This is a genomic window from Sunxiuqinia indica (genome assembly GCF_009847015.1).
GTDB classification, from domain to species: Bacteria; Bacteroidota; Bacteroidia; order Bacteroidales; family Prolixibacteraceae; genus Sunxiuqinia; species Sunxiuqinia indica.
Genome location: NZ_WVEM01000007.1, coordinates 204,355 through 262,025 on the forward strand (window position 1 = coordinate 204,355; position 57,671 = coordinate 262,025).

General features: G+C 41.1%; 37 protein-coding genes (2 of these 37 only partly in view). 34 read left to right on the top strand and 3 right to left on the bottom strand.

Annotated features, from left to right (window positions below):
• The 26 genes from galB to GR929_RS12470 form a co-directional block, all read left to right on the top strand.
• Window positions 1-72, top strand: the end of a protein-coding gene (galB, locus tag GR929_RS12350; RefSeq protein WP_159520242.1) for a beta-galactosidase GalB. The gene continues 2,358 nt to the left of window position 1, outside the view; 72 of the gene's 2,430 nt are visible here — the last part of the coding sequence; its start codon lies beyond the left edge, outside the window; it ends in the stop codon at window positions 70-72.
• Between the two features lie 16 nt (window positions 73-88).
• A complete protein-coding gene (locus GR929_RS12355; RefSeq protein WP_159520244.1) occupies window positions 89-1,165 on the top strand; it encodes a mandelate racemase/muconate lactonizing enzyme family protein in 1,077 nt (358 codons plus the stop codon).
• A gap of 86 nt (window positions 1,166-1,251) precedes the next feature.
• Complete coding sequence (locus tag GR929_RS12360; protein ID WP_201300993.1) at window positions 1,252-4,545, top strand: glycoside hydrolase family 2 TIM barrel-domain containing protein; 3,294 nt, start codon at window positions 1,252-1,254, stop codon at window positions 4,543-4,545.
• Between the two features lie 20 nt (window positions 4,546-4,565).
• On the top strand, window positions 4,566-8,030 hold the full coding sequence (locus GR929_RS12365; RefSeq protein WP_159520246.1) for a glycosyl hydrolase: 3,465 nt from the start codon (window positions 4,566-4,568) through the stop codon (window positions 8,028-8,030).
• A 26-nt stretch (window positions 8,031-8,056) separates the two neighbouring features.
• Window positions 8,057-9,493 (top strand): sialate O-acetylesterase, encoded by a 1,437-nt coding sequence (locus GR929_RS12370; RefSeq protein ID WP_159520248.1) that lies wholly within the window; start codon window positions 8,057-8,059, stop codon window positions 9,491-9,493.
• A gap of 114 nt (window positions 9,494-9,607) precedes the next feature.
• A complete protein-coding gene (locus tag GR929_RS12375; RefSeq protein WP_159520250.1) occupies window positions 9,608-11,911 on the top strand; it encodes a DUF5703 domain-containing protein in 2,304 nt (767 codons plus the stop codon).
• A gap of 8 nt (window positions 11,912-11,919) precedes the next feature.
• The gene (locus GR929_RS12380; protein WP_159520252.1) at window positions 11,920-12,966 is read left to right on the top strand and encodes a uroporphyrinogen decarboxylase family protein; all 1,047 of its coding nucleotides are present in this window, start codon (window positions 11,920-11,922) and stop codon (window positions 12,964-12,966) included.
• Window positions 12,963-13,289, top strand: coding sequence for an L-rhamnose mutarotase (locus GR929_RS12385; protein WP_201300994.1), 327 nt, complete (start codon window positions 12,963-12,965; stop codon window positions 13,287-13,289). Before GR929_RS12380 ends, GR929_RS12385 begins: the two co-directional genes overlap by 4 nt.
• A 68-nt stretch (window positions 13,290-13,357) precedes the next feature.
• The gene (locus tag GR929_RS12390) at window positions 13,358-14,086 is read left to right on the top strand and encodes a hypothetical protein (RefSeq protein WP_159520254.1); all 729 of its coding nucleotides are present in this window, start codon (window positions 13,358-13,360) and stop codon (window positions 14,084-14,086) included.
• A gap of 118 nt (window positions 14,087-14,204) precedes the next feature.
• The gene (locus GR929_RS12395) at window positions 14,205-15,251 is read left to right on the top strand and encodes an L-rhamnose/proton symporter RhaT (protein WP_159520256.1); all 1,047 of its coding nucleotides are present in this window, start codon (window positions 14,205-14,207) and stop codon (window positions 15,249-15,251) included.
• 278 nt (window positions 15,252-15,529) lie between these two features.
• Window positions 15,530-15,652 carry a hypothetical protein gene (locus GR929_RS22020; RefSeq protein WP_262886050.1) on the top strand — a complete coding sequence of 41 codons (123 nt, stop codon included), beginning with the start codon at window positions 15,530-15,532 and terminating at the stop codon, window positions 15,650-15,652.
• Between the two features lie 50 nt (window positions 15,653-15,702).
• Window positions 15,703-16,995 carry an MFS transporter gene (locus GR929_RS12400; RefSeq protein WP_201300995.1) on the top strand — a complete coding sequence of 431 codons (1,293 nt, stop codon included), beginning with the start codon at window positions 15,703-15,705 and terminating at the stop codon, window positions 16,993-16,995.
• A 70-nt stretch (window positions 16,996-17,065) separates the two neighbouring features.
• Complete coding sequence (locus GR929_RS12405; protein WP_159520258.1) at window positions 17,066-19,774, top strand: alpha-L-rhamnosidase; 2,709 nt, start codon at window positions 17,066-17,068, stop codon at window positions 19,772-19,774.
• Window positions 19,775-19,786: 12 nt separating this feature from the next.
• On the top strand, window positions 19,787-21,829 hold the full coding sequence (locus GR929_RS12410; RefSeq protein ID WP_201300996.1) for an aceric acid hydrolase: 2,043 nt from the start codon (window positions 19,787-19,789) through the stop codon (window positions 21,827-21,829).
• A 106-nt stretch (window positions 21,830-21,935) separates the two neighbouring features.
• Window positions 21,936-22,517, top strand: a complete 582-nt coding sequence (locus tag GR929_RS12415) for an RNA polymerase sigma-70 factor (RefSeq protein WP_159520260.1) — start codon at window positions 21,936-21,938, stop codon at window positions 22,515-22,517.
• Window positions 22,518-22,580: 63 nt separating this feature from the next.
• A complete protein-coding gene (locus GR929_RS12420; protein ID WP_159520262.1) occupies window positions 22,581-23,576 on the top strand; it encodes a FecR family protein in 996 nt (331 codons plus the stop codon).
• A gap of 189 nt (window positions 23,577-23,765) precedes the next feature.
• A complete protein-coding gene (locus GR929_RS12425; protein ID WP_201300997.1) occupies window positions 23,766-27,002 on the top strand; it encodes a SusC/RagA family TonB-linked outer membrane protein in 3,237 nt (1,078 codons plus the stop codon).
• Window positions 27,003-27,021: 19 nt separating this feature from the next.
• A complete protein-coding gene (locus GR929_RS12430; RefSeq protein ID WP_159520266.1) occupies window positions 27,022-28,608 on the top strand; it encodes a RagB/SusD family nutrient uptake outer membrane protein in 1,587 nt (528 codons plus the stop codon).
• A gap of 320 nt (window positions 28,609-28,928) precedes the next feature.
• Window positions 28,929-30,449 carry an alpha-L-fucosidase gene (locus GR929_RS12435; protein ID WP_159520268.1) on the top strand — a complete coding sequence of 507 codons (1,521 nt, stop codon included), beginning with the start codon at window positions 28,929-28,931 and terminating at the stop codon, window positions 30,447-30,449.
• 289 nt (window positions 30,450-30,738) lie between these two features.
• Entirely contained in the window at window positions 30,739-34,275 is a 3,537-nt protein-coding gene (locus GR929_RS12440; RefSeq protein WP_159520270.1) for a malectin domain-containing carbohydrate-binding protein, read from the top strand.
• Window positions 34,276-34,468: 193 nt separating this feature from the next.
• Complete coding sequence (locus GR929_RS12445) at window positions 34,469-35,146, top strand: polyphosphate polymerase domain-containing protein (protein ID WP_159520272.1); 678 nt, start codon at window positions 34,469-34,471, stop codon at window positions 35,144-35,146.
• Window positions 35,147-35,158: 12 nt separating this feature from the next.
• Complete coding sequence (locus GR929_RS12450; protein WP_159520274.1) at window positions 35,159-35,830, top strand: DUF4956 domain-containing protein; 672 nt, start codon at window positions 35,159-35,161, stop codon at window positions 35,828-35,830.
• Complete coding sequence (locus tag GR929_RS12455; protein WP_159520276.1) at window positions 35,830-36,465, top strand: DUF2490 domain-containing protein; 636 nt, start codon at window positions 35,830-35,832, stop codon at window positions 36,463-36,465. The genes GR929_RS12450 and GR929_RS12455 overlap by 1 nt, the downstream gene beginning before the upstream one ends.
• Before the next feature lie 596 nt (window positions 36,466-37,061).
• The gene (locus GR929_RS12460) at window positions 37,062-38,057 is read left to right on the top strand and encodes a LacI family DNA-binding transcriptional regulator (protein ID WP_159520278.1); all 996 of its coding nucleotides are present in this window, start codon (window positions 37,062-37,064) and stop codon (window positions 38,055-38,057) included.
• Window positions 38,058-38,191: 134 nt separating this feature from the next.
• A complete protein-coding gene (locus tag GR929_RS12465) occupies window positions 38,192-38,809 on the top strand; it encodes a hypothetical protein (protein WP_159520280.1) in 618 nt (205 codons plus the stop codon).
• Window positions 38,806-39,669, top strand: a complete 864-nt coding sequence (locus tag GR929_RS12470) for a hypothetical protein (RefSeq protein WP_159520282.1) — start codon at window positions 38,806-38,808, stop codon at window positions 39,667-39,669. Before GR929_RS12465 ends, GR929_RS12470 begins: the two co-directional genes overlap by 4 nt.
• A gap of 67 nt (window positions 39,670-39,736) precedes the next feature.
• Here GR929_RS12470 and GR929_RS12475 read toward each other — a convergent pair whose 3' ends face one another.
• The 3 genes from GR929_RS12475 to GR929_RS12485 all read right to left on the bottom strand — a co-directional run bounded on the left by GR929_RS12475 (window position 39,737) and on the right by GR929_RS12485 (window position 45,513).
• Window positions 39,737-42,577: a glycoside hydrolase family 95 protein gene (locus tag GR929_RS12475; RefSeq protein ID WP_159520284.1), complete on the bottom strand. Its 2,841-nt coding sequence runs from the start codon at window positions 42,575-42,577 to the stop codon at window positions 39,737-39,739.
• Between the two features lie 161 nt (window positions 42,578-42,738).
• Window positions 42,739-43,920: a glycoside hydrolase family 88/105 protein gene (locus tag GR929_RS12480; protein WP_159520286.1), complete on the bottom strand. Its 1,182-nt coding sequence runs from the start codon at window positions 43,918-43,920 to the stop codon at window positions 42,739-42,741.
• A 21-nt stretch (window positions 43,921-43,941) separates the two neighbouring features.
• A complete protein-coding gene (locus GR929_RS12485) occupies window positions 43,942-45,513 on the bottom strand; it encodes a glycoside hydrolase family 28 protein (RefSeq protein WP_159520288.1) in 1,572 nt (523 codons plus the stop codon).
• 736 nt (window positions 45,514-46,249) lie between these two features.
• On the opposite strand from GR929_RS12485, the gene GR929_RS12490 reads away from it, so the two are divergent.
• From GR929_RS12490 to GR929_RS12525, 8 genes are all read left to right on the top strand, one after another.
• Entirely contained in the window at window positions 46,250-47,395 is a 1,146-nt protein-coding gene (locus GR929_RS12490; RefSeq protein ID WP_159520290.1) for an iron-containing alcohol dehydrogenase, read from the top strand.
• A gap of 3 nt (window positions 47,396-47,398) precedes the next feature.
• Window positions 47,399-48,322, top strand: a complete 924-nt coding sequence (locus tag GR929_RS12495) for a dihydrodipicolinate synthase family protein (protein WP_159520292.1) — start codon at window positions 47,399-47,401, stop codon at window positions 48,320-48,322.
• Window positions 48,315-49,352, top strand: coding sequence for a 4-hydroxythreonine-4-phosphate dehydrogenase PdxA (pdxA, locus tag GR929_RS12500; RefSeq protein ID WP_201300998.1), 1,038 nt, complete (start codon window positions 48,315-48,317; stop codon window positions 49,350-49,352). Before GR929_RS12495 ends, pdxA begins: the two co-directional genes overlap by 8 nt.
• Window positions 49,353-49,363: 11 nt before the next feature.
• Window positions 49,364-50,533, top strand: a complete 1,170-nt coding sequence (locus GR929_RS12505) for a four-carbon acid sugar kinase family protein (protein WP_159520294.1) — start codon at window positions 49,364-49,366, stop codon at window positions 50,531-50,533.
• Between the two features lie 3 nt (window positions 50,534-50,536).
• On the top strand, window positions 50,537-52,108 hold the full coding sequence (locus GR929_RS12510; protein WP_159520296.1) for a sodium:solute symporter: 1,572 nt from the start codon (window positions 50,537-50,539) through the stop codon (window positions 52,106-52,108).
• A 79-nt stretch (window positions 52,109-52,187) separates the two neighbouring features.
• Entirely contained in the window at window positions 52,188-55,346 is a 3,159-nt protein-coding gene (locus GR929_RS12515; RefSeq protein WP_201300999.1) for a DUF6298 domain-containing protein, read from the top strand.
• Between the two features lie 12 nt (window positions 55,347-55,358).
• Window positions 55,359-56,762, top strand: coding sequence for a glycoside hydrolase family 140 protein (locus tag GR929_RS12520; RefSeq protein WP_159520298.1), 1,404 nt, complete (start codon window positions 55,359-55,361; stop codon window positions 56,760-56,762).
• Between the two features lie 59 nt (window positions 56,763-56,821).
• On the top strand, window positions 56,822-57,671 hold the 5' end (the start) of the coding sequence (locus tag GR929_RS12525) for an exo-alpha-sialidase (protein WP_159520300.1). The gene runs 995 nt beyond the window's last position; only the first 850 of its 1,845 coding nucleotides appear in the window; it begins with the start codon at window positions 56,822-56,824; the stop codon falls past the right edge of the window.

Here is a 57,671-nt window from a genome sequence, read left to right on the forward strand (position 1 = left end):
GGTGAAATAGCTGTTTCTGCTTCGGGTGAAGGACTGGGAATGACCAATATCGAGATTAAAACGACTAATTAGAAAATTTCTTATCAAGATGACGAAAATTAAAGGCTATCAATTATTCTCAGCGAAGGCGCAGCTGGAAAAGCCTATTTCAGATGCAACGCATAGGCTAACTGAAATTTCATTCATTGTTCTTCGAATTCAAACTGAAAGTGGAATAGTTGGAGAGTCATATCTTTTAAGTTTTCAATACAGTCCGAAAGCCATTGTAGGCGCACTTCAAGATGTTGCTCAATTAGTTGTTGGAGAAGATGTTTTCAACACGGTTAAGGTTTTCGAAAAGATCAATCAGGCCAACGAGTATTTTGGTTTGGAAGGTGTTAATCGTTGGGCGCAGGCAGCATACAACATGGCTATGTGGGATGCGTGGTGTAAAAAACTGGGCCAGCCCATTTGGAAAGTGCTGGGGACGTCAAGAACTGAGGTTCCGATTTATGGAAGTGGCGGTTGGCTTTCTTACACGATTGATGAACTGATCGATGAAGTAACTGATTATAAAAATCGTGGGTTTAAAGCGGTGAAAATTAAAGTTGGAAGCGCTAACTGGCGACAGGATTTAGAGCGACTTCGGCTAGTGAGGGAAGCTGTTGGAAATGAGATTGATATCATGATGGATGCCAACCAGGGGATGGATGTTGCTTCGGCTTTATCACTGGCAAAAGCTACACAGAAATTACAAATTACTTGGTTTGAAGAACCGATCAACCACACCGATTTTCAGGGATTTCAATTGCTGAGGAATCAGGCGGGTATTTCATTGGCCATGGGAGAGCGTGAGTATTCATCACTTCCACTCAGGGAATTGCTTGTTCGTAACGCAATCGACATTTGGCAGCCAGATATCCTGCGGCTCGGCGGTGTGGAATCTTGGCGCGACAGTGCCGCCTTGGCCGGAAGCTTTAACGTTCCGGTATTGCCGCATTATTACAAAGATTACGATATTCCCCTGTTGTGCACCATACCAAACGGTGCAGGAGCTGAGTCATTTGATTGGATCGACCCGTTAATTGATAACCCATTGGTTATCGAGAATGGAATGGCTCGACCTCATGATCGTCCGGGGTGGGGATTTTCTTTTAAAGATGAATGTTTGACTGAAATTGACTGAAATAGATAAAATACAGGAGTTATTCTCAATGGACAGGATTTTTAGTTGATGATGATACTCTTGCTTTTGGTTTTTAAAACTTATTGATGATGATTCGATTTACAATATTTGCGTTTGGCTTAATTCTTAGTTTTGCCGGAAATTCTTCCGCACAAAGATTGATTGAATTGCCCGAAGCCATTCCTCCGGTTCCGCATGTTTACAACACGGAGCCATGGGAAGATCCCCAGATTACAGAGCTAAACAGAGATTTAGCTCGTGCAACGTCCTATTCTTTTGAAACTGAATCGGAAGCAGTGGTTGGTGATCGGGAGCAAACTTCCCGTTACCTCAATTTAAATGGGGAGTGGGATTTCAATTTCGCCATAAAACCAGCCGATGCGCCCAGCGATTTTTACAAATCTCGTGTTGTGGGCTGGGATAAAATAGATGTGCCATCGAATTGGGAACTGAAAGGTTACGACAAGCCCGTTTACAAAAGTTCGGTTTATCCTTTTCGCCCAATCAATCCGCCATACGTGCCGAACGATTATAATGCAGTCGGCTCGTATCAACGGACATTTACGGTTCCTGACCACTGGAACGATATGAATGTAACCTTGCACTTTGGAGCCGTTAGTTCGGCATTCAAGGTATGGGTGAACGGCCAATTTTTGGGTTATGGCGAAGATAGCTTTCTCCCTTCCGAATTCAATATTTCGGCTTATTTAAAAGAAGGTGAAAACAGACTGTCGGTTCAGGTAATTCGATGGAGCGATGGCGCTTACTTGGAGGATCAGGATCATTGGCATGTAAGCGGTATTCAGCGCGAAGTGTTATTGCTGGCCGAACCTAAGTTGCGAATCGCTGATTTTCATTATCAAACCAATTTGGATGAAGATTACAAAGATGCGGTTTTAAGCATCCGTCCGCGGTTGGAAAACCTGACCGGCGACACGATAAAAGGCTACAAGCTCGAAGCACAATTATACGATCCTGAAAACAATAAAGTATTTGAGCAACCACTAATAAAATCAGCTGAGGAAATTTTGACAGAAGCCTATCCTCGCTTGGATAATGTGAAATTTGGTTTGTTGGAAACCAAAGTTGAAAATCCACTGAAGTGGAGTGCTGAAGTCCCCAACCTTTACACGTTGGTTCTTTCGTTAAAAGATAATGATGGCAATTTGCTGGAAGCTAAAAGCTGCATAGTTGGCTTTCGCGAAATAGAGTTTGCTGAGGATGATAGTAAGTTGCTGATCAACGGAAAGGTCACTTATTTGTACGGAGTAAACCGGCACGATCATGATCCGGTGAAGGGAAAGGCGCTCACAAGAGAAGATATTCAAAAAGACATCGAACAAATCAAGCAATTCAACTTTAATTGTGTGCGGACAAGTCATTATCCCAATGATCCGTATTTATATGATTTGTGCGACAAATACGGCCTTTATGTAATTGACGAAGCCAATTTTGAGACTCATGGCTTGGGCGGAAAATTAGCCAACGATCCGAAATGGCTGAATGCACATATGCAGCGGGTTGTTCGAATGGTTGAGCGAGATAAGAATCACCCGAGTGTCATTTTTTGGAGTTTAGGGAATGAAGCTGGCCGTGGTCCTGCAACAGCTTCGATGGCGGCATGGGCACGCGATTTTGATATTACCCGCCCCATCCATTACGAGCCGGCAATGGGTGATCAGCATGCTGAGGGCTACATACCGTTTGGTGATCCCAATTATCCGAAAGATCATTCACATCGTATTCAAACACCATTGGATGAAGCTTATGTTGACATGATCAGTCGCATGTATCCGGCACTTTACACCGGCCCCCTTTTAATTAATCAGGAGAATGGAGACAATCGCCCGATTTTTTGGTGCGAATATTCTCATTCAATGGGGAACTCAACCGGTAATATGAAAGAGTTTTGGGATCAAATTCGTTCTCAACCACGAATGATTGGCGGTTGTATCTGGGATTATAAAGATCAGGGACTATTGAAAACAGATTCGTTGGGCAACCAATTTTTTGGTTATGGAGGCGATTTTGGTGCCCGGCTAAACGATAACAACTTTTGCATCAACGGGATTGTTGCGTCCAACGGGCGACCAAAACCTGCTATTTACGAGTGCAAGCATGTTTATCAGCCTGTTGAATGTGAGCTGGTAGATGCTGAAAAGGCATTGGTAAAAGTTACGAATCGGAACTCGGTGCAGTCAACTGGTGGTTATCATATTCAGTTGAAGATAAGAGAAGACGGAGTCGTTATTAAATCAGTAGATCTACCTACCATTGATCTTGCTCCTGCCAAAGACACGCTGATCGACTTGTCGTCTTATTTACCAAGATTTGAAGCCGGACTGGAATATTTAGCGGATATTCATTTTTCACTCACACATAAAACGGAATGGGCACAAGCCGGGTTTGAAGTGGCTTCGAACCAATTCGCATTGACTGGAATTCCTCAAACCCAAACCAAGTCGGAGATGTTTTCAACCGTTCGGATGAAACAAGACGATCAGTCAATTTCGGTATTTGGAGATGATTTTCAGTTGCTGATTGATAAAGCCAATGGTGCACTCACCTCATACAAACTAAAAGAAGCGGAGCAAATATACAGTCCATTGCTTCCCAACTTTAGTCGCCCTTTAACTGATAACGACGAACGAGGATGGAAACCGCAGGAGAAATTAAAAGAATGGTACGAAGCTACCCCAGAGCTGAAATCGTTAACTGCCGAGAAAAAATCGGAGGGAATGGTCGCTATTGAAGCCATCTACTCACTTATTGATGGTAAGGCAACTGTTACCGTGAACTATCAGGTTTATGGCGATGGTGTTGTAAAGGTGAACTACCTGTTGGAGCCGCTTGATCGTTTGCCTAATATTCCAAAGGTGGGCATGCAATGCGGAATTAAAAGAAGCTATGATCAGATTGCCTGGTACGGACGTGGGCTTTACGAAAACTACATCGATCGCCGTGAAGGCTTTCCTGCGGAAATCTATCAGTTGCCTATTGAACTGTTCATGGAACCTTACGTGATGCCACAGGAAAATGGTAACCGAACTGATGTTCGCTGGATGTATTTATCCGATCGACAATCCAATGGGTTGTTGGTTGTTGCCGATAGCCTGCTAAGCATGAGTGCCTGGCCGTACACCGAACAAAATATCAACGAGGCCAGGCACACGAATGAACTGAAAGATGCCGGTTTCATTACCCTCAATATTGATTTGGTACAAATGGGCGTGGGTGGAAACGACAGCTGGTCGGATGTTGCGGCACCACTGGCGAAATATCAAATACCCGCTCAGCGATATGCTTACAGTTTTTACATGTATCCAACGCGGGTAAAGGCTGAAAAACTCAGTCAAACAGCTCGGAAAATTAAGTTTTGAACTAGCTTCTGAAATCAAATATGCAAAACATACACCTTTATAAAGTCGTCATCTTTCCAATTTTAGCACTTCTGCTTCAGGGATGTGGAAATTCTTCTTCAACGAAGGACTCCCTATTGGAGCAGCGAACAGCAGAGGAAAATGAAAAATCACTAGTCTTCTGGCACTGGATACATGGAGCCATTTCAAAAGAAGGAATTACGGCTGACTTAGAAGCTATGAAAAGTGCCGGACTTGGCGGTGCTTATATATTCTCAATTCGCGGAGTTACTGAGCCTCCTTTATTCGACCCTTCGGTAGAGACTTTATCTCCGGAATGGTGGGGAATGATAAAACATGCGATGAGTGAGGCCGATCGTTTGGGGCTGGAATTAGGAATGAACGGAACTGACGGCTTTACCTGTGCCGGAGGTCCGTGGATTACACCCGAAATGTCGATGCAGAAAGTCGTTTGGGCAGATACGGTTGTTGATGGTTCGCAAATCTTTAATGACAAGTTGCCCCAGCCTGAAATGTACGAAGATTATTATGAAGACATCGCCACGTTTGCTTATCCGGCTGTTGATGGGGCAGGGATGAGCTCATATAATCTACAACCTGTTGTAACCACCAGTTTAAAAGGGAAAGATCTTCAGTTTTTGGCAGGAAAAGACAATGACAAACAGTTTTCAACCGATGAACCATGTTGGATTCAGTTTGCTTTTGATGAGCCGTTTACCTGTCGTTCTGTTGTCATTAATACCGGATGGAATAATTACCAGTCGAATCGTTTGATTATTGAAACGAGCAATGACGGCACTCTTTTTAAAAGACATACCCGGTTAGTGCCTCCGCGCGCTGGTTGGTTGGATCTAGATGCTGATGCCACTCAAACGATTGAACCGGTAACTGCTCGCTATTTTCGCTTTGTTTATGATCCCAAAGGTTCTGAACCGGGTGCTGAGGATTTGGATGATGCCAAGTGGAGTCCAACCCTCAGAATTAAAGGACTGGAATTATCTGGAGAAGCTAAAATTCATCAGTTTGAAGGGAAGAATGGAAGCATTTGGCGAATTAGCTCTAAAACGGACGATCGACTGTTACCCGCTTCGGCCTGCGTTCCGAAGGATCAACTGATCAATATCAGCGAATCATTACAAGCTGATGGCCGTTTGAATTGGAGTGTTCCTGATGGAAAATGGGTGATCTTGCGGATGGGACACACATCAACCGGTCATGAAAACTACGTTGGTGGTGCCGGAAAAGGCTTGGAATGCGATAAGTTTAATCCCGAAGTGGTGAGATTACACTTCGACCATTGGTTTGGAGAGGCTTTCCGACAAATAGGGGCGGAACTCGCACCAAAAGTATTGAAGAATTTTCTGATTGATAGTTGGGAATGTGGAAGTCAGAATTGGTCTCCGGTTTTTCAGGATGAATTTAAAAAACGCAGGGGTTACGATATAACGACCTATTTGCCACTCATGGCTGGCGTTGCCATTCAAAATAGTGGTTTTTCGGAACGGGTTTTGGCTGATGTTCGGAAAACGGTTGCCGAACTGTTTAATGATAACTTTTATAAGGTGCTGGTTGATGAAGTTCATGCAAAAGGATGCTTGTTTGCAGCTGAAAGTGTCGCTCCGGTGGGCGTGACAGATGGAATGTTACACTTTAAAGATGTTGATATTCCGATGGGGGAGTTCTGGTTTCGCAGTCCTTCGCACGACAAACCAAACGATATTTTAGATGCTGTTTCGGGGGCCCATGTTTATGGGAAAAAGATTATTCAGGCCGAAAGTTTTACTGAAATACGACTCGACTGGGATGAACACCCGGGAATGCTGAAAACGACTGTTGATCGGAATTTTGCAGATGGAATCAATCGAATTGTTCCCCATGTTTATGCGCATAATCCTTGGCTCGATCGCAAGCCCGGAATGACTCTGGATAAGATTGGAACGTATTTTCAACGCGATCAAACCTGGTGGAAGCCCGGCCGAGCTTTTTTTACCTATCTGACCAATTGCCAACGCCAGTTACAAAAAGGAAATCCGGTTGTTGATATTGCGGTATTTACTGGTGAAGAAGTTCCCAGAAGAGCTTTATTACCCGATCGTTTGGTTGATATTTTACCGGGAATTATGGGTGAGGAACGGGTAAAGACTGAGCAAATCCGTTTAGCAAACGAAGGAGCTCCAACGTGGGTGCGTCCTCAGGGAGTAACCACCCAGGAGAATATGGCAAACCCCGAAGAATGGGTTGATCCGCTGAATGGCTACGCGTATGATTCTTTCAATAAAGATGCTTTAGTTCGATTAGCAAAGGTTGAAGATGGCCGGATTGTGTTGCCGGGTGGCGCAAATTACGGAATGCTGATTATTCCGGGTAATCGTAAAATTGCTCCACACGGTGGTGAGCAGATGAGTGTTGAAGTAGCACAAAGGTTACTACAACTAGCCGAGGATGGAGCAACTATTCTGATGATGGATAAACCAACCCGCACAATTGGGATGACTTCGGAATTGTCGAACGATGAGGAGTTGAAAACGATAGTCGAAGAGCTGTTTCGTGGCGATCGTAAAATGATTTCAGATGTGGATGGGCGCCAATTTGAGATGTGGAAAAAAGGCAAAGGGAGAATTCTTCAAGGACCATATCGGGCTTCTTCGTTTGACCTGGTCGGAATTGAGAAGGACTTTCAATCCATTGATCAAGAAAGTAATGCCGCAAAGATGATGGCCTGGAATCATCGAAATGAGGGTGATGAGGATATTTATTTCATTGCGAATCAGTTGGACGAAGAAAGAGTGCTGGAATTGTCGTTCCGCATTCAAAGTAAAATACCGAAGATTTATAATCCGGTTACGGGAGATACGATTGATGTTAACAATTGGGAAAATGAAAATGGTCGTACAAAATTGACTTATAAATTCAGTCCGAATGAGTCATTGTTTGTGGTATTTAAAGAAGGTACATCTTCAGAAAGTACAGTAGGTGAAAACAATTGGATTGAACAAGAAACCATTGAAACGATTGATGGTGTTTGGCAGGTGAATTTTGATCCGGCTTTTGGCGGCCCTAAAAAAACTGTCGCATTTTCAAGGTTAACCGACTGGAGTAAAAATCAGGATGTCCGGATTCGCTATTATTCAGGCACGGCAACTTATTCCAAGGTTTTTCAATTTGGAGGAAGTATTGATGAGAATTCCAGTTACTGGATTGAATTAGGAGACTTTGCGAACATCGCTGAAGTGAAGTTGAACGGGCAAAATGTTGGAGTAAGCTGGACTCCACCATTTCGTTTGCAGATTGATGGTGCATTAAAACAAGGCGAAAATATTTTGCAAATTGAAGTGACCAACACATGGGCAAATCGCCTGATTGGTGATCATGATTTGCCCGAAGAGGAACGGGTAAGCTGGACAACTGCTCCCTATCGATTGGAGGGCCGTCCATTGCTTCCAGCCGGCTTGTTTGGACCGGTAAAAATTAGTCAGTCAAAATAGAAAAATACAATATCAAAATTTTCAAAATGAATAAAATTACATGTAAACTCGTACTCCTGTTTTTTGCTTGTGTTGCTATTTTTAGTTCAGTGCAAGCCAAAGTGAAAATGTCCGCTTTATTTGCTGATCACATGGTGTTGCAGCAGCAGTCCGAAGTTGCTATCTGGGGTTGGGCTGATGCCCGATCGGAAGTAAACGTAACGACTTCCTGGAACGATAAATCGTATACCGCAAAAGCAGCAAAGGATGGTAAATTTAAGTTGATGGTGGAAACGCCTGCAGCAGGAGGACCTTATGAAATTATCGTTAGTGATGGTGAAGCATTAACCATCGAGAATGTTCTGATTGGCGAGGTTTGGTTGTGTTCGGGGCAGTCGAATATGGAAATGCCCATGAAAGGTTTTCGCGGGCAGCCGGTGCTTGGTTCCAATATGGATATTCTGAAATCAAACAACGAGAATATTCGTGTAATCACCGTGCCACGTAGTTCACAAACTGTTGCTCAGGAGAATTTTGAAGCGAAATGGAAAGTGGCCGATGCTGCAGCAATTCGCAATTTCAGTGCTACAGGCTATTATTTCGGACGACTGCTCAATGAAATGCTGGATGTGCCCATTGGATTGATCGAAGTGAGCTACGGCGGCTCCTGTGTTCAGGCTTGGATGAGCCCCGAAACATCAGTGGCATTTGAAGGTAAACAAGTGCCCGCTCCAGGAGATACTATCCCGGTTCCCAATCGCACTCCAACCGTACTTTTCAATGGCATGCTGAATCCGGTAATTGGCTATGGAATGAAAGGGTGCATTTGGTACCAGGGTGAAACAAACTACCAGGAACCTGATCGTTACGAAGAGCTCTTTCCAACAATGGTAAACGAGTGGCGAGAGTTGTGGGGAATTGGCAATTTTCCTTTCTACTACGCACAAATTGCTCCGTTTGATTATTCGGTATTTTATAGTTCCGAAGATGTCAAAGAGAAATATAATTCGGCTTATTTGCGCGATGCCCAGCGAAAAGCCTTGGATGATATTCCCAACAGTGGAATGGCAGTGTTGATGGATGTGGGCGAAGAGACTTGTATTCACCCCATGCACAAACAAGAGGGTGGTGAACGCCTTGCTTTGTGGGCTTTGGGAGAAACATACGATTTGCCCGATTTTAGCTACAAAAGCCCAGCCTATGATGCTTTCGAAGTAAAAGGCAGTCAGGTTGTTGTTTCGTTTAAAGATGTAGCAAATGGGTTAACTACCTTCGGCAAAGAGCTTACTGGTTTTGAAATTGCCGGAGAAAACAAAGTGTTTTACCCCGCCGATGTTTTTTTGCGCACAAAGTCGGTTGTTGTTTCATCTCCCCGGGTTGAAAAACCTGTTGCTGTGCGCTACGCCTTTAAAGATTTCATTGTTGGAACTCTTTTCGGAACTGATGGATTACCAGTTTCTTCATTCAGAACCGATGACTGGTAAGTCACATATTGGTGCTCCTCAATTCATTTCAGGAGCTGTTTTTGGTTAAAAAGATAATCTGAAGCAATTACAGCCGGCAGGCTAAAGTTCAGAATAACCTATAATTGTTGAACTATGAAGACCCACTATTCATTCCTGATAATCGTAAGTTGCGTATTTTTAATACAAAATCTGAAGGCTCAGCCAACGCAATTGGATCAATACAATGTGGTTTGGAATACGTCAAGTGAAAATTCTTCAGAATCGATGCCCTGTGGGGGTGGCGATATTGGGTTGAATGTGTGGTCGGAGGATGGCGATGTGCTGTTTTACCTTTCAAAAAGTGGTACGTTTGATGAAAACAATTCCTTCCTGAAATTAGGTCGGGTCAGGTTGAAATTGAATCCCAACCCATTTGATAGAGGCGTGTTTAAGCAAGAACTTCATTTAAAAGATGGCTATGTTTCGTTAAGTGCTAAAAAGGGAGATTTAGCAGCCGACGTGAAAATTTGGGTGGATGTCTTTCGGCCTGTTGTTCATGTTGAGGTTAATGCCTCTCAAAGAGTCAACGCACAAGCTCATTACGAAAGTTGGCGGTATCAGAATCGTTTTCTTCGGAAATTGGAGAATTTTCAGAATTCTTACAAATGGGTAAATCCTGAAGGGTTGAAAACGTATGCCGACCAAATCCTCTTTTCAGATGGAGGCGTGCAGTTTATGCATCAGAATAATTCGGAGACTGTTTTTGATGTGACGGTGAAACAGCAAGGAATGGAAGCTGTTAAAGATTCGCTCTATAATCCAATCGCCGGGTTGACTTTTGGCGGATTTATGACTGGCGAGAACATGATTGCTGCGGGGAATGAAAATGGAAGGTATCAGAATACGAATTTCAAATCCTGGGTTTTGGAAAGCAAACGACCATCAAAATCGCATGAATTTGAAATTTTTCTGACTACTGCTGATAGTCGCAGCGAATGGCGCTCGAAAATAGATCAATTGCAAAAGGAGGCTCGTGATAACCGGAAAACTGCTTTTGAAAATACAACGGTCTGGTGGCAGCAGTTGTGGGAACGAAGTTTTGTGTTTATCAATTCAGATGATGCCGCTGAAGCAGATACGGTTTGGCAGGTAGGGCGAAACTATCAGCTGTTTCGTTATATGCTTGGATGCAATGCTTATGGTAATTATCCCACAAAATTTAATGGCGGACTTTTCACCGTCGATCCCGTTTTTACTGATTCTACACGCGCTTTTACACCCGACTTCCGAAATTGGGGAGGTGGCACTTTTACTGCTCAAAATCAGCGGTTGGTATACTTCCCGATGCTTAAGAGTGGCGATTCTGAGCTGATGAAGCCTCAATTCAACTTCTACAAGAGGTTACTGCACAATGCAACCTTGCGAAGTCAGTTTTATTGGGGACATGATGGCGCTTGTTTTACCGAGCAAATAGAAAATTTTGGCTTGCCAAATGGTAGCGAGTATAACTGGGATCGACCTGACGATTATCCGAAAGGACGACAGTACGATACCTCGCTGGAATTTTGTTTTATGATATTGGAAACCGCTCGATACAATGGAAATGACCTCTCAGATTATCTGCCTTTGATCAAGAGTTGTCTGACGTTTTTTGATGAGCACTACCAATATTTGGCGACGCAGCGCGGGCGCCAAACACTCGATGGAAATGGTCATTTGGTACTTTATCCCGGGTCAGCCTGCGAAACGTATAAGATGGCTTATAATTCGACAACCACTATTGCCGCTTTGAAAATAGTGCTGGAACGTTTGATTGCATTGCCCAATAAATATGATGACCAAATTGATCGTGAAAAATGGAAGGCGATGCTGAATCGGATTCCTCCAATCAGTTTTACGGAGCATGATGGCCATCAAACCATAGCTCCGGCAAAGCTGTGGGAGCGGGTCAACAATACTGAAGTGCCACAGTTGTACCCGGTTTACCCGTGGGGAATTTACGGTGTGGGTAAGCCTGATTTGAACATTGCTATCAATACGTGGAAGTATGATCCGGATGCTGTAAAATTTCGAAGCCATATTGGTTGGAAGCAAGATGTGATTTTTGCTGCTCGATTGGGATTGACCGATGAAGCGGCAGATTTGTGTGTTGCAAAAATGAAAAATTCCGGCAGACGATTTCCGGCTTTCTGGGGGCCAGGATTCGATTGGGTGCCCGATCACAATTGGGGTGGGTCGGGCATGATTGGTGTTCAGGAAATGCTGATGCAAACCGTAGATGATAAAATCTACATATTTCCTGCATGGCCCAAAGAATGGGATGTCCATTTCAAACTACATGCATCCGATCAAACAACAATAGAAGTCGTTCTGAAAAAGGGCGAAATTGAATCGCTAAAAGTTTTTCCTGAAAGCAGAACTGCAGATGTAGTCAATTGCTACGAAACCAATAAATAACTAACCGAATGAAACTAACGCACAAAGAACGCTTTTTAGCCACGATCAACTATGAGCCGGTCGATCGTCCAGCCTCCTGGCTGGGACTGCCGGTTCCTCAGGCTGAAAGCGCATTGACCTCGCACTTTGGAGTAAATTCAGTGGATGAGCTGCGATCAAAGATTGACGACGATATTTATCCCATAGAGGTGCCCTACAAATACGAGCCATCAAATCATATTGCCTGTGCTTTTAAATTTGCCAAGGTTGATCATTTGGATTCGCCGGATGAGCGCACACTGACAGCTCCTGGTTTCTTTGAAGATTATAATGATCCGGCAGATGTCGATAAATTTGATTGGCCGGATCCGGAAAAATATCTTGATCGGGAAGAATCGCTGCGAAGGGCGAAGGCTGTTGATCCGGATTACGTGCGAATGGGGGTGATGTGGAGTGCCCATTTTCAGGATGCTTGTTCAGCTTTCGGAATGGAACAGGCGCTGATGACCATGTTAATGGCTCCGGATATGTTTCAGGCTGTGATTGACCGGATTACTGATTTTTATCTGAAAGCCAATGAGATTTTCTACGAAACGACACAAGGATATTTGGACGCCGTTTTGATTGGCAATGATTTTGGCAGTCAAACCGGTTTGATGGTCGATCCTGAATTGCTGCGAACACATGTTTTTCCGGGAACTAAAAAGTTGATTGATCAGGCGAAAAGTTACGGGCTGAAAGTTATTCATCATTCCTGTGGTTCTATTTTTCCAATTATTGATGATTTAATTGAGTTGGGAGTAGACGTTATTCACCCCATTCAGGCCTTGGCTGCCGATATGGACGCCGCGCATCTGAAAGAGCACTACTACGGAAAAATTGCTTTTTGTGGTGGAGTCGATGCCCAGTATTTGCTTGTTAAAGGAGATGCAAAGTCGGTGTCCGAAAAAGTTGAAGAACTGAAACGCTTATTTCCGACCGGTTTGGTCATCTCGCCAAGTCATGAAGCCATATTACCCGATATTCCACCTGTAAATATTCAAGCCATGTTTAACTCAATCAATAAAATGAAATGAACAGGCGCTTTGGACAAATGATTCGGTTAAAACCAGAAGGTTCTGAAGAATATATCCGGCAACATGCCAATGTGTGGCCCGGAGTATTGGTAAAAATCAAGGAGTGTCATTTAGAAAACTATTCCATCTTTTTTCGCGACAATTACCTTTTTGCCTACTTCGAATATTCGGGAGATGATTTTGATACCGATATGGCAAAAATGGCAGCTGATGAAGAAACACAGCGTTGGTGGGATGTGGTGAAGCCGCTAATGAGCCCTCTGGAAAATCGAAGCCCCGGAGAGTTTTGGAGCGAGATGGAAGAAATATTTCATTTGGATTAGCTTAATATTACAAATTATATATAAATGAACGATAAAGGTCAGGTAATGAGAATATAATTCATCGATTTATGGAAAATAAAAAATCAAAGTTTGATGCTGGAAGTCCTTTGTCGGGTATATTATTTCAAAATCTTAGATATATCTATTTTACAGAATTGAAGAAAGGCTTAAAAGAAAAGATAAGCAGGAATAAATACCACATTCAAAGCCAACAAAGTATTACTGCATTCCCGTTAGCAATTGCGGTATGGGAGTCTTTATTAAATGAGGTTTTTTTATCAGATATTGTAAGGCATCATTACAGAGATAATTTACTTGTTGAAATTAGCAATGAAGCTGAAAGGTGGGACTTGAAAACAAAAACATTAATGTATCCTAAATTTCTATTTGGGAAAACATTTGACAAAACGTCTCATAATTTTGCCAATTTCCAGACCATTGCAAAGATTAGAAATGATATAATTCATTACAAGTTTAGTCTTTATGAAGGGCCAGATAAAGCTATGAAAAATCTAAGAAGTTTGAATGTTTCATACCCAAAGCCAAAAGATGTCAAATGTCCATGGCACATGGAAATTGAGACTTCTGAATGTGTTAGGTTTTGCATAAATACAATTTCAATTTTGGTTGGTGAACTCTTCGGGCTTCAAACGGAATTTTACAAAGGTCAATGTGGTTCCATATACAAGGAAATTTATAAGGGAATCTCGGAAGACGAGATAAATGCAATTTTTAATGAGTATGGAATTGATCCTATATCAGTACATGAAGATATGTTTGGTAATAACAGAGATTAAAGACATATATTGGCAGAGCTACAGTGTTTTGTTGAAAGTCGAGTTCAACAAACGAATTAGAATAAGGAAGTACCAAACAACTAATAATAAACAACTAACTGACTAAACAACTTAAACTATGGTACCAACCAGCCCGATAATCGGAACAATGCTGCACGCCATCGGAGGCGTATCTGCCTCATCATGCTATGTTCCTTTTCAGAAAACAAAAAATTGGTCTTGGGGAACTTTCTGGCTTGTACAAGGCTTGTTTGCCTGGATTTTGATGCCCATACTTATTGGTGTAATTACGGTTCCTGATTTCTTCTTCATTTTAAAGCATGCTCCCTCGAAGCCAATTTGGGCTGCTTTTCTTTTGGGCGCTGCCTATGGATTCGGCAGCATGTCGTTTGGCGTTTCTATACAGTATATTGGCTATTCATTAACTTATACGCTGGCTATCGGTATTTCTGCTATCGTAGGAACTATTTTGCCTTTGATGATCTTTGGCGGATTAGTCGAATACTTCACAGCTCCCGGTGGGATGGTTGTTCTGGTTGGGATGATTATTTCGATACTGGGTGTAGCCGGATGCGGTTGGGCCGGTTTTCGAAGAGAGCACGAAATGACGATGGCACAAGGAGGATTGAAAAGATCCAATATGTTGATTGGATTGATTTTAACAATAATTGCCGGAGTTCTTTCAGGCGTATTTAATATTTCATTGGAATTTGGACAACCCATTGCCGATATGGCTGCGAAACACGGAGCTGGTCATTTTGAGGGAAATGCCAAATTAATTGTTTCAACAGCCGGATGCTGGGTGGTGAATGTAATTTGGTTTGTCGTATTGGGTGTGCGAAAAAAAACGTTAAAAGAATTTACAACTAAAAGCGGACTGAAAAGTAGCGTTATTACTAAAAATATACTGTGGTCGGCTTTGGCTGGCTCACTGTGGTTTTTGCAATTTTTCTTTTATGGGTTGGGACATGTGAATATGGGGAAATTTCAATTTGCCAGTTGGGTGCTTCACATGTCTATGCTCATCTTCTTTAGTTATATTATTGGTGTTATTATGAAAGAATGGAAAAACGTAAATCGCAACACCTATATTTTGTTGGTGATCGCTCTTTTGGTTTTAGTTTCTTCTTTTTGTGTGATTGCTTATGGAAGCATGCAGGGCTAACGATTCTAAGGTTTTAGACAATATTTTTTGATTACTAGTTAGATGAAGGATTTTTTTGCGGGCTTGATGTGTGCTTTTAATAATGAATGATTTTTTCATTCTTTTTCTAAAAGTAAGGTTATAGTTCAGTATATTATTTGAAACGAAGGTAAAAGAAAAAAAACGAAAGCTAAAGTTAAGCTATTTACTATTTTTTGTGTATTTTGGCTGTTGTTTTTGGCAAATTGGAATGAGTAAAATAAAAATAGAAAATAAACCTAACTAATATTGAATGAATTATGCAGACTAATCCTCAGCCTTCAGTTGAAGGCGCAAATTCAACTCTTATAGATCGGCTTGATGTGTTGTATGAATATGATCGCGACAGGGAGGCTATTTTAGAAGAAAATCACATGGAATAATGCTATTATTATAATAATAGTAGAGTTACTAAACACTAACAAATTTTTGTATGAAGGAACAAAATAAGAATGGGGTGTCGGAAAATAAATTGAGCGATGCCCCAGAAGTAGATAAAATATCAAGAGAACAATGGAAGGCGTCACTTTTGGCTGGAATGGCTTCTTATCTCGATGCCGGATCCATCGTGGCGTTGGGAGCAGGACTATCACTTTTTCAGTCCTATCTTAGTTTATCTAATAATGCTGTAGGATTACTTGCTGCGATTGGTCCAAATGCTGTAGGATGTGCTATAGGTGCTTTTATTGGAGGCCGACTTGGCGACAAACTTGGTCGTAAACGTATTTATCAAATTGACCTGCTTGTTTATGCTTTAGGGATTCTTTTAATTGTTTTTACAATGAATCCGGTCATGTTGTTTTTAGGCACCTTTATTATTGGTGTGGCTGTAGGGGCTGATGTGCCAACATCACTTGCCTATGTTGGTGAATCTGCTCCCGATAAGGCAAGGGGGAAATTATTGGGTCTTACTCAGGTTGCCTGGGGCTTTGGGCCTGTTGTTGTGCTCTGGATGGCTATGTTCCTTGCCGACCTTGGAGTTCTTGGAATTCGTTTGGTATTCCTTCATCTATTTGTAATAGCCATAATTACTTGGTATTTACGTCGGAGCCTGGTAGAATCATCCCGTTGGAAGGTGGCCGCAAAAGCGACTAAAGTTAAATTGAAGACGCTATTTTCAGGTTCTAACTTAAAAGGCTTGGCTTATACAGTTATTATATATCTTTTTTGGAACTTAGCTGCTGGTACAGCAGGGATTTTTAATCCTTATATTATTAAAACACTTGGAGCAGGAAGTCAGGCCATGAGTGTTGGTTTATCAAGTGCAGGCTTCATTATATTTATTATTGTTACGCTAGTTGTTTTTATGCCCCACTCTGATCGGAGTTTTAAAACGCGAAAAACCATTTGGGCCATTGGTGCCATTATGCAGGTTGTTGCCTATGGTTTATTACTTTTTCTTCCGTTTACCATACCGATTATTATTCTAAATATCCTGATGTTTTCTTCAGGTGCAGCTTTAGCTGGTGAGGCCTTTTACAAGGTATTTAGCCAGGAAATTTTTCCAACTATTTTCCGTGGAACAGCTCAGGGACTAACCTTTGGAGTTAGTCGGACTTTACTGGGGGTTTGGAGTTTCTTTGTTCCTGCGCTGGCAAATGTGGGTATAAAACCGGTAGCGGGTTTGCTAACCTTCTTCCTCATAGTAAGTGGAGCTGTTGGTTTCTTTTTCATGCCTGATACTTCCGGAAAATCGCTGGAGCAGATTGCAAAAGAGCGGAGTTAATAATTGTGTTTAGAAATTTGTTCAGTAAAACAGAATAAAAGAAAAGTAACCAAAAGTTAAAAAATAAGATTTGAAAGTAACGAACCTAAAGACGGAATATAAAAGCAATCCTGTTGGCTTGAAAGCCTGTAGCCCTCGCTTAAGCTGGAAAATAGTTGATGAGAAAAGGAATGTTTATCAGAACTCTTATCAAGTGAAATGTGCAGCTTCAGAGTTTGATCTTCAGGATGAAAGCAAGTTGATCTGGAATTCAGGAAGAATTGACTCAGATCAGTCTATTCATGTTGAATATGGTGGGCGGGAGCTTCAGTCGGGTCAGCAGGTTTACTGGACCGTTAAAGTGTGGAACAGTTACGAGGAAGAATCAGAGTGGAGTGCTCCGGCATTTTGGGAAATGGGACTGTTCAATGATGATGATTGGAAAGCTCAATGGATAGAACCTGCCTACAAGGAAGATCCCTCGGATTCGACACCCTCACCTTATTTACGGAAAGAATTTCAACTTAAAAAAAATATCCGCAAAGCGACAGCTTACATTACTTGCCGCGGTTTGTATGAATTCTCGATAAATGGTGAAAAGGTAAGCAAAGATTTGTTTACACCTGGTTGGACCAGTTACGAACAGCGATTGCAATACCAAACTTACAATGTTACCGAGCAACTGATTTCCGGCAAGAACGCCATTGGTGTTGTCTTGGGCGATGGTTGGTATCGGGGATATTTGGTGTGGCAGGGAAACAAAAATTTGTACGGCGAAAGGCTGGCTTTGCTTTGCCAAATTCGAATTGATTACGAAGATGGAAGCCATGAAATGATTATAACCGACGATAGTTGGAAATCGAACACTGGGCCTGTTTTAAAATCGGATATCTATCATGGTGAAACTTACGATGCCCGTCTGGAAAATGAAGCATGGGACAAGCCTGACTTCGATGATCAAAACTGGTTCGGTGTCACTATTAAAGAATATGGATTTGCGAATCTTGTTTCTTCTGAAGGTGTTCCGGTTCGTATCACCGAAACCATCAAGCCGATTGAAAAGATAATCACTCCCAAAGGTGAGCTGGTTTTTGATTTAGGCCAAAATATCGTGGGCTGGGTGCGTTTCCGACTGAAAGGAAATGCGGGAGATCAAATTACGCTGCACCATGCAGAAGTATTGGATCAGGAAGGCAATTTTTATACCGACAACCTGCGGGCCGCAAAGGCTGAAGATACCTACATCTTCAGAGGTGATGGTGTTGAAGAATTCGAGCCTCGTTTTACTTTTCACGGATTCCGCTATGTGCGGGTGAGCGATTATTCGGGAGATATTTCGTTAGATGATATTGAGGGACGAGTTGTCCATTCGGATATGCCACTTGTTGGTGAGTTTGAGTGCTCGGATCCGTTGGTAAATCGACTACAAAAAAATATCGACTGGGGTTTGCGTGGTAACTTTCTGGATGTCCCGACTGATTGCCCGCAACGTGACGAACGCCTTGGCTGGACCGGTGATGCGCAAGTTTTTGCACCCACAGCTTGCTTTAATCGCAATGCCGCAAGTTTCTACACCAAATGGATGAAAGACTATATTGCGGATCAGCGTGAAGACGGCAGCGTTCCCTGGGTTGTTCCTAATGTGATTGAAGATGGCGGAGGTACCGGCTGGTCCGACGGATTTGGCGCAACTGGCTGGGCTGATGCTGCTGTGATTATTCCATGGACAATCTACCGGGTTTATGGCGATCAACAAATTTTGCAGGAGCAATACGAATCGATGAAAGGCTGGGAAGAATACATGATCAAAGAGTCTGGTGATCGGTATATCTTCGATACGGTGTTTCATTTTGGTGATTGGTTGTCGTTTGCTGAGTATTATTCGTATTACTACAATGCGCCAGACTATGGGTATGCAGGCGCTCACACCGATAAAGATTTAGTAGCAACAGCTTACTTTTATTACACAACCGGATTGATGCAGCAAATTGCTACGATTCTGGGAAGGACAGCAGATGCGGATCGTTATGCTGCATTACGACCAAAGATAAAAGAGGCTTTTCAAACGGAGTTTATGACTCAAACCGGCCGGTTGACTTCCAATACGCAAGCTGCTTATGTCTTGGCTTTGTCATTTGGGTTAATCCCGGATAATTTGGTGGAGACAGCTGCCAAACGTCTGGTGGATGATGTCAATCATTTTGGGCATTTAACAACCGGGTTTTTAGGAACTCCAATGCTTTGCCAGGCATTGACCGATTCCGGCTATCCGGAAATCGCATACAAATTGCTGTTTAATAAGCGGTATCCTTCGTGGTTGTATGCAGTTACTAAAGGCGCTACAACCATTTGGGAACGTTGGGATGGCATTAAGCCTGATGGAAGTTTTCAGGATGTTGGCATGAATTCATTCAATCATTACGCTTACGGTGCGGTGGGAGAGTGGCTATACTCGTCGGTGGCAGGTTTAAAATTGGACGCAAGTGTTCCGGCATATAAGCAATTTAAAATAAAACCTTATCCAGCTGAAGAATTGACCTTTGCTAAGGCTAAATATCATTCGATGTATGGCGAAATTCGTACCCATTGGGAACACGATGATAAAACGTTTAAATTGAACGTGACTATACCTTCGAATACGAAGGCGTTAATTGAAATACCCGGAACTGATTTTTCAAAATTGAAAGAAGGTGGAATTCCCACTCACCAAATTCAAGAGATCGAATTAAAAGGAATTGAAGACGGTAGAATAGTCGTACGGGTTGGTTCTGGGAAGTATAAATTTGAATACTCAAAATAAAAGGAAATGACGATGAATAAAATAATGAGAAGAAGCGGTTTTTTGAGCCTGATGATCTTGTTCGTATTTCAATTGTCAGCTCAGGAAAAGAGTTTGGTCAATACATCAAAAAGTCCGCATGCGAAGCTTTCTCCGGTTAATTTTACCGATGTAAATTGGACGGATGGGTTTTGGGCTGAGCGCTTTCGTGTTTGCGAACAAAGTATGGTTCCGCACATGATGGGCATGTATATGAATGACTCGATTAGCCACGGCTTCGCCAATTTTGAGATTGCTGCCGGCTTGAAGGAAGGGGAGCATGTTGGTCCTCCGTTTCATGATGGTGATTTTTATAAAATACTGGAAGCTTTGATTGTGGTTTATTCCATGAATCAGGAAGAAGAACTGGAACATGAGATTGACTCGATCATTGATATTATCGGTAAAACTCAGCGCGAAGACGGCTATATTCACACGCCTGTGGTGATTGAACAGTTAAATAGCGAAGATGGGAAAGCGGAATTTGCTGAGCGACTCGATTTTGAAACTTACAATATGGGCCATTTGATGACTGCCGCTTGCATTCATTATCGAATAACAGGAAAACGAAATTTACTGGATATCGCCATTAAAGCCACCAATTTTTTGTATGATTTTTATCAACGAAATAAAAAAGAGCTGGCATTGAATGCCATCTGTCCTTCGCACTATATGGGTGTAACTGAAATGTACCGAACAACGGGTGATCCAAAATATTTGGAGCTTGCTCAAGGCTTAATCGATATTCGTGCCATGGTTGAAGACGGACACGATCATAACCAGGATCGTATTCCATTTCGTCAACAAACAAAAGCAATTGGGCATGCTGTGCGTGCAAATTATTTATACGCTGGGGTTGCCGATGTTTATGCAGAAACAGGCGATGAGTCGCTGATGAACGCACTGGATGCTATTTGGCATGATTTGGTGGAAACAAAACTATACATCACAGGGGCTTGTGGCGCATTGTATGATGGTGTTTCACCAAACGGAACAACTTATGATCAGCCATCGATTCAGCAAGTGCATCAAGCTTACGGACAAGATTACGAGCTGCCAAATTTTTCTGCTCATAATGAATCATGTGCTAATATTGGCAACCTGCTTTGGAACTGGCGAATGTTTTTGGCCACCGGGCAAGCTGAGTACGCTGATATTATGGAGCAAGTGATGTACAATAGTTTATTAGCTGGAGTTAGCTTGGATGGTGAGCGCTATTTCTACACCAACCCATTGGCGGTTTCAAGCGATTTACCTTTTGAACTTCGCTGGTCAAAGGATCGTGAAGAGTACATCGGATATTGTAATTGCTGTCCGCCAAATACGATTCGCACGGTTGCCGAAATTCACAATTACCTGTATAGCATGTCTAACGATGGTCTTTGGTTTAACTTTTATGCCGGCAACCATTTGAAGACAGAATTGAAAGATGGCTCAAAACTGGAGCTGGAACAAATTACTGACTATCCATGGAGTGGCGATGTTACCCTGAAAATCACTAAAGCTCCCAACGGTGATTTGCCATTTCATATTCGTATTCCTTCGTGGTGCGAACAGGCAGAAATTAAGGTCAATGGTGAAGCACTAAACACTGATCTTCTGCCCGGAACATATTGTAAAATTGACAGACGATGGGAGAAAGGTGACCATGTAGAATTGAAACTAGCCATGCCGGTTAGTTTTATCGAGGCTAATCCTTTGGTTGAAGAAACCAGAAATCAGGTTGCTGTGCAAAGAGGACCGGTAGTTTATTGTCTTGAATCGGTCGATTTGCCCGAAGGTGTTGATCTGTTTCAAGTTGCTATTTCTCCGGAACAAACATTCACCCCCGAGAAAACTGAAATTGCCAACAGCCAGCTAGTCGCTCTAAAGGGGAAAGCTGAATTGGTGCGCGAAGCAGATTGGGATCAGGACAAGTTATATCGAAAAATATCGGCAAAGGAGCTCCGGAGTGTTCCAATCACACTAATTCCGTATTATGCCTGGGATAATCGAGGTAAGTGTGATATGAGTGTTTGGCTGCAACTGGCACGATGATCGGCTATCCGAAAAGGAGCTTCTGGAGTTGAACAACCGATGGTTGTTTATTAATCAGCTGGTTTCTAATTGAATAGATTCGTAGGATAACAATCAATAAGGGCTAATGTCAGGTGTAAATCTAGAAATAGTAAATTTACGTAATGGTGTTAAAGAGACCTACCGGCATCTTTACCACCAATATTATTCGATGTTGTTTAATTTAGCTTATCAGTACCTTGATGATGGCGATGATGCAAAGGAAATTGTGCAGAATGCCTTTTTAAAGCTTTGGGAAATAAAAGGTCAGCTCAAGGATAATTCCAACTTGAAGAATTACCTGTATACATTGGTAAAAAATGGCTGTCTGAATCAGATTAAACGGAATCAGATTGTCAATAATCATAACAACAACATCAAACATAGGGAATTGGAGTTACAGTATGAATCTTTGTCTCGCATGTCTTTTGATTACATGGAGATTGAAGAGTTGAAGACTAAAATTGAGGAGGCTGTAAGTAATTTACCAGAGCACTGTCGCAAGGTATTTTGCATGAGTCGCTATGAGGGCTTTAAAAATACGGAGATTGCTGAAAAACTGAATATATCAGAGAAGACAGTTGAAGCTCATATGACAAAAGCGCTTAAAAGTTTGAGAGTAGCACTAAAAGATTATCTCCCGTTATTAATCTCAATTCTTTTTCAATAAAATATCAAAATTCGGTTAGGGGTTACTGTTATTGGATTGTTTAGTAATAAATGAATCACAATAATGGACAAGGATTTTATCTCAAAAATACTAACAGGTCGGGCATCTGAAGCAGAGAAAAAAACTTACTACCGTTTACTTGCAGAAGACAAGGACGAGCGGGAGTTATTTCTGAAAACCAAAGAACTATGGGTTATAACTGCTGCAAACAATAAAATTCCAGAGCAAACAGTTGACCGGGAGTTTGCTGAATTCTGGTCAAAAGCCAATCTTCAAGTACAAGATAACAGACCTTTGCGAAAACGCTATAGCTTGTTGCGCTATGCCGCTATTGCTATTCTTTTAATAGGATTAGGTAGTCTTTCCTCTTACCTGCTATTAAATTCAGATCAAGCAAGTAACCATTTGGTTCAAAAGTTTAGTGCTGAAAAAGGAAGTATGGCTCATTTTGAGTTGGATGATGGAACCGTTGTGTGGCTGAACTCGGAAACTGAAATCATCTTATCAGAAGATCAAGAGGGAACAAGAAACATCCAACTTAAAGGAGAAGCTTACTTTGAAGTTAAGAACTCTGATAAACACGGATTATTAGTGAATGTAGGTGATCTGAAAATAAAGGATATCGGAACTTCATTTAATGTAAAAGCTTATCCTGACGATGACTTTATAGAAACTACTTTGATGGAAGGAGCTGTCGATATTCTGAAAAGTAATAATGCGGCAATCACAAGACTGAAGCCCGGGGAGAACGCAACCTATATGAAAAGCGATAAAAGCCTCAATATTAAGAATGTTGATGTGGAGCTTGTTTCAGCATGGATTGATGGGAAATTTGCTTTTAGAGATAAACGTTTGGAAGATATTTGTCATGAACTCGAAAACTGGTATGATGTGAAGTTCCGGTTTGAGGATAAACAATTGAAGGATTTCCGTTACTCGGGCGCTATTGATAAAACGACAACGGTAGCTTATGTTTTAAAAATGTTGAAACTAACAACTAATATTCAATATCAAATAAATAATAAACCATATGAACCCGATGAAATAATCATTTACTAGGCTCTCAAAGAAGGATACTTGTTGAAAATAAGTAAACCGGGAAGGCGGCATCCGACCCGGTTTAGAATAGTTCAATAAGCTTTCTATGAAAACCTATTGAGTATTAACTATAAACATTCCAAAATTATGAAAAAAAATCTATTTTCTCCTGTGCCAATAAGGTCCGGGATAATGAAATTTCTATTTGTTATGAAACTAACTGCTTTTCTACTTTTTCTTAGTTTTGTTTCTATCGCGTCAGGCTCCTATTCGCAGGGCACACGCATTAGTCTCAAAATTGAGAACAATAGTATTATCGATGTTTTTAATGAAATTGAGAGGGTTTCGGATTACGGATTCTTCTTCAAAAGCGACCAACTGGATATGAATAAGCAATATACAGTTGAGTTTAATGATGCGTCAATTGAGGATGTGATGACCCGACTTCTGGATAAGGACAAGTATAATTACGAGGTTATTGGAAGAACAATTGTGGTTAACCGAACAGATGGTGTTACCAACATCGGACAGGCTCGTAAAATACGAGGAGTTGTAACAGATGGTGCTGGAGCTCCTCTTCCTGGTGTGACTATCGTAATTGAAGGGACACAAACAGGAACGATATCTGCACTGGACGGAAGTTATGAACTGGAAGTCCCAGCTGATGCTGAGTTTCTGGTGTTTTCATTCATTGGGATGCAAACGCAGAAGGTAAGCGTTTCGAATGCCAGCAATGTGGTCATGTATGATGATACCATTGGGCTCGAAGAAGTGGTAGCAGTGGGGTATGGAACCATGAAAAAAAGTGACCTGACAGGCTCTGTTACCCAGGTTAAGGCTGAAGATTTGGTTAGTGTTTCTGCGTCAAATCCAATTGAAGCATTACAAGGAAGAGCTTCTGGAGTTGCAGTAATAAATGCCGATGCTTCTCCCGGATCTTCACCAACTATTCGAATTCGTGGTAGCGGGTCGATTACTGCTGGAAACGAACCACTCATTGTTGTGGATGGATTTCCTTTGGTGAATAATAATCTGAATGATATTAGCAGCAACGATATTGAATCAATGGAGATATTAAAAGATGCCTCATCTGCTGCTATTTACGGATCGAGAGGAGCGAACGGTGTTATTTTAATTACAACTAAAAAAGGCAAAAGAGGACAAAATAATCTGGAGGTAAGTGGATCGTTGGGGATTGCAACTCCTGCAAGGGTGCCTGAAATGCTGGGAAGGGAAGATTTCGTTAATTTTATTAATGATGCTTACACCTATTCAAATGGAACTCCGGTTTATTCTTCGTCTAATCCAGCTCCTTCGTATGATGTTGACTGGCACGATGAAATTATCAGGAACTCTTCCAAGGTGCAGAACTATTCTGTAGCATTCAGTGGAGGAAAGGATAAAACGTCTTATATGCTGTCAGGTAATATCTTTTCGCAGGATGGAATGGTTGAAGCTTCTGGTTTTGAGAAGTTTACTGTGCGTGTAAATTTAGACCATGAATTTAAACCCTGGTTGACTGTTGGAACGCACATGCAAGTGGGCAGGTCGCAACGAGATGTTCGCGATAATCCAACAGGTAATATTTTCCGTTACGGTTGGCCAACTGTGCCTGTTAAAAACCCTGATGGAAGCTGGTATTATGCCACTGAAGATCCTTCAATCAGCTCTTATTTCGAAGGTACCTGGAATCCGGTTGCAGAAGCGTCGGAAGTAACAAACGAGCTGAGTACTGATCGGTTACTTGGAGATGTTTATGCTTTATTTACTCCTGTTAAGAACGTAACGTTCAAGACAAATTTCGGTGTTGATATTGCCAACGAAAAGCAATACGAATATTACACATCTAATTCAAGCGCAGGAATTGGATCAGGAAGCACAGGTACTGGTGGACAAACCTATCGGAGAAAAACAAGTCGGTTAACTGATAATATCCTGACTTATTCGAATACTTGGGACAAGCACCGTTTGACAGCTACTGGTGTATATTCATGGCAGGAATATGTTTATGAAGACCTGGAAACCAGCGGCTCTGGTTTTTTGAATGATGCAACTGGCGCAAATGATATGTCCTATGCCAGTATTGAGAGTATTTCTATTAACTCTGATAAATATTCAAATCGATTGATTTCATGGACAGCCAGAGCTTCGTATTCTTATGACGATAAATATTTACTAACCGTTACAGGAAGATATGATGGCTCTTCCAGATTTGGAAAAAACAATAAATGGGGATTTTTTCCATCAGTAGGATTTGGTTGGAGAGTTACTCAGGAGCCATTTTTAGCCGGAAATGAAACCATTACTAACCTGAAGTTGAGAACCAGTTATGGTGTTACAGGAAACCAGGAGATTGGTAATTATCAATCACTTGCTTCTTTAAGCACTGCCTACTATGTATTTGATGGTGTCCCAATTCTAGGATTTGCTGAAACCATTGGTAATCCTGATCTGAAATGGGAACGTAATATTCAGTATAATGTCGGAGTAGATGTTGGCTTTTGGAACAGATTGGATTTGAATTTGGATTATTACTCTCGTCAAACGTCTGATTTATTATATAATGTGCCCATTCCGACTACGTCTGGTTATTCAAGTATGTTGAAGAATATTGGTGAAGTGAAAAATGTTGGACTTGAACTAACAGCTCATGCACGGATCATCGATTCTGAATTTAAATGGGATGTGACAACCAATGTCTCCAGTAATAAAAATGAAGTTGTTGAACTTTATGGCGATGTTGAAAAAATTAATTTAGGTTCATCTACAGGGGGTATTGCTCGCTATCTGATCGTTGGTGAAGCAGTAAATAGCCTGTGGGCTCGCGAGTCCGCCGGAATTATTACAACACAGGATCAACTTACGGCTTACCGGACCATTCGATCGTCTGCCGAGTTAGGTGAAGAAATGTACATCGATAAAAATGATGACAAGAGCATCAATAGTGAAGACTACATTAATATTGGTTCAACTGAGCCTGATTTCTTTTATGGTGTCTCAACGAGCCTGTCATACAAAAATCTAAGTTTGGATATATACGGTCAAGGCGCAACAGGTCTTGCTGCACAGGATGAAAATACGGGGTACTTAACATTTGGAGAAAACCAGGTGCAGAACAGAAATTACCTGCCAACAAGATATGCTTACGATAGAATGTGGAGTGAAGAAAATCCAACTGGTACATTTCCTCGTGCAGGTGCACAGGAAATATCATTGTCAGACCGTACCAATGGAGGGTGGAATTATTTTATTGTGAAAAATATTAAAGTTGGCTATGACTTTTCTTCAATGATCAGAAATTTAAATTGGGTAAGTAATCTGAATTTTTATGTCAATGCACAGAATTATTTGAATTTCGCAAACCATCGGGGTTACAACCCAGAAAACGGGAAGGTTGATTTCCCTTATGCAAAAACAATGATATTTGGAATCCGAGCTAAATTTTAAACCTTAAATTCTCAGAACAATGAAATTAATTAAATATATAATTTTAAGTTGTACAGTGCTTATATTTTCTCAGTGTACAGACTTAACCGAAGAACCCTACACCTTTTTGTCTCCAAGCAATTACTACAACAACGGAGAAGAACTTGGTCGTGCTCTGGTAGGTGTTTATGATGGCTATCAACGAGAGTTCAATGGTTATTATAAATACATCATGTACCTGGAAGTAAGAACCGAATTTGGATCACCAGCATATGCAAAGGACAACATGCACCTTTGGAATGTGTGGAATGATGTAAATAATGCTGATAAAATGGTTATCACGAATTGGGATGATGCCTATGATATTATTAACCGTGCGAATTTGGTTATTGGGCGGGGAGCTGATGTTGAAATGGATGAAAGCCTAAAAGCAAGGTTTTTTGCCGAAGCTCGATTCTTGAGGGCTGCAACTTATTTCAATCTTGTTCGCTTATATGGAGGGCTTCCTATTCCAGATTCATTTACAGAAGGACTCGAAGGACTTGAAATTCCCAGAAAATCGGTTGATGAAACCTATACATATATTATTAAAGATTTGGAATATGCAATAGAAAACTTACCAAAGAAATCAGAGTATGATGCGAATGATATTTGGAGAGCTTCTAAGGGAGCTGCGCAGTCATTGCTTGGCGATGTTTATTTAACAAGAGGAGGCATGACAGGTGATGAAACTTACTTTCAGAAAGCTAAAGATTATACCGAAGCGGTAATGCAATCTGCCGAATATGCACTTGAACCTGATTTTAAGGACTTGTGGTATTGGTGGAACACAAATAATAAAAATGGAATGGAATCTGTTTTTGAAATCCAATACGGTGGGGTTGACAAGGAGTATAATAATACACATACCATGTTTGGAGTGAATATTACTGAATATACGCTTGGTTGTTATATGTATCGTCGTTTCGGACCTTCAATTTCGCACTACTTATCATACAGTGACACGGATGCCCGTAAAGAAGGAAGTTTCCTGACTCGTTTCAATACGACTGAGAAAGGAAATCCAAGCCATATTTTAGATACGCTGGTATTCGTTCCTGAGGACAAAGGTTTCTACCCTGGCTCCAAAGGATGGAAAACAGCAAGTCCTGGAAACCTGAAGTTTTACGATCGAACACCAGAATCAGCAACTTTGAAAAAGCCGCAAGCAACTTCATATGTTATTCGCTACGCTGATGTCTTATTAAACTATGCGGAGGCGGAAAATGAGCTAAATGGACCAACAGCGTCTGCTTACAAAGCAGTTAATGATGTTCGTAATCGCGCAGACTTAGATGATTTGCCTGCCAATTTGACTAAAGAACAGTTCGCAGACTCAATCTACCGTGAAAGAGGATGGGAATTTGTTGGTGAAGGTCTCCTGTATTTTGATGAACTACGAACTGATAGAATCGGAGAGAACGTTAAGAAGCATGTAAAATGGGGAAATGATGAAGGAATCTATATGTATGTGGATGCTCCATTGGAGTTTGTTCCATCAAAGGACTTCTTATTTAAAATACCTCAGTACGATTTAGATTCGAATCCTGCGTTAGTTCAAAATCCAGATAATGTATCAGCTGAATAAATTATAGAATGGTGGAAGCTTTTAAAAGCTTCCACCATTAACATTTCTTGTTTGTCGGTGTGCATATTTTACCCAACATCAGACATTCCTATGAAAAACCTGCCTTTCCATATCTTTTTGCGGGTTTCAAGCCCCATTTAGATTCTCGAAGAGCTAAAGGAATTAGTTGTTCAACAAGTAGTTCTTTTTGCCAATTCAAGTCTGTGCTAACTTCGTGTTTCGTCGTTTTTTCTTTGACTTGATTGAATACAAAAAGTTGAATTCTGAAAAAAAAAATTGGTTTTCAACTCAAATTAGAAATCAAGAGAATAAGACAAATTATGAGATTGATACTATTAATCGTGTTTTTTAGTATTGCTTCGTTTAGTTGTAAAACTAAGAAACAGGAGGAATCTAAAAAGATTCATTTTGAACAAACCTGGGAGTCCTTAAGTCAGCACGAATCTGCTCCTGAATGGCTGAAAAACGATAAATTTGGCATTTATTTTCATTGGGGCGTTTATACGGTTCCGGCTTTTGGCTTTGAGTGGTATCCCCGCTTGATGCATAAAAAGAATGATAAATATTTTGGGAGTGATATTTATGAACATCACTTAGATACTTATGGACATCCTTCAGAGTTTGGGTATCACGATTTTGTTCCGATGTTTAAGGCCGAAAAATTTGATCCCGAAGCATGGGCTGAATTATTCAAAAAGGCAGGAGCTAAATTTGCCGGGCCGGTTGCGGAACATAGTGACGGCTTTTCGATGTGGGCTAGCAATATAACTCCGTGGAATGCCATGGACAAAGGGCCTCATCAGGATATTGTTGGAGAACTGGAAAAGACGATTAGAGGTCAGGGCTTAAAATTTATAACGACTTTTCATCATGCTGTGAACTTACAGCGCTACAGCGATAAGCCAGAAGAAACTTATTTTCGAAATAGTTATTATCCATACATCAATGGAATGCCGCCTACTTCGAACGACCCGGAGTTAAAGTACCTTTACGGAAATATTCCCGAACAACAATGGTTAAATGAAGTTTGGTTCCCCAAACTCAAAGAGGTCATAGATAACTATAATCCGGATCTGATGTGGTTTGATTCAGGATTGGATCTGATTCCCGAAAATTACAGAAAAGAATTTGCGGCGTACTACTTAAATCAAGCGGAAGATTGGGGCAAAAGTGTAGCCATTGTCCGGAAGCAGGATGATTTACCGCTCAGCATGAGCATCAACGATCTGGAAAAGTCACGCATGAATCGAATGGGCAAACATGTCTGGATGACTGATGAAACGATTAGTACCGGAAGTTGGGGATATACCAACGATTTAGTAATTAAGCCAGCAGAAGATATTTTGCATGTTTTAATTGATATTGTAAGTAAAAATGGAGTTTTGCTTTTGAATATTTCACCGAAATCGGATGGAGTTATTCCTGACAATCAGAAAGATGTATTGCTGAAAATGGGAGATTGGTTGGGTAAATATGGAGAGGCGATTTACAATACCCGACCATGGTATATATTTGGCGAGGGGCCAACCCTGCAACCTGAAGGTAATTTTGAGAATCATAGTGATTTCAAGAAAGTGAAGTATTCGGCAGAGGATGTTCGGTATACCACCACAAAAAATGTCATTTACGCAGTAACACTTGGAAGTCCAGAACCAAATAAAAAAATTGTTTTTAAAGCATTCAGTCCGTCGGAGGTTACTCGTGAACTGAAAATTAAAAACATAGCTATTCCCGGTTCATCTCAAATAATAGAATATGAAATGAAAGAAGATGGCCTATGGGTAAAAACTCCGGACGTTATGAATGAAATGGCAGTCGTTTTTAAAATCGAAATAGAGTAAGCTCACAAAACTGTAGAGCAATATGGCAGAAATTACCGGAATCTCAGGGTGTTGATAACAGTCTTACTTTCAATCTTCAGCTTGCATCTGCTGTTTTATTGAGATTGAAAGTTCAATGATATTTACAATCAGAAAATAGAAACAAACGATCTTGTAATTGGCAAATTTATTGCGAAGTCATGATGTTTGTTTTTCAATATTTAGTAGAATTGAAAACGTTTACATAAATTTGTACTCGTTTGTCATACCTTGAATTCAATAGTAAAACCTACAACATAAAAATTTAATTATGCGAAAGTTTTTGATTTGGCTTATTTTCATATCGTTTTTATACTCATGTTCTGATCAACATCCTGTACGACAAGATATCTCCTTAAATGAGGGGTGGTATTCTATAGCCAACGATACAAATAAACTTGCATATAATGGATTTGAGTCTCCGGTTTACTCAACGGAGGACTGGGAGGAAGTTAATGTTCCGCACAATTGGGATGATTATGGCGGTTATCGTCGTTTAAGGCATGGAAACAGGCATGGTTATGCGTGGTACCGGAAGTCATTTCAGCTTGAAAAGCAAAATAACAAACGGTATTTTCTTTGGTTTGAAGGCGTAGGTTCTTATGCGACAGTTTGGTTAAACGGCGATTCAATCGGATACCATGCCGGAGGGCGGACTTCATTTACGCTGGATGTCACTAACCATATTCGTTTTGATAAAGAAAACACGTTGGCAGTCCGAGCAGACCATCCTTCAGGTATTCGGGATTTACCCTGGGTTTGCGGCGGCTGTAGTCCCGAATGGGGATTTTCCGAGGGGAGTCAGCCGATGGGTATTTTTCGTCCGGTTCATTTGATTGTAACTAATCCTATTCGCATTGAACCATTTGGAGTTCATATCTGGAATGATGATAAAATTACTGCTGAACTTGCAGACCTCCATTTAACCACCGAAGTAAAAAATAATAAGGAGCAGGTGGCAAAGGTTGAAGTGATTAATAAATTGTTTGATGAGCGTGGTCGGCTGATAAAAGAAGTCGCTACTTTTATTCATCTTTCTCCTGGTCAGGTTGATACTGTTCGGCAACATATTGATCAGATTGTAAATCCGAATCTGTGGTCAATTGAAGATCCATATTTGTACAAGGTCAGCACCGAAGTATTACAGGACGGAGAACTGGTTGATCAGCTGGAAACGCCCTATGGAATTCGATGGACGAAGTGGGATATCAAGGGAAATAATCCTTCAAATCGTTTTTATTTGAACGGAAAGCCCGTGTTTATTAACGGTACCGCTGAGTATGAACATATGATGGGGCAGGGGCATGCTTTTTCTGATGAGCAGGTTCTTTCGAGAGTAGCGCAAGTAAAAGCTGCGGGATATAACGCTTTTCGTGATGGACACCAACCACATAATATACGCTATCAACAACAATGGGACAGTTTAGGAATTTTATGGTGGCCACAAATGAGCGCTCATATCTGGTTTGGCAATACTGAATTTCAGGCCAATTTTAAGCAACTATTACACGACTGGATTAAAGAACGTAGAAATAGCCCATCAATTATTTTGTGGGGTCTGCAAAACGAATGCACCATGCCAACTGAGTTTGCACGGGAGTGTACCGAATTAATTCGGGAACTAGATCCGGGAGCATCGAGCCAAAGGCTAGTGACCACTTGCAATGGAGGAACAGGAACCGATTGGAATGTCATTCAAAACTGGTCGGGCACATACGGTGGAAATCCAGATATTTATGATGAAGAACTTTCGGAACAATTGCTAAACGGCGAATACGGAGCATGGCGAAGTATTGATCTGCATACCGAGGGCGATTTTGAATACAAAGGGCCTTTAAGCGAAGATCGGTTTTGGCAGTTAATGGAGTCGAAAGTACGTTTAGGTGAAGCTGCCAGCGATCAGTCTTGCGGGCAGTTCCACTGGCTGCTCACCTCGCACGACAATCCTGGACGAACACAGGCTGGCGAAGGCCTTCGCGATATTGATCGGGTTGGTCCGGTAAATTACAAAGGAGCACTAACCATTTGGGGTGAACCGTTGGATGTTTTTTACATGTTCAGGTCGAATTATGCACCCAGGGAAACCGATCCGATGGTTTACATTGTATCGCATACCTGGCCTAATCGATGGGAAAAAACTGGCATTAAAGATGGCATTCGGGTTTTCTCCAATTGCGAAGAAGTTGAGCTCTTCAACGGAGTGCGTAAAAACTCACTTGGCCGGAAAAAGCAGGGACCAATTGGTACTCATTTCAAATGGGATCAGGTGGATATTCAAAACAATGTGCTCTATGCCGTTGGATATGTTGATGGCAAGGAAGTTGCCGAAGATTATATCGTTTTAGGTTTGTTGCCTGAAGCGCCAGGTATAAAAGAACTAGCAGGAGAAGTAAAGCCACTCACTGATAATTTGGGAAAGAACTATTTATATCGGGTGAATTGCGGTGGCCCGGATTATCTTGATCAAGAAGGAAATACCTGGCAAGCTGATGTTCATAAAGACGAGTCGGGCTGGGGATCGGTATCCTGGACCGATGACTATGATGATTTGCCGGCATTTTATGGAAGTCAACGCATCACTTACGATCCAATTCAAGGCACCGATGAATGGAAACTTATACAAACTTTCCGCTATGGCCGTCATAAACTGGCTTACAAATTTCCTATTCCTGATGGCGATTATCAGCTTGAAATGTACTTCGTTGAGCCTTGGTATGGAACCGGAGGAGGATTGGATTGCAACGACTGGCGCGTCTTTGATGTTGCGGTAAATGACGAAGTCGTTATTGACGATTTGGATATTTGGGAAGAAGTTGGTCATGACAACTTGTTAAAGAAAACCGTTAATGTTTCAGTAAAAGGAGGCGAATTGGAAATTTCATTTCCTGAGGTGAAAGCTGCGCAGGCTGTGATTTCAGCAATTGCCATTTCAACACCTGATGAGAATGTAAAACCTGCGGAGTCTTCAAGTCGATTGTTTAAAAATCTACAAGTTGCGGGTGAAAATAAGTCAACCTGGAGTGCAAAAAGTTGGATGAACAATGGAGATCTGCTTTATTCAGACGCAGATGCCAAAATTATTTCGTTGCCTCCATCCTTATTTGGTAGCGAGTGGGTACAAACAACTGTATTTCCTGAAACTACAACTGGAAATTCAATCGGTACATTCGAGCTTAATGAAGAGTCTGATTTAATAATTGGTATTGATGAATCGATTACTGATAAGCCAAAATGGCTTGAAGATTTTACAAAAAGAAAGGATATTCTGCGATCGACATATAATAGCGGCACCAACTATGAGATCTATCAAAAACGATATGCGAAAGGCGAGAGCGTGGAGTTGCTTCCGCTTAATTCATCCAATTCGCCCATGTATGTTGTTGCTGCCGTTCCGGTAACCAATTTGGATGCTCCAATTGATTTAAGGCCATCGTTTAAGTATGAGGCTGAGGAAGCTGGAGATGTCGGGAACGCCAGAAATACTGAAATTTTAAAGAAGGACTGCAAACTTGTTCCCGGTAAAGGCGATGCGATAGAGTGGACCTTTAAAGTAGGATTGGCCTCAAAATACGGTTTGGAATTTCGCTACATGAATAAAGGCACCGAGGATATCACCGTTGATGGAGAAATAATTGCTGCAGACGGACGATTGGTGTGGAGTGGCGAATGGGTATTTCCAGTAGCCGATGTTAAATGGAAGAGTTTGAGAACCGACACCCAAACGACAATCAACGCAGGCACCTATACTTTAAGGTTGACGCCCAGACAACAAGGCCCTTTTTATTTTGATTGGATGAAAATTCAGTAGACAGAAAGAATTTCAAATGATATGTTTGGATCCTATTCGATATATCAACTACGATCGTTTAGAAAGCTTTTATATTTCTTGCAAATAAATATATATTTGCTAGCAGTATTGGAAATTTGAAATGGATGAAATAAGAAAAGCTTTAAAGTCATTTGACATAGTTAAGCTTTCTGACATCAATAATGTTCGTTTGATGAATAGGATTGATACGAAGTATTGCTTGAACAAGTCAATGTTGCCTTCAATTTTGAATGATATTGATACGGATTATTTTGTTCTGGAAATTCAAAATGAGCTTCTGCATCCTTACCAGACGACCTATCTGGATACACCGGATGATAAAATGTATTTAGCACATCAAAATGGATGGTTAAATCGTCATAAGGTTCGGGTTCGGGAATATGAACTTTCAAATGATAAATTTCTGGAGGTCAAGTTGAAAACGAACAAAGGACGATGCATTAAAAGTCGTATCGGATTTCAGAAAGACAAATTTGATTTCACGGATGAGGAAAAAAAATTTCTGAATCAGAAAATGCCATACCATCCTGCCGGGTTGGAGCCAAAGATAAAGAATTGGTTTCGTCGGATTACGCTCGTCAATAAAGGGTTTACTGAACGTGTAACAATTGATATTCATCCTTCTTTTCAAAATGAAAAGGGGGAAACTTTATTGCGAAATTTGGTCATTGTTGAAATAAAACAAGAAAGATCAGCGCAGGCTTCGGAAATCAAAAAGGTGCTCAAAAAAAATAGAGTCAGGTTGCAGCGTTTTAGTAAGTATTGCATTGGAAGAGCACTTTTGGAAGGTGAACTGAAGCAGAATCGGTTTAAATCTCGCATTATGAGATTGCAAAATGAATTTAATTAACAGATTACGAAAATGACTCTACTCAATATCCTGGCGCAAGTTGACCAATCTATTGAAGCATATCGCTTGTTCGACATTAAGTTGATCAATGTGGAAGATTTTACAGAACTGATTGTGCGGCTTCTTTTAAATATGGCGGTTATCATCGTTATTGTCGCCGGGTTGTATGCAAGAAATAGTAAACGTCGGGATTTCTTTTTTAGTTTTATTGCTATTAGCATCGTCATCTTTTTACTGTGCTTTTTGCTCGAAAGTGTGAAAATGGAACTAGGCTTTGCCTTTGGGCTTTTTGCTATATTTGGAATTATTCGCTACCGGACAGATCCGATCCCCATAAAAGAAATGACATACTTATTTGTCATTATTGCCATTTCAGTTATTAATGCTCTTGCTAATAAGAAAATTAGCCATGCCGAATTAGTATTCACCAACCTGGTGATTATTGCTGGATTGTGGGGCTTAGAAAAGGTACTTCACCTAAAACAAGAACTATCTCAACTCGTTATTTATGAGAAGATTGAAAATCTACAGGCAGACAAAAAGGAGGTTTTGTTAGCTGATTTAAAGGATCGTACAGGAATTGATGTAAAGCATTATGAAGTAAAAAAGATTGACTTTATGCGAGATATATGCTACATCAACATTTTTTATGATGCACATCATGATTATAAAATTCGCGGTTAATGACGAAAAAGGAAATTAGTCTATTTGTTCTCTTGTTATTGTCTACAGCAACCTTTGCTCAGGAAAAGCCTGCGATGTGGTTTGAATTGGAGTTTAAGAAGGAAGTTACCTCAAAATTAGATTTTGAGCTAGTACCAGAGTATCGCCTTTCGCCTGAACTTGAATGGGATGAATATTTTATTGAAGCTGGTATCCAATATGAACTGTTCAAATTTTTGAAAGTTGGTGGAGCGTATCGATTTTATCAGGAAAATAAGAAAAAGAATGATGAGACCGGGCATCGTTATATTTTTGACGTCAAACCTGAATTGGAAATCGATCGTTTTGAATTGCAGTGGCGTATTCGATATATCAGCTATTTTAAATCAGAAGATGTTGAGGAGCCAAAACCCTATCTGAGGTATCGTTTAAAAGTAAAATACAATATAAAAAAGTCTGATTTTGAGCCCTATGTCCATATAGAAACTTATCAGGATTTGAATAAAGATGATTTTACCAAAATTCGATATACGGGCGGGGTAAATTACGAAATTACTAACAGGCAAAGTGTTAGCCTGTTTTATCGGTATCAGGATTTTTGGGAGAAGGAGGAGGTATTGCATATTGTCGGATTCGGGTATAGCCTGGAACTTTAGTTAATAAACCTTAATCTAAACCTAGTTGAAAGCATGAATTCGGACAACTTATTTCTGAAATTTGCACAGCTGTTGTTCTTGATTATTACTCAACTTATTGGAAATGCACAGCGTAAAAAAATAGTGATTCGATCAGATATTGCGGTGTAACAATTTAAAAAGATAAGTTTATTTCCTACGATTGATACCCCATAGTTTACCCTTCATCCTGAAAAATATAGCGAACCCATTGACTGGGAGGTTTTTGAAAGTTCGGGGAATGTCTATTATACCTCAGATGGCTCTGATCCTGGAGAAGGGTATACCGGTAGCGTTTCCATAATTCTATTTCGTATCAGGAGTGTTTATTTATCAAATTCATATCTGTAATTACAACTACGTCGATAAAATTATTCGAAACTAATTTTATTGAGAATTTTAAAAGTAAAAAAAAAACATGTACATTTATTTTGTAAACGTTTTCATTTTTAACACTTGCCTTCAGAACCAATTAAATAGTTGTGGAATGCTAATGAAGCTTTTCGGGAGATGTTAAAAGTTATTGTCCAAAGATTTAAGTTATCTTTGGCAAAATTAAATAAGACACTTATTTCAATATGGGGAGCCTAAACGATGTTGCAAAAAAGGCTGGGGTTTCAATTGCTACTGTATCCCGGGTTATTAATAATGGATCGAATGTAAATGAAGTTACTCGAGCAAGAGTATTAAACGCAATTAAGGAGCTTCGGTATCAGCCCAGTCGCGTTGCTAAAAGACTCCGATCAAAGAGTGTGTCAAGCAACCTAATTGGAGTACTTATCCCTGATATTCAAAACCCCTTTTATGTTGATGTGCTTCGTGGTATCGAAGATGTTACCTACGAAAATAACTATGCACTGATCATGTGTAACTTTCAACAGGATGAGAAGAAAGAAAAGTTGTACCTGGATATTTTGCAATCTGAATCGATTGATGGATTGATTGCGGCACCAGCCCATGAAAAAGATGCTAAGGTAATCAGTTTAGTGAAAGAAGGATTGCCAATTGTTTGTTTCGACCGCGGACTTCAGGGAGTTGATGTTGATGTGGTGTTGGTGAATAATCGCGAGGGAGCTTTTAAAGCGGTAGATTATTTGGCGAAGGCCGGATATAAGCGTATTGCTGCTATATCTGGTTTGGAGCACTTGCCTTCTAGTCAATTGCGCGACAAGGGTTATCGTGAGGCGTTGGAAGAAAACGGACTTTCATTTGATCCAAAATTGATTAGGCATGGAGACTCGAAACACGAAAGTGCGGTGCGTCTTTGCGACGAGTTATTGAGCTCCGAAAATCCTCCAGACGCTATATTCACAGGGAATAACCTGATTACTCTTGGTGCCTTGGAAACCATTCATAAACGGAAACTGAAGATCCCTGAAGATATTGCGATTGTTGGTTTTGATGATATGTATTGGTCAATATCGTTAAACCCGCCTTTAACTGCTGTTTATCAGCCTGCCTATGAAATAGGCAGACGATGTGCCGAGCTGTTGATTCAACGTATCAAAGATCCTCAACGTCCTTCTATCCAAATGATTTTGAATACACAATTAATGATTCGAAGTTCTTGCTGATCTGGCGAGTTAAGGCATGATTTAAGAGAACCGATATTGTTTTTCTTAAAATTACACTAGCTTTTTTTTAGTAAAGTAATCGATTGTTAATATTAATTTGGACATTTGATTTTTAAAACCAAAATCAATTCCAAATGATACGAAAATCTTTTGTCGTCCTCCTTGTTATTTTTCTATCCCGTTTAATAATTAGTTGTTGTAACTGTAGTAACGAAACCATTGATTTTGATTTCGATGCTATCGAAATCACGAATCTGGATAATTCAGGAGTTTACCTCACAGAGCTTGAGGGAAATACAATGAAACGAGCTGCAGTGTCATTTAGAGTTACAGTATTGTCGGAGGAATATATTTATGCTGATTTGGATGGGATGAGTAACTGGGGGTTTTCTTCATCTTATGCGATGGAATGCGATTGTTATCCATTTTTCAAACCGAACCAATATATTGAAAGTATTAATATTGTTACGCAATTTGATATTTCTGAGACGATCAAAGAAAATACGCTTGTCAATGATCTTTTTCGTGGAAAGCAAGCTGCAAGCCGAAGCGTTCAGGTGGAGGACTACAAGACGCTTGAAGAGATTATCGTAGAGCTTCCTAAAAATGAAGAAAGTATTGATTCTCAAATTGATTTCGAGTTGTTTTGTATCCAAGCTATTGATAATGAATCTGCTCAGTTTGAAATAGAAATTGTTTTTAACGACGGACTGATCTTAACAACTTCCACTAATCAAATTCATTTACAATGAGAAGTTATCTCGTTCAAAAACGAAATTGGAGGCTAGTACTTTTTTTATGGCTTTGCTCGTTAAATCTCTCGGCGCAGGAAAAAATAATTCGCAATCTGGAACTATCATTTTCCTTAGGTTTGGCTGATTATAATGCCGACAGTCTGTCCAATAAAGAGCACGTGGATTGGGCCAATTATATTGGAGAGGAAGATTTTGCTGAAGCCGTCATTGTAAAATGGGGAGCCCGGTTCGATCTGTTCAAAAATTGGAAAGCTGATATGGCTTTAACCATGCAAGATGATTTTTTGCCGCTTAATTTGAAGCTGTCTCTTCAATATTTTCCTTTGAAATGGATTGGAGTACATGGTGGGTTTAAAACATTTCATACTGATGTGGATAATGGGAAACAGTATTTTAGAATAACGCAACCTGATTTGATCTACTACTTTTCTGACTATGAGTACACGACTTTAAATAACGTTTCGTATTATGCGGGGCCGGTTTTTAACTTAGCTTTTGGTCCTGTGTCGTGGCGAACAACCATAAATGCAGGTTTTACCCGTCGCCCTGGTTTTGATGATCATTTTGAATATAAGTTGCGTGACAACAATAAGCAAGTGAGAGTAGATTTTTCGGCAGATCCGGGATTTGATTTTATGTGGGGGGCAAACTCCCTCTTACAACTCGATTGCTGCTCCTTTGGAAAAACAAAACTTGGACTACAGGTTCGGACTGATTTTCATTTTAGCGATCTTAAAATTGACTATCGTCAACGAGAACTTGATTGGTTGGGGAATATAGCAGAGCAGGAGGTTGAGGGAGATCCTCGTGAGTTTAGTTGGGTAGAAGCAGATGCCGGGGTATTCCTTCGTTTCTGATTAGCTATTAAAAAACAGAGATGGCACCTTTTGAAAAAATGCCATCTCTCTCGATTATAGTTGGATGTTATAGTTCGTTAAATTCATAAACTTCACCTTTTTGCGTTTCCTGTTCAATCATTTTATCTCCGTATTTTAAGCGCAATGGTTTGCCGGCAGCCGATTTCACATGAACTGTTTGAAGTTGTCCATCTTTCCAGGAGAAACTCAGTTCAAAACCGTTTCGGGCTCTTAACCCTGATATTTTTCCTTCAGACCAATCGCTGGGTAGTGCTGGCAATAAATGAATGTACCCCTGATGGCTTTGCATCAACATTTCAGCAATTCCTGCAGCTCCTCCAAAGTTGCCATCAATCTGAAACGGAGGATGCGCATCAAACAGGTTGGGGTAGGAGCCTCCTGATGATTCCCGTTCGGGGTCAATGGCTGAGCTGAGTAGCATTTGAATCATCGTGTTGGCATGATCGCCATCTAAAAAGCGAGCCCAAAAGTTTATTTTCCAAGCCAAACTCCAACCGGTGCCGGCATCGCCCCGGTAAATCAACGACTGGCGTGCTGCTTTCATCAATTCAGGTGTCTCATCCCAGGTAAACTCACTTCCCGGGTGAACGCCCCACAAATGAGAAACATGTCGATGATGATTGGTTGTGTCATCAATATCTTCCATCCATTCCTGTAGCTGTCCGTATTGTCCAACCTGATAGGGGGCAATATGGTCGAGCTTATCTTTTACAAGCTTGGCAAAATCATGATCAGTGTCTAATATTTTTGAACTTTCAATGACAATTTTAAACAGCGAGCGGATAATTTCATGATCCATGGTTGGTCCGGCAACTAATCCACCATTTTCGGGTGAGTTTGAAGGGGTACTGATCAAAAAACCAGTTTCCGGGTCTTCAACTAAAAAATCGACAAAAAACTGCGCGGCTCCTTTAATTTGCGGATAAGCTTCGTCTTTTAAAAATTCCTTGTCTTGAGAGTATAAATAGTGCTCCCACAAATGATGACAAAGCCAGGCCCCTCCGGTAACCCAAATTCCATGGTTCGAGTTGTTGATGGGAGCAGTTCCCCGCCATTGGTCCGTATTGTGATGGTGCACCCAGCCATTGGCTCCATAGTGGGCTTTAGCTGTTTTGCTGCCTTGCTCCGACACTTCATCAATTAGCTTGAATAAGGTGTTGTGGCATTCTGCAATGTTTAATGGTTCAACCGGCCAGAAATTCATTTCGCAATTGATGTTGGTGGTGTATTTACTGCCCCATGCCGGATAGATTTTGTCATTCCAAATTCCTTGTAGGTTTGGAGGATTGGTACCGTCACGCCCCGAAGAAAGCATGAGATAGCGGGCATACTGCACATAGGTGGCTGCCAAGTCCTGGTCAGCTTCGTTTTTAATATTGAAAATGCGTTCGTCAGTTGGCTGTTGTCGTTTTTCTTTTCCGCCAAACTCAATGCTAAAACGATCGAAAAGAGGTTTGTAGTCTGCTAGATGTGCCTCTTTAATTGTCTCGTATGTTTTTGATGTTGCACTCGCTAAATAGTCGTTGCAGCGAGTTTCCGGATCAGCCGAAATGTCTTGATAGCTTTTATAGTTGGTTGCAGCAACTAGTTTTAGCGTAGCTTCGTTGGCATTAGTAACCGTAATTCCATTATCGGTCGTGGTTACCTGTCCGCTTTCTGTCGAAATGCTTAACAAGGCTGTTCCTTTCATTTCGCCATCTTCTACTTTTAACGAGAAGCCAATGGTGTTGTCGTCTACTTTGAAGAATGAGTGAATCGGGTGCTCGGTTTCAAAAGTAGCTTTAAATGAAATTTTGCCTTTCTGATCAGCTGAAAGTTTAACCGCGATCAATTCGTCAGGATGACTGGCGAGGAATTCACGTTTGTAAGTAACTCCTTCTACTTCATAAGTAACATTTGCCAGAGCATTCTGAAGATCCAGATTTCGCCTGAAATTTGTAAACTGGTCATGTCCGTCAAATGCGATTTTGATATCTCCAAATGGTTGATAGTCGGCCTGATATTGTGGGTAGAATGGAGGATCTTCATCAATTACATTGTATTTCCAATCGCCTTCAATAAAAATTGAATCGCTCTTTAGCCCTTTTGGCAGCAGGTGCATTTTTTTTGAGCCGGTACGGACGGCATTAAAACCACCTGTTGAGACGTAGTTATTGATTAAAACAGCAATAACATTTTTGCCTTTCTTGACCAGATTACCCGGAATCGTATATGTGCGGTTGGTATTACTTTCATCCATTGAGCCAACCTGTTGACCATTAAAATAGGTGAAATCCTGATCCTTAATTTTCCCGAGATTAATGACTAGCTTTTTCCCTTTCCAATTTTCGGGAACATCAATTGTCTTTCTGAAAAGTACCGAGCCGTTCATGTCGGGCAAGCCCTTTCGTTCCCATACACTTTTGTAGTCAATCAGCATGGTTTCCCATTCCGAATCATCAAAAGTAGCTTGAAAAGCTGTTTGTACTTTGGGGAGGTTGAGCAGGCTATCTGCCCAAAGTTTCTTTTTCTCTGGGAAATCTTCTTCGTATGCCTGTTTTCCCATAAAAACTTTGTTGGCGAGTTTTTCAGCTGCGTCTTGTTTTCCGTCGAATAGTAATTGGCGAATTTCACTGAGATACTTGTTGGCATCTTCCCGGTAGTAGGTTCTGGGCATGCAATCCCAAAGCGTTTCCTCGTTGAACTGGATATGCTCTTCAGAAGGGATTCCATAAACCATTGCACCAAGGCGTCCATTCCCAATAGGAAGCGCTTCTTCCCATATTTGTGCAGGCTTGTTATACCACAGCTCCAGTGTTTCTTCCTGTTCTTGTTGCCTACAGGCCGGAAAAATAAAAGCTCCACAGAGAATAAAAATCAGAGAATAATTGAATGCTACGTTTTTCATGGTTCTTTGGTTGATAAACAAATAAGCTTTTAACAATCGGATGAATTGCTAAAAGCTTATTTTTATTTGGTGTATGAGCTTTGATTTTGAAGCCTCATTTAATGAATACTATAAAATAAACAATCAAGAGGGCGCATCCCCTAGCCGATTGTTAGATTTTCTTATTTGTCTAATTCAACTGCTGCTAAAATAAATGGACCAACTCCTTTGCAGTCGTTTTTAACAATGGTTTCGGTGGTGTAATACTCGTAACTTCCATCGCGATAGGGATTGCCTCCCAGCCCACAACTACCGCAAATGTTTACCATGCTGGGCAGTCCATCTTCATCTTCAATAATAAAGGTTTCAACCATATCGTCAAAAGCTTCGCTGGCAATATCGAAGTACTTGTTGTCCAAATAACCCTTGTTGGCACCTTTGGCCATTGCATAAATATACATGGCAGTTCCCGATCCTTCCAGGTAATTTCCTTCACGATTTCCTTGGTCGAGTACCTGATACCACACGCCACTTTCCTCATCTCGAACCTGAAGCAGGGCATCGATTGTGTTTTTCAATATTTCGATCAGGTCAGCACGATCCGGATGATCTTCAGGCAGGTCGTCCAAAACATCAACAATGGCCATAACATACCATCCCATGGCACGACTCCAAAAGTGAGGAGAAAGCCCCGTTTCCGGATCAGCCCATTTTTGCTCCTTACTTTCATCCCAGGCATGATACAGCAGTCCGGTTTTTGGGTCGCGTGTTTTTTCATACACCAGCTCAATTTCGTGCGTGGCAACATCATACCACTTAGGAGCGTCAAATTCACGAGCATACATGCTTAAAAAGGGCATGCCCATGTAAACTCCATCCAACCATATTTGCGACGGATAGCGCTTTTTATGCCAATAGCCACCACTCTTTGTTTTTGGATGGTTTTCCATTTGGGTGATAAACTGCCCCAATGCTTTCTTGTATTTTTCTTCGCCAGTCTTTTTGTACAGAATGATCAGGTTTTTGGCCGGATTGATCAGGTCAATATTGTACTTTTCCATGCTGTATCGTGGAATAGTACCATCTTTTTCTACCATTTGGTCGATGTAGGCTTCCATGTAATCAGAATACTTGGGATCTTTATCTCCAAGTTTGTTGATGGCCATTCCAAGCAAGGCTACGTCATACGACCAGCCCATTCGGGTACGACCATTGTAATAACCTAAACTATCGTTTCTCTGCATAACGGCATCAGCCATTTTTACACTCCATTTTTCTTGAGCTGCTTCTGTTTGTTGCTTGTTTGTATTTGCGCTACAGCTGCTTAGAATTGCAACGATGGCAATAAAAATTAAATGTTTCATCTATTTTATCTTTTAGCTTGATTATTCTGTTATGTTGAAATTCGCGTCCTTTGATTTTATAACTTTATTCGTCACATTAACCAGTTCATTGTTTTTAAGGTATATGGCTTTTGTCTTTTCTCCATCTAATTGAAGAAAAACATCAGTCGGATATGTCTGGAAGCAATTGTAAATAAATGAGTTCTGAACGTCAGTCAGTTTTATGACAGGGATTCCATTTTTAGGAGTGTCGGTTTTTACATTATCGATAATTAGGTTTTTCGAATCTGTTGCCATTACGGATGGCCCATCCTGTGTGTCAACTTTTACATTATGAAATTCAATATTCTCCGCATCTTCAATTGAGAATCCTTTTTCTCCTTTTAGTTGAATGTCGTTGAATGTTATGTCTTTAATTTTTAGCTCATCAAGACCTAGTAAAAATCCAGCTTGATAGGCTTCGCCGGTGATGTTGCTAAAGTGAATGTTCCGGAATGAGGGGGTTCTTTCTGAAACCGGTTCATCTGCCGTTTTTGAGTAAAACATATTGAGTTTAATCGCTTCTTTGCGAATTCCTTTCATGATGATATTGCTTACCCTGATGTCTTCAACCACTCCGCCACGTCCGCGAGTCGATTTGATTCGAATACCCCGGTCTGTACCTTCGAACACGCAGTTGGAAATTGTTACTTTTTTTACTCCGCCTGACATTTCACTACCAATGACGACAGCACCATGTCCATTTAGCATCGTACAGTTCGTAATGGTAATATTTTCACAGGGCGTATTCATTTTTCTCCCTGCCCGATCTTTGCCCGATTTTATGGTAATACAGTCGTCGCCCACCGAAATATGGCAGTCGGAGATATGAACATTTCGGCATGATTCCGGGTTGATGCCATCCGTATTCGGAGAATCCGGATTGTTTATGGTTACATTTGTTACGGTTACATTATCACAAAACTGTGGATTTACCGTCCAAAAAGGGGAGTTGGTAATGGTTATTCCTTCAATCAGCACATTTTTACAGTACATAGGCTGGATAAATGGAGGACGAAGAAAACCACGTTCGATCATTCCCGGTTCATCGGGGTACAGTATTTCTTCATTTTGCTTGGCAAACTCTTGCTGCCACTCCGATTTGAAGTCTTTGGGTTGCGAATAAAGCCAGTGGTGATAGTCCCACCATTTTTTTCCTTGACCATCAATCTTACCTCGTCCGGTAATTGTAATGTTTTCGGCTTCGAATGCGTAAAAAAGAGGTGAAAAATTAACCACATCAATACCTTCCCAGCGAGATTGTACCATGGGTAAATAGTCATTGAAATCGTCAGAAAATTTCAATGTTGCTCCTGCCTCTAAATGGATCGTAATATTGCTTTTTAACACGATTGGGCCGGTTAAATATTCACCTGCCGGGAAATAAATTGTTCCTCCACCTTCCTTACAGGCAAGTTCAATTGTGTGATCAATGATATCAGTTATTTTTTGTTTCCCTTGATTGGTCGCCCCATGATCAAGGATGTTGAAGCTGTTTTGAGCAATAGCTGAGAACCCTATGGCAATGGTAAATAACGTAAGTAATAGTTTGTACTTTGCTTGATTTGCGATCATAGTTCGTCGATTCGTTTTTATCAATATTAATTAGTCTGATTTTTAGCAGCCTGAGAAGGAGATAGAATGATTCATAAGACTTCATTTTGTCGTTCAGACTGATTTTATAAGACAAATATAAATGTAAAAAATATAAAAACAATGAAAACGATTACACATTTATTGATGCTGTGTGTATTGATTTTTACAAAGTCGCGGCTGGTTGTTGTTGGCGAGGTGATGTTAATATAATATCCTAAAGCTTATTTTTAGTTTAGTTGAATTGCTGTCTGGGATGTGGCTAATGTTTTTATAATGAGTATTATATATGAGCGTTTGTGCTGGTTTTATTGAAGGGGAAATAAACGCGTTTTGAATAGTATTCTTAACTGAAAATTTTTGAAAGATATGTATCCTTATGGTGAACTCACAGGTGAGATCTGACAATTTGTTCAGGATTGATTTAATTATTACTAATTAATCGTTGAAATTTAGATGTGTTCTTAACATCCAGTGTTTGAGATGCATGTGTCGAGCTTGCTATGCTTGTCAATAGTTGGATTTGCATAAAATTAAAAAAAGGTATAAATTGCGCTGTAAACGTTTACATAATGGGATTGCAAGCTTTTTTAACTGGTGCTATTTCAGGGGTTTGACGCTGTGGACGTTGCTAACTCGTGATTTTTTTTAAGGGTTAATAATTGAATAGAGGCGCTAATGGTAGGTGTGCCTATTCATCGCCGAACATAAATTAAAAATGAATAGAATTTTACTTCAACAACCGTCAAGCATTGTGTTTGGCGAAGATAGTCTTGGAAAGTTTACGGAAGACTATTTAAATATGAAACATAAATCGTTATACCTGTTGACAATTAGTCCGGTAGTGCCCTTGTTGGGCGATTTATTAAAGACTTTTGAAAAAGAAGGAATCCGGGTTCAAATCAACACCGGAATAGAAGGAGAGCCTTCATTTCGTGATTTTGAAAAGGTTCTGTTAGAAGCTCGAAACTTTGGCGCCGATAGCGTGGTTGGAATTGGAGGTGGAAGTGTTTTGGATGTCGCAAAGTTTTTAGCAGCAATGCTGAAAAATGACCAAAATATATCAGACGTTATAGGAATAGGCTTGCTCAAGGAGCGAAAAACTTATTTGGCCTGTTTGCCAACCACCAGTGGTACTGGAAGCGAAGTTTCTCCAAACGCGATATTTCTTGATGAAAAAGATGGTGGCAAAAAAGGCGTAATCAGTCCGTTCCTTGTGCCCGATGGCGCATATATCGATCCAGCCTTAACAGTTGGAGTTCCGCCGGCTGTTACTGCAGCAACCGGTATCGATGCGTTGACACACTGTTTAGAGGCATACGTTAATCGTTTTGCTCATCCAATGGTTGATTTGTGGGCATTGGAAGGAATCCGGTTAATCAGTCAAAATTTGGAGAGCGCTTGTAAAGACGGTAACGATATAGACGCTCGCGCGGCAGTTGCTTTAGGAAGTGTATATGGCGGAATGTGCCTGGGGCCGGTTAACACGGCAGCAGTGCATGCGTTGGCGTATCCGTTGGGAAGCATCTACGACGTTCCGCACGGGTTGTCAAATGCACTGATGTTGCCTTATGTGATGGAGTACAACATGCCTGAGGGCAACGAACGTTTGGCCGGAGTAGCAAAAGCTTTGGGCGTTACTCAGTCCGGAGCTGACTCGGAACTGGCTCAGTCCGGAGTGTTAAAGATTAAAGAATTGATTGCTGCCTGCGGTTTGCCAGGTCGGCTATCCGAAATTAACATCAAAAAGGAAGACATTAAAAAGATGGCAGATGCAGCTATTTTGGTTCAACGTCTTTTAAATAATAATGTAAAGGAACTAACAATAGAGGACATTGTTTCGATCTACAAAAAAGCATATTAACGAATGAAACCTGGAAAAAAATACCATGGAGTAATTGTGCCAATGATTACTCCATTTAAAGAAGATAATACAATTGATGGAGAGTCGGTTGGGCGCATTGTTGGGCTACTCAAGAGTGCTGGTGTGTATCCATTTATTTTAGGAACTACCGGAGAGGCTCCGTCTATTTCGGATGAGCAGAAAGACCGAATGGTTGCTGAGACTGTAAAATACGCTGGTGCAGGTTGTCTGGTGTATGCGGGTATTTCATCCAATTGCTTTGAAGAGTCGGTAACAATGGCTCGGAAATACCATGGAATGGGAGTTGATGTTGTTGTTGCAACGCTTCCGGCTTACTATCCGATGAACAATCAGCAGATGGTGAATTATTTCACGGATTTAGCTGATCAGGTACCTTGTCCTTTGATTATTTATAACATGCCGGCAACGGTCAAAATTTCAATCCCGTTAGAGGTTCTTGATCAATTAAGCAAGCATCCTAACATTGTTGGAACAAAGGATTCGGAGCGAGATCTGGAACGCTTAGATCGTTCTATTGAATTGTGGAAAGATCGACCGGATTTTGTCCACCTTTTAGGTTGGGCTGCTCAATCGGCTTACGCTTTAAAAAAAGGATCCGATGGCATTGTTCCAAGCACCGGCAATTTTGTGCCGGAACTTTATCAAGATCTATACCTGTCGAACTTGGAAGGCAAGTTTGAACGAGCGGACGAACTGCAACGGCAGACAAACGATTTGTCATTGCTTTATCAAAAGGACCGAATTTTAAGCCAATCAATTCCAGCCTTAAAGTCAATTCTGGCTGTAATGGGAATTTGCGGAACTCAGGTTTTGCCACCAATGTATCGTTTACACGATGAAACAGTATTTCAGAATAATATAAAAGAAGAATTACAAAAATTAGAAATTATTCAGCTCAATGAGTAACTTAAATAATCTACCCATTTTGGCAATTACAATGGGCGACCCGGCAGGAGTTGGTCCGGAGATTGCTGTTAAGACCTTTGCGAATCAGCAAACCTATGAAATTTGCAAACCTTTGTTGGTTGGCAATACCAGTATTTTGAAGAAGGCGATCAATTTGTTACAATCCGAACTTCAGATTAATAGTGTTGACGATGTTGATCAAGCTCGCTTTCTGCATGGAACGATCGATATTTTTAATTTAGACGTTGAAGATCCTGATGCGATAGAATTTGGAGTTGTTTCTGCTGTGGCGGGTGATCTGGCTTTTCGCACTGTTAAGCAGGCCATTGACCTGGCACTTGCCAAAAAGGTTGATGGCACGGTTACCGGACCAATCCACAAAGGAGCGATTCATGCGGCGGGTCATCACTTTTCGGGACACACCGAAATTTATGCACACTACACAAACACTTCTAAATACGCCATGTTGCTGGCCGAAGAAGACCTTCGGGTGATTCATGTGAGCACCCACGTTTCGTTGCGTCAGGCCTGCGATAATGTAAAAAAAGACCGCGTTGTTGAGGTGATTCACCTGCTAAATGACAGCCTGAAAAAGCTCGGAATTGAAAATCCGAAAATTGGAGTAGCAGGATTAAATCCTCATTCGAGCGACGACGGATTATTTGGATACGAAGAAAAGGAAGAGATTGAGCCAGCCTTGAAAGAAGTTCAAGCCGAAGGAATTGATGCCGAAGGACCTGTGCCGCCGGATACCCTTTTTGCTTTGGCTACGGGAGGAAAATTCGATGGTTGTGTGGCTATGTATCATGATCAGGGACACATCCCCTTTAAAGTTGTTGGTTTTAATTGGGATAAGGAAAAAAAGGTCATGAAAAGTGTGAAAGGAGTGAATATTACGTTGGGACTTCCAATCATCCGTACATCGGTAGATCATGGAACTGCCTTTGAAATAGCCGGAAAAGGAGTCGCTAGTCCGGATGCACTTTTATTAGCCATACAATATGCCACAAGACTACATCAGTCGAACTAATAAATATAAAGATGATAGCTGTTATAGCAGATGATTTTACAGGAGCCGCAGAGATTGGGGGAATTGGGTTAAGGCACGGATTGAGGGTAATGATTGAAACGAGTGTGGAGAAGGTTGACGATATTGATTTATTAATCATCGCTACAAACACCAGATCATTAAATGAGGAAGAAGCATCCAAAGAGATTGATAAAATTGTAAAGAAGCTGTTGATGCTTGAACCGACTTTCATTTTTAAGAAGTTAGATTCAGTACTGCGGGGGAATGTTAACGCAGAACTACATGCTCAAATGAAAGCTTCTGGCAAGGATCTTGCGATTGTTGTTGCTGGAAACCCTTATTTCAAACGAATTATTAAAAACGGAATTTACTATATCGAAGATATTCCTTTAGCTGAAACCTCGTTCGGGAATGATCCGGAGTATTCAATCCATTCATCATCAGTTGTTGATTTGTTGAGTAGTACTTATTTAGTTGCGAAGTCGGCAAGGCCAACGGACGAATTACCGAAAAGCGGATTAATAATTGGCGACATAACAAATGATGTTGAAATGAAGAAATGGAGTCATCGTCTTGACAATAATATGGTGGTTGCAGGAGGAGCAGGCTTTTTTGATTCGCTCTTGTGTGGTATTTTTGGCGTTGAAGAAACCAACCACACAGGTAGGGATTATACGTTTGGGAGACGGTCACTCTTTGTGTTCGGAAGTGCTTACCCAAAACCCCCGGATATGGATGGGCTTACATTAAACAATAATATCTCGGTTATTAATATGCCTGATGAAATTTTCAATAATGCCAATTACGATTCCCAATGTATGCAGACCTGGATTGCAAACGTTGTTGATGCGTTGAAAACAAATAAAAATGTTTTCGTATCCATAAAGCATAAGTTTTGTGATGAGGAAGGATTATCCGTTCGTCTCACAAAAATGATTGGTGAATTAGTCGCAGGAGTTATCAAATCAGTTGAGCTGAATGATCTTTTTATTGAAGGCGGAGCAACTGCTTCAGCGGTTTTCAACTATTTAGAAATTAATAGATTGGTGCCTTTTGGGGAGTTGGAACCCGGAATTATCCAAATGAATCCTGTTAAATATCCAAATTTAAAAGTAACCACCAAGCCGGGAAGTTATAAATGGCCAAAAAATAAAATTCACTTTATAAAAACTAACAACTAATCAATGCAACCTACTACTTCTATTCACCTAATCGACTATATCATCATTGTACTAACTCTTGTTGTTTCAGTTGGAGTTGGAGTTCGTTTTGCGAGACAGCAAAAAAGCACTGGCAAGTATTTTACGGGGGGAGGAACACTGCCTTCATGGGCCATTGGGATGTCAATCCTCGCCACTTTAATCAGTAGCATCACCTTTTTAGCCTATCCGGGTGAAGGATACGGTTCAAACTGGATCAGGCTGGTGCAAGGATTAATGGTGCCCATTGTATTAGTTTTCGCCATTGGCTTTATTGTGCCTTTATTCCGGCATGTAATACGCTTGAGCGCCTACGAGTATTTTGAACGACGCTTTGGCTTTTTTGCACGGCTATACAGCTCCCTGGGGTTTATCTTGACACACTTTGCAAAAATGGGAACTGTTTTTTATATCATTTCACTTGCATTGGGAAAGATGATTGGGATGGATACGGTTACGATTATTTGGATAATCGGAATTGCAGTGATTATATTGACCATGCTTGGCGGAATTGAAGCAGTTATCTGGTTGGATGTGATCCAGGGATTTATGCTAATTTTTGGAGGAATTGTGACGCTGATTATTTTGCTGTTCAGTACTGACGGAGGGCCGTCTGAAATTTGGTCGGTAGCGATGGAAAACGGACGAATTGGTTTTGGCCCATTTGACTGGGATTTTGTCAACCTTACATTTTGGGTAATGGCACTAAACGGTATTTTTTATGCCATTCAGAAATATGGAACTGATCAAACGATCGTGCAACGGTATTTAACGGCAAAGTCAGACAAGGAAGCGATCAAGGCGTCATTAATCGGTGTTTTGCTCAGTGTGCCGGTCTGGGCGTTATTCATGTTCATCGGAACGGCTCTGTTTTCTTATTATCAAATATCGCAAGATGTTTTGCCGGAGGGAATTAAAAATGATGCGGTCTTTCCAATTTTCATTGTATCTAAGTTGCCGGTTGGTGTAGTTGGTTTAATTATATCGGCATTAATTGCAGCGGCAGTTTCCAGCTTAGACTCAGATTTAAATTGTTTATCTGCAATTGTTTTAGAGGATTACTACCTTCGGTTTCGTCCAAAGAGTTCTGAAAAAGAACAGGTATTGTTGAGTAAAATCTTTATTGTTCTTGCAGGTCTTGGTGCGATTGGAGTAGCCTTGTTTTACGTTCATGCGGGCGGCAAAGGAGTGCTGGGTATAATTTTCACTTTGTATGCGATATTCTCAGGAGGAATTGCAGGAATGTTTCTACTCGGAATTTTTTCAAAAATACCCAACAAGCAAGGGCTTTACTTTGGAATTGGAGCCAGTGTATTATTTACGGCCTACGCTTTGTTAACATCTACGCCAATCGGAGCTGCCAGTGGAAAAGAGTCTTTGTTAATTGACTTGGGCGCTTTCAATTTCACCCAACACAAATACATGATTGGGGTTTATAGTCATGTGGTATTGTTTGTGGTTGCTTTTATTGCAAGTTTCTTCTTTAAGTCGAAAGAAATTGATGACCGCTTAACGTACAAAGGGTGGTTGAAATACAAACGAACAAATGCGGCTTAAGCTTGCGGCATTGGTTTTGTATTGAATCTGATCATAACGAATTTAGATGATCACCTTTGATTTAAAATTCTAACTCAACATGAAAATGTATATCAAATCAGAAAAAGCAATTTCATTAATTTTCATAATATTATTGGTCTTGAGTAGTAGTCCGTTTTATGGATTCGCTCAAGAGCCAGATTTGAAGCCTGTATCGGTTTCTAAAGATGGTCGTTTGTTATACGGAAAAGACGAAGACGGCAATCGGGTTCCCGATTTTAGCTATGCTGGATATAAAGCTTCAGAATCAGAAATCCCTTTCGTCGAGCCGAAAGTTGTTGTTGCTCCGGTGGAAGGAGACGCGACGCTCACCATTCAAAAAGCATTGAATTATGTCGCATCGTTACCTTTAAATGAGAATGGCTTTCGAGGAGCTGTTTTACTACAGAAAGGTACGTTTAAAGTCAATGGACGGCTGGTGATTAAGGCTTCAGGTGTTGTGCTGCGAGGAAGTGGTTTTGGCGACAATGGAACTACATTGATAGCTGGAGGAAAAGACCGGCAGACCTTTATTCGGATTCTTGGGAAAAGTGATCAGTTTTTTACTGATACAACGCGTATTTCTAATTCATACGTGCCTGTAAATGCGATGAAGTTTGTGGTTGAAAATACTGAAGCTTACAAAGTAGGCGACCCGGTTATTGTTCATCGTCTATCGTCTCAAAAGTGGATTGAAAGATTAAGTATGGTTGAATTTGGTGGAGAAGAAACGGGGTGGATTGGCTGGAAACCCGGAAACCGCGATATCTACTGGGATCGTACGATTACCGCAATCGAAGGAGATACCATTTTCGTCGATGCTCCGCTAACAACTGCATTAGATACGACTTGGGGAGCTAGTGGAATCATAAAATATAACTGGAAAGGACGAATCAACAACATTGGGATTGAAAATCTAAATTTGGAGTCGGCTTTTGATGAAACGAATTTGAAAGATGAAAACCATTGTTGGTCAGCTATAACTATTGAGAATGCTGAAAATGTATGGGTACGTCAATTAACTTTTAAGCATTTTGCCGGGTCGGCAGTTGCTGTTTATGAAACCGCTAAAAAAGTAACGGTTCAGGATTGTGTTTCAACAGATCCGGTTTCTGAAATCGGCGGTCAGCGGCGATATACCTTTTTCACAATGGGGCAACAAACCTTGTTTCAACGCTTGTATGCCGAATATGGTTATCATGATTTTGCCCTTGGTTTTTGTGCTGCCGGGCCAAACGTTTTTGTGCAATGTGAATCGCATTTGCCCTACGAATACAGCGGGACAATTGACAGTTGGGCATCCGGTGTTTTATTCGATATTGTGAATGTTGATGGACATGCCATTTCCTTTAAAAATCAGATGCTCAACCGCCAGGGAGCTGGCTGGACTGCTGCCAATTCCATGCTGTGGCAATGCTCTGCTGCGCTGATCGAAAACTACGCCCCACCTACAGCGATGAACTGGAGTTACGGTGCCTGGAGTCAATTTTCGGGCAATGGATATTGGGCTGAAGAAAATAACCATGTCACACCCCGAAGTTTGTTTTATGCACAGCTAGCTGATCGACTGGATAAGAAAACCGAGGAGTTTGCTGACCAGGTAATGCCCTTCGACGATAACTCAACAAGTAGCCCTACTGCCGAACAAGCTCAGGAATTAACGGAACAAGCTTACACACCGGCGCTACGTTTGGAAGATTGGATTATGCAAGCGGACGACCGCGATCCGATTTCACTGGAAGCAGCAACTGCCATAAAAGCAAGCGAATTAAAAGACAAGAAGAAAATTGCAACAGAAGTTCTTCATCCAATTACTGTTGAAAACGGGAAATTGGTTAAAGATGATTTGGTGTTAACCGGCATGCGCTTTACGGTGCCTTGGTGGAGGGGAGTGGCTCGTCCCTATGCTACGAAGAAGGCAACTCCTGCTGTTACACGTTATGTCCCGGGCCGAAATGGTCACGGATATACCGATAACCTGAATGAGGTGATTGACTGGATGGATGAATACAATATGGTTGGTCTTGAACACAATTATGGCTTGTGGTACGATCGTCGCCGCGACGATCATCAGCGAGTTCGAAGGATGGATGGTCAGGTTTGGGCTCCATTTTACCAGCAGCCTTTTGCCCGAAGCGGACAAGGAACTGCCTGGGACGGATTGAGTAAATACGACTTAACCAAATATGATGATTGGTACTGGAATCGACTTGCTGATTTTGCCGACTTGGCTGACAAAAACGGCAAGCTGTTGGTGCATCACAACTATTTTCAGCATAACATTTTAGAAGCCGGAGCTCACTGGGCTGACAGTCCGTGGCGACCTGCGAACAATATTAACAACACCGGTTTTCCAGAGCCGGTGCCTTATGCGGGAGATAAACGGATTTATATGGCCAAACAGTTTTATGATGAAAGCCATCCGGTACGCCGGAAGTTGCATCAGGCCTATATTCGTCAATGTCTGAATAATTTTGCTGATAATTCAAACGTCCTTCAGCTGATTAGTGCTGAATATACAGGTCCGCTTCATTTTACCGAATTCTGGTTAGAAACGATTGACAATTGGCAAAAGGAAACCGGGGAAGATAAATTGATAGGATTGAGTACCACCAAGGATGTTCAGGATTCTATTTTGGCGAATAAAAAATACGCAGATCTGATCGATGTAATTGACATTCGCTATTGGAGCTATCGCGAAGACGGAACGTTGTATGCGCCACTGAGCGCTCAGCAGTTGGCGCCGCGTCAGCATGCACGACAGGTAAAACCCGGCAAACGCTCCTTCAGCTCTGTTTATCGTTCGGTGTTCGAATATACGTCTCAATACCCTGAAAAGGCCGTTGTTTTTTCTGAAGGCCGATACAATGTATATGGTTGGGCTGCTTTTATGGCCGGAGGTTCGCTTGTGGTTCTCCCCGAAAATTTGCCGGCCGGGTTTTTATCCGATGCCATTTCGATGCGGCCCGTTAAGCCGGATGCTAACCCTGAAGAAGAGTGCAGCTTGGAAAGTGACAATGCACTTATCATTTATTCGCAGAACAAATCAGAACTTTCGATTGACCTGACTGGAAGGAAAGGACGATATGTCGTTAAATTTATTCAACCTCCGGATGGGACTTTACTCAATAAAGAGACTATAATAAAGGGAGGCGAAAAACAAGCGATTAAACTGCCTCAAAAATCATCACTCATAACTTGGATTAAAAAACAACAATAAACCTTATAAAATATGTTACGAAATTTATTGATCATTACGATAGCTGTATTTTTTGCTGTTGGTTGTACTTCAACCTCAAAGGAAGAAAAGAAAGAAGATACGGGGTTACCGCTTTTAAAAGTGTCTGAAAACGGACATTATTTTGTTGAAGAGAATGGCGATCCGTTTTTTTGGTTAGGCGATACCGGTTGGCTGCTATTTTCAAAGCTTAATCGGGAAAATGCAGTGAAATATTTGGAAATCCGCAAAGAGCAAGGATACAATGTTATTCAGGTAATGGTATTGCACAGCGTAGGAGCTGTCAATATTTATGGCGATTCAGCCTTAGTAAATGCCAATGTGGCAAAACCGGTGGTTACCGAAGGAAATGCATTCGACGACTCGCTGCAATATGATTATTGGGATCATATGGATTATGTGATTGATCAGGCTGCCGAAAAAGGATTGTACATGGCCTTGGTTCCTGTATGGGGAGGCAATGTAAAAAGTGGTTATGTATCAAGAGAAGAAGCCTCTGTTTATGGCCAGTGGATAGCCAATCGCTACAAAGACCGCAAAAATATAATTTGGCTGAATGGTGGTGACACCATGGGGAACGATTCAACGGCTACCTGGAATAATCTGGGAAATGCGATCAATGATACTGATCCGAATCACCTGATTACCTTTCACCCACGCGGACGGATGCAGTCATCTGATTGGTTTGCTAACGAAGCTTGGTTGGATTTTAACATGATCCAGTCCGGACACCGAAATTACGAGCAGGATGATACGGAGCGCTCTTACGGTGAAGACAATTGGCGTTACATGCAAACCGATTGGGATATGACTCCGGCTAAACCAACCATTGATGGCGAGCCTTCTTACGAAGGAATTCCTCAGGGCTTACACGATACATTGCAACCATTTTGGAATGATGATGATGTTCGTCGATATGCATACTGGTCCGTATTTTCCGGAGCATTCGGCTATACTTATGGACATAGTGCTGTAATGCAGTTCTATAAGCCGACGGATAATGAACCGGCATACGGAGCCAGAGAATATTGGACCGAAGCAATTGATGCTCCGGGTGCCAAACAGATGGTTCACCTGAAAGATTTGATGCTATCGCGTTCTTATTTGGATAGAGTGCCGGATCAAAGTTTGATAGCCGGTGAAAATGGTGAGCGGTATGATTACTTAATCGCTACTCGTGGTTCAAACTATGCCTTTATCTACACGTACACCGGAAGAAATATTCCTGTTGATATGGAGCAGTTTAAAGCTGAAAAAGTAAAGGCAAGCTGGTTTGATCCCCGAAATGGAGAAACTACAGCCATCGGTGAGTTTGAGACCCAGGGTGTTCAGGAATTTGATGCCCCGGGTGAAAAAGAGAATGGTAACGACTGGGTGTTGATTCTTGACGAAGTATAGCATTCATATTGACTTCTGAGTTTTTTGGAATTGGAAAACTTCAATTTAATTGATTTGAAATGATAAAACTGAATAAAATATTACTCGTGTCCGCCTTGTTATTAAGTGGAGTGGGAGTAGCTTCAGCTCAGGAAATCCCTCATTTTACAGGGACCGAGCTCAACAATCCTGACTATCATCATGGGCAACTGAGCCCGGCAATGGGCGTACATAACATTCAGGTGATGCGCGCCAATCGCGAACTTCCTGAAACTGCTGATAATTTTGGATGGACCTACAACCATGCGCCTATGTTGGCGTATTGGAACGATACGTTCTTTTTAGAATATTTAAGCGATCCGGTTGGAGAGCACGTTCCACCGGGACAAACCTTTTTGGTGACTTCAGAAGATGGTTACGAATGGTCGAAGCCTGAGGTTATTTTTCCTCCGTATTCCATTCCGGACGGAACGCAAAAGGAGGGAAGTGATCAAGTGGCAAAAGATTTGCTGTCGGTGAATCATCAACGAATGGGAGTTTATGTTTCTTCTGATGATCGTTTATTTGCCATCGCCTACATTGCTATTTCTATTGATGCACACGACAGCCCGAACGATGGAAAAGGAATTGGAAGAGTTGTGCGCGAAATTCATAAAGATGGTTCCTTCGGGCCGATCTATTTCATTCGTTATAACGAAGGGTGGAGCAAAAAAAATACGGACTATCCGTTTTATACGAAGAGCAAGGATAAAGGGCTTGTTAAAGCCTGTGAAGAAATGCTATCCGATCCGCTTGTTCAACAACAGTGGAACGAAGAAGCGGATCGGGATGATCCGTTAATTCCCATACAAAAACAGTATAAAGCTTTCTCGTACTATCACTTGCCGAATGGTAACGTGGTTGGCCTGTGGAAACATGCCCTCACTGCGG

Excerpts from the sequence above, each read along its gene's own strand:
- GR929_RS12520 (WP_159520298.1), top strand. The coding sequence starts at position 55,359 with ATGTTACGAAATTTATTGATCATTACGATAGCTGTATTTTTTGCTGTT.
- GR929_RS12395 (WP_159520256.1), top strand. The coding sequence starts at position 14,205 with ATGGTACCAACCAGCCCGATAATCGGAACAATGCTGCACGCCATCGGA.
- GR929_RS12430 (WP_159520266.1), top strand. The coding sequence starts at position 27,022 with ATGAAATTAATTAAATATATAATTTTAAGTTGTACAGTGCTTATATTT.
- GR929_RS12425 (WP_201300997.1), top strand. The coding sequence starts at position 23,766 with ATGAAACTAACTGCTTTTCTACTTTTTCTTAGTTTTGTTTCTATCGCG.
- GR929_RS12470 (WP_159520282.1), top strand. The coding sequence starts at position 38,806 with ATGAGAAGTTATCTCGTTCAAAAACGAAATTGGAGGCTAGTACTTTTT.
- GR929_RS12485 (WP_159520288.1), bottom strand. The coding sequence starts at position 45,513 with ATGATCGCAAATCAAGCAAAGTACAAACTATTACTTACGTTATTTACC.
- GR929_RS12510 (WP_159520296.1), top strand. The coding sequence starts at position 50,537 with ATGCAACCTACTACTTCTATTCACCTAATCGACTATATCATCATTGTA.
- GR929_RS12480 (WP_159520286.1), bottom strand. The coding sequence starts at position 43,920 with ATGAAACATTTAATTTTTATTGCCATCGTTGCAATTCTAAGCAGCTGT.
- GR929_RS12460 (WP_159520278.1), top strand. The coding sequence starts at position 37,062 with ATGGGGAGCCTAAACGATGTTGCAAAAAAGGCTGGGGTTTCAATTGCT.
- GR929_RS12355 (WP_159520244.1), top strand. The coding sequence starts at position 89 with ATGACGAAAATTAAAGGCTATCAATTATTCTCAGCGAAGGCGCAGCTG.
- GR929_RS12420 (WP_159520262.1), top strand. The coding sequence starts at position 22,581 with ATGGACAAGGATTTTATCTCAAAAATACTAACAGGTCGGGCATCTGAA.
- GR929_RS22020 (WP_262886050.1), top strand. The coding sequence starts at position 15,530 with ATGCAGACTAATCCTCAGCCTTCAGTTGAAGGCGCAAATTCAACTCTT.
- GR929_RS12505 (WP_159520294.1), top strand. The coding sequence starts at position 49,364 with ATGATAGCTGTTATAGCAGATGATTTTACAGGAGCCGCAGAGATTGGG.
- GR929_RS12415 (WP_159520260.1), top strand. The coding sequence starts at position 21,936 with ATGTCAGGTGTAAATCTAGAAATAGTAAATTTACGTAATGGTGTTAAA.
- GR929_RS12360 (WP_201300993.1), top strand. The coding sequence starts at position 1,252 with ATGATGATTCGATTTACAATATTTGCGTTTGGCTTAATTCTTAGTTTT.
- GR929_RS12375 (WP_159520250.1), top strand. The coding sequence starts at position 9,608 with ATGAAGACCCACTATTCATTCCTGATAATCGTAAGTTGCGTATTTTTA.
- GR929_RS12400 (WP_201300995.1), top strand. The coding sequence starts at position 15,703 with ATGAAGGAACAAAATAAGAATGGGGTGTCGGAAAATAAATTGAGCGAT.
- GR929_RS12450 (WP_159520274.1), top strand. The coding sequence starts at position 35,159 with ATGACTCTACTCAATATCCTGGCGCAAGTTGACCAATCTATTGAAGCA.
- GR929_RS12435 (WP_159520268.1), top strand. The coding sequence starts at position 28,929 with ATGAGATTGATACTATTAATCGTGTTTTTTAGTATTGCTTCGTTTAGT.
- GR929_RS12445 (WP_159520272.1), top strand. The coding sequence starts at position 34,469 with ATGAATAGGATTGATACGAAGTATTGCTTGAACAAGTCAATGTTGCCT.
- GR929_RS12455 (WP_159520276.1), top strand. The coding sequence starts at position 35,830 with ATGACGAAAAAGGAAATTAGTCTATTTGTTCTCTTGTTATTGTCTACA.
- GR929_RS12515 (WP_201300999.1), top strand. The coding sequence starts at position 52,188 with ATGAAAATGTATATCAAATCAGAAAAAGCAATTTCATTAATTTTCATA.
- GR929_RS12475 (WP_159520284.1), bottom strand. The coding sequence starts at position 42,577 with ATGAAAAACGTAGCATTCAATTATTCTCTGATTTTTATTCTCTGTGGA.
- GR929_RS12385 (WP_201300994.1), top strand. The coding sequence starts at position 12,963 with ATGAACAGGCGCTTTGGACAAATGATTCGGTTAAAACCAGAAGGTTCT.
- pdxA (WP_201300998.1), top strand. The coding sequence starts at position 48,315 with ATGAGTAACTTAAATAATCTACCCATTTTGGCAATTACAATGGGCGAC.
- GR929_RS12440 (WP_159520270.1), top strand. The coding sequence starts at position 30,739 with ATGCGAAAGTTTTTGATTTGGCTTATTTTCATATCGTTTTTATACTCA.
- GR929_RS12390 (WP_159520254.1), top strand. The coding sequence starts at position 13,358 with ATGGAAAATAAAAAATCAAAGTTTGATGCTGGAAGTCCTTTGTCGGGT.
- GR929_RS12365 (WP_159520246.1), top strand. The coding sequence starts at position 4,566 with ATGCAAAACATACACCTTTATAAAGTCGTCATCTTTCCAATTTTAGCA.
- GR929_RS12380 (WP_159520252.1), top strand. The coding sequence starts at position 11,920 with ATGAAACTAACGCACAAAGAACGCTTTTTAGCCACGATCAACTATGAG.
- GR929_RS12370 (WP_159520248.1), top strand. The coding sequence starts at position 8,057 with ATGAATAAAATTACATGTAAACTCGTACTCCTGTTTTTTGCTTGTGTT.
- GR929_RS12410 (WP_201300996.1), top strand. The coding sequence starts at position 19,787 with ATGAATAAAATAATGAGAAGAAGCGGTTTTTTGAGCCTGATGATCTTG.
- GR929_RS12465 (WP_159520280.1), top strand. The coding sequence starts at position 38,192 with ATGATACGAAAATCTTTTGTCGTCCTCCTTGTTATTTTTCTATCCCGT.
- GR929_RS12495 (WP_159520292.1), top strand. The coding sequence starts at position 47,399 with ATGAAACCTGGAAAAAAATACCATGGAGTAATTGTGCCAATGATTACT.
- GR929_RS12490 (WP_159520290.1), top strand. The coding sequence starts at position 46,250 with ATGAATAGAATTTTACTTCAACAACCGTCAAGCATTGTGTTTGGCGAA.